This is a genomic window from Sediminibacterium ginsengisoli (assembly GCF_900167075.1).
GTDB lineage: Bacteria > Bacteroidota > Bacteroidia > Chitinophagales > Chitinophagaceae > Sediminibacterium > Sediminibacterium ginsengisoli.
Genome location: NZ_FUWH01000003.1, coordinates 471175 through 528845 on the forward strand (window position 1 = coordinate 471175; position 57671 = coordinate 528845).

Sequence of the window (57671 nt, forward strand, 5' to 3'; positions counted from 1 at the left end):
CCGGATCTTTTCGGCATCGATTTTATTATAATCGAGGATATCGTTCACAATGGACAGAAGGCTGTTGGCAGAGAACAACAGAACCTGCAATCTTTCTTCCTGGTCTTTTCGCGGTTTTTCTTCCAGCAGCATATGCGAAATGCCGATCACGGAATTGAGCGGCGTCCGGATCTCGTGCGACATGTTCGACAGGAAATCGCTTTTGGCACGCAATCCTTCTTCCGCGTCTTTCTTGGCCTTATTTAATGTATAAGCGAACCGGAAAGAAAGTATAAGCGACTGCAGGAAGAAAAAGGAAATATACCCGGTGAACAAAAGCGCTTTCTGAGGCTTTACAAAACCGAAGTACTGCAGGTTGATGATAACAAATACCAGCAACACCACAGCCGTACTGATCAGTGCATAGGGTGCACCCAGCCGCCGGTTCCGCACAGCTTTGATATATACATAAAAGGCATAGGCGATCACGCTGAACATCACCGCCAGGAAAGGACTGATAAGTTGTGTGAAAACGGTTGGCGGAAAAATGATGACCACCGCGGCGAGCGACAGGCAGGCCCAGATCTCCACCCACATGATATACCTGTTGGCATCTTTCGGATAGAGGTATAAAGTATATAATGTAAAAAACGCGACACTTATAAAAAGGCTCAGGTATTCGAGGTGAATGGTAGTTACCCACGAAAGGCCGGGAAATAAAGTATGCAATACATAATAACCGGAACCGATAATGCGGTAACTATAGAAAAGGCAGAATAATGAGAAGAACAGGATTACTTTATCATGCCTGCCGAAAAGGTATAAGCCGAAAAAGAAAAGTCCGCCCATGAAGAGACAGCCTGTAAGCAGCAGGTCATAAGCCTGTGTTTCCTGGCGTTTGTAAAACAGTGTATCATAGTCGCCGACCTTTATTTCTTTATAAGGACCGCCTTTTGAGTGGTGAAAATTAGCTACCTGTAAAACAAGGTGCAGGGTATCAAGATCGTCGTCGAGCTGTATTGTTTTTTCCTCCCAGTGCGGGATAGTTGTCTCTTTGCTTGTTCCTGGTTTCCCGGCAGCAGCGAACAGCTTGCCGTTGAGATAAAGCTGGAAAGAAGAGTAAGTGTCGGGTACTTCCAGGCCTAATGCAGGTCTTTTTTTCGGAAGCAATACGGTAAGGGAATAACTGGCATAGCCTTTGGCGGGCAAAGGTTTTCCGGCAACGATGGTATTGGCCCATTTTACGGGAAAGGCAACATAAGAGGTCAGTTTGCCGGAGCTGTCGTTAATGGCAGTAAGCAATTGCTCCCAGTAAAGCCCCCATTCGCCGTTCAGCGAAACAATGTTTCCTGACAGATTGGTGTTACGGAGATCCATCACACCATTAACGGCATGCATGGTTGTATCTCCGGCCCGGGCAACAGTAATGCTGCCAATGCTCAGGAATAGCATTGCAATAGATACAGCATATTGCTTCAGGCGTGGGCGCATAGGTTATGATCAGTTATAAATAGGTTGGGGGGTGGTAAGTATGGCCAGGAATTCACCCCGAATGTAAACAAAAAGTACAGCAAACGAAAGGGATAGGATATTTATGAAAAAGCCGCCTATGGAAGGCGGCTTTTGTCTATCAGCGGTAAGAAGCTTAATTATTTCCTTTCCAGCAGTTTAAAGAACTGATCCAGCTGCGGAAGGATCACGATCCTGGTTCTGCGGTTGGCTGAACGGCCTTCTGCAGTGGTATTGTCTGCGAGTGGCAGGTACTGGCTGCGTCCGGCGGCAGTCATGCGTTTCGGATCGAGGCCGTAAGTGTCCTGCAGGATACGCACCACGCTGGTAGCACGTTTAACACTCAGGTCCCAGTTGTCTGCAATGCCGGCACTGCGGATTGGCAGAGAATCAGTATGACCTTCAACCATGAATTCGATCTCCGGCTGTGCGTTCAGCACTTTGGCAACCTTGCCGAGCACTTCTTTCGCCCTGTCGGTAACATCATAGCTTCCGCTCTTGAAGAGCAGCTTGTCGGAGATGTCTACATATACCACGCCTTTATCAACTTTAATGTTGATGTCTTTGTCATCGAGATTGCCGATAGCGCCCTTCAGGTTCATCACCAGCGCCATGTTCAGGGAATCCTTACGGGCAATTGAACCCTGCAGGTCTTTGATGTACAGGTCTTTTGCACCGATGTTTTCCAGTGATTTCTTAATGCTTTCCGCCTGAGAACCGGTTACTACAGAAAGGTCTTTCAGCTGGTTCAGCACGGTATTATTGTTGGCTTTCAGGTATTCGATCTGTTTGTTGAGCTCACTGATCTGGTTTTCGAGCGCAGCTTTACGGGTTGTCAGATCGGTATTCTGGTTGTTGGCTTTATTCAGCTCATCCTGTAATGCACGGTATTTAGCCTGCAGGTCCAGGTAGGTGGCGCTCAGCTCAGCATACTTGGCTTCTGATTGTCTTAATTTTTTGGGGCTCACACAGGAAAATAATAGCACAGAGGCCATGGCCGCAAATAAGTAACTCTTCGTTTTCATATCAATTCTGATTAAAGTGAACAATTGCCTGTCTCTAACGTAGAAAAGGCCTTAAAAATTGTGCCGCCGCGGGAATAGTTTGGGGATTGTCAGGGAGACAAAAATAGGATGTACACACAAACAGGTACAAAAACATGCATAATCTTAACAATCAGATGATACATGTGAAAAAACAGCATAAGAGATCGTAGCTTAGGCCTGTTAATAAGAAGTACTTATGAGAACAATCGGTAATCTGTTGTGGTTTTTGTTTGGCGGGTTCTGGGCCTGCGTCGGCTATCTGTTTGGCGGGTTTATGTTATGTATTACCGTGATCGGTATTCCCTGGGGCTTGCAGTGTTTTAAGCTGGCAGGACTGGTCTTATGGCCTTTCGGCAAAAAAGTGGTCAACACGCAAAGTGGTGGCGGTTGTTTTTCGCTGATCTGCAATATTATCTGGCTATTGTTCGGCGGTCTGTATACGGCATTGGTGCACCTGGTATTTGCGTTGCTGCTGGGTATTACCATCATCGGCATCCCGTTTGCGCGGCAGCACCTGAAACTGGTAGAGCTGGCGCTGATGCCATTTGGTAAGCAGGTGGTGTGATTTTTAATCCGGACCGGACAATTTCCGGGCCGGATCGGCGTTATATAGTGCAAACTGCTGCTTATGGCCTCCTTCAGAAGCTTTGTGGGATCCGAGCTGATGTCTATCCGCCAGAATATTGCTGCTTTACGTAACATGATCCCATCCAATATCAAATTAAAGCCTACCGAAAGGCGGAGTATGTTCAAGCTGAACGATAAAAAGAAGGAATTTGTGGAGAAAGCCGTTCAGTACATGCGCAAAAATCCGAATACCGTGCCGGCTTATGTGGATGTAACCACCTGTAACAACTATGTACAGCTTTACAAGCAATACGGCGAATTGTTATCGGAACTGGAAGAAGTAAAAACCAGGCTGGAAGATGCAAAACTGCTTCTTGGGAACGAGATCCTGAAACAGACCCGTGCTTATTTTCACAATTCGAAGAATGCTTCCTTATCCGGCAACAGTTCTTACGGTACTATTTATGATGAACTGAAACCGCATTATGCTGTAGGGAGGAATAGCAGGAAGAGTGTGGAGGGCTAGTCGAACCAGTGTTTAACAAGAAAGGCGATTTGTGAATTATTAATAGCAGCTTTCTTCAGATAGCTTATGTCCTTTTCATTCATTGGTCTTATATAAAGTTCATCTTTAGGCCTTCGACCTTTTTTAGTAGATGCAATTCGCAACACTTCATTTAAAGTAATGATGTTACTGCTTTTATCATTTACAAAGTAAGTGTACTCAAGTTGGTTGAAGGTGGGATTATATGGCAACTCTTTGGAATCCATCCCCATTATATTCAGATTGATATGCTTTATGTTGATTGAATCGGGAATCACTCTGGAGATTGCGGAATCCTTAAAAGCATACCATAGTTTCTGTCCACTACAAGTCGTAATGACTAAAAAATTATTATTGAGATTCTGAATAAAAAAGCTTAACCGTATAGATATTGAAGTAGCGGTGCTGCTTGAATTACTGGTAAAACTGCAAACCAGGCTATCTTTAGCGAAGTCTTTCAAGGGGGAGTTGCAGCTGTCAAAAGAAAATAAATATTTCTCACCCTTTGATTCATAAAAGCCGGACCCTACAGATTCTACCTCTTGCCTTGAATCAGCCGTAAGGTCATTTGTTTTGCTACTAAAGAGCGTGTATCTACCATTTGAAAGATGTATATAATAGACCTCATCATATGTTGATAAGACATAATTACCATTTGCAAGCTGGGCGGATACATCATTTTCTGACACCAGTAGTAATGAAAGAACGAAAACAAGGATAAATTTTCGTAGTGTTTTGAGTCGTAACATATTGCTTTAGATAGGATAAAAAAATAATCCGATATTAATTAAGTGGGTGCAAAATTGTTCTCCGGGATCAAACAGTTGCGAGAGCCCTACTTCATATTGCCCCCTCAATCTATAAAACTCGGTCATATCTTCACTCCCTTCACATAACCCGTCGACTTCGCCTCAAACCCCATTTCCGGGTAAAACAAATGCGCGGCCTGCCGTTCTTCCCGGTTGCCACAATTCAGCAGCAGCATTTTTGCATCGTTGAATCCGGCCAGTTGTTCAGCAGTTTCGATCAATAGTTTGCCCACTCCATGCCTGCGGAACTCTTTTTTCACCACCAGTGCCTGGATGCGGATGAAATGCCCGTCCTGCTCCCAGAAAAATTGTTTGCTCATGCCGATATAACCAGCTATCGTTCCTTCCCTTACTGCAACAAAAGTCCAGTGATCGGCGCAGGCAGAAATGGTTTCCATACGCGCAGTCATTTGTGCTGTTGTAGTCGGGTATCCTAATTCGGTAGTCAGTACGGCAAGCGCTTCTGCATCTTTAGGCAGGAAAGCACGTACGGAAAAATCGGGCTGGCTCATGATGAAGTAGATTAAAATAGTTCAGCAATCATATAAAACATTCCTGTTCCCGCAAAAAAGAAGCCCGGACAATCTTGTCCGGGCTTCTTTTATAATCAACTGCAAATCCCACTATAAATCGTCGTATTCGTACAAAGGATCAATATTGGTATTGGCCCTCATTTCGAAAACGGGTTTGATGATCCCGTCTTTCAGACCATATACCCAGCCATGCAGGTCAGGCCTTTGGTCGTGTTTCCAGGCGCGCTGAATGATGGATGTTTTAGCCAGGTGCATAACCTGTTCCATTACGTTCAGCTCTACCAGCCTGTCGAAGCGCTGGTTCTCATCCTGGATGGCGGTGAGCTCTGGTTTGTGAGTATGGTAAACATCTTTGATGTTGCGGATCCACATGTTCAGAACCTGTTTGAAATCATGATTGCTCATGGCAGCTTTCACACCGCCGCAACCGTAGTGACCGCAAACGATCACGTGTTTTACTTTCAGGTGTGTTACGGCATATTCCAGTACGCTCAGCAGGTTCACATCGGTATGGATCACGAGGTTGGCGATGTTGCGGTGAACGAAGATCTCACCCGGCTGGGTATTGGTGATCTCGTTGGCAGGTACGCGGCTGTCGCTGCAGCCGATCCATAAAAACTCAGGTGTTTGTATATGGGCAAGCCTGTCGAAATATCCGGCATCGTCTTCTACTTTTTCTCGTGCCCACGCTTTGTTCTCCAGTAATAATTTCTCGTATGAATGCATTTTAAGAAAGGTTTTGAGGTTCGTTAAATAATGTGTGCATTGATTTATTCTGACTTTTCTTCACCTCCACCCTGATCTTTTTCAGGTGTGCATGGCATAAAAAGTTGTTCACTTCTTCTATAATGTCCTTATCGATAAAATCTGCTCTTGTAGCATCAATGATTACGCTTGCATTGCCGGGTACGTCTTCCAGTTTCCTTTTGACGATGGCTTTGTTCAGGAAGGATACATCTTTCCTGAAGCGGATCAGGTAATTGTTATTGTCGTTCACCACGAACACGGAAGAACGGAAGTTGCTCCGGATCATAAAGAACAGACCAACACCGAGGCCGATCAGGATTCCCACCAGCAGATCCGTCAGCAGGATCGCCGCAATGGTTACCACAAACGGGATGAACTGATCCCAGCCTTTCTTGTAAAAAGCCTTGAACAAAGAAACTTTCGCCAGCTTATACCCTGTAAAGATAAGCACTGCTGCCAGTGCACTTAAAGGAATTTTATTCAGCAGTGTCGGAACCAGCATCACACACAACAGCAGGAACAGACCATGCAGAATGGTAGACATTTTGCTTTTGGCGCCCGAAGAAATATTGGCTGAGGTTCTTACTACTACCGAGGTCAGCGGCAGACCACCGATCATGCCCGAAACGATATTTCCCAGGCCCTGCGCTTTCAGTTCGCGGTTAGTAGGCGTTACCCTTTTCAGCGGATCCAGCTTGTCGGCTGCTTCAATACCCAGCAGGGTTTCGAGGCTGGCTACAATAGCCAGTGTGATCGCCGATGTCCACACATCCGGGTTCTTCAGAAAGCTGACATCCGGGAAGGTGAAAAATGAAAAGAAGGAAGAGATGTTTTCTGCTACCGGTAATGTAACCAGGTGCTTCGTTTCCAGTGCAGATGCTGCACCACTGCCACGCAGGTACTCATTGATCAGGGTTCCGGCGAGTACTACTACCAGCGGACCCGGTACCAGTTTGAGCGCCTTGATGCGCTTGATCTTCTCAGTTTCCCACAGCATCAGCAATAACAGGGAGATGCCACCGATGATCAGCGCCGTTGGCGTGATGAAACGTACCGCGCTGAACAGGGCCGAAAAAGTATTTTCATTGTTGCTCTGTGCGAAAGCTTCGTCGCCCTCGAAGTCCTTGTCGTAGCCGATCAGGTGCGGGAACTGCTTCATGATCAGGATCAGACCGATGGCGGCCAGCATCCCTTTGATCACGGAGTTGGGTACGAAATCGCCGATCACACCGGCTTTCATGAAACCGAATATCACCTGCAGCACACCCGCCAGCACTACTGCCAGCAAAAAGGCTTCGTATACCTGTAATTTGAGGATCGCCGCTGCCACGATCACGGTGAGGCCGGCAGCCGGACCGCTCACGCTTAACTGCGAGCCGCTGGCAATACCGATCACGATACCGCCCACAACACCGGCAATGATGCCGGAAAACAATGGTGCGCCGGAGCCGAGGGCAATACCAAGGCAAAGGGGCAACGCCACCAACAATACAACAATAGAGGCAGACACGTCTGCGCCTGCATGTTTAAAAAACTTTTTCATGCCACGTAAAAAATTAAATGATAGGGAGATTATAATGCGAACACAGTGAAGATCAGGCCTGGTTCGGCGGTGGCACGTGTATATCTTCCGTATGGTTAAGCGGGATTGGCTCCGCCACCACGGGTCTCTGAGCAGAAATATAAACAATAGACGCTGTAAGCGTTACCGTTGGGGTAGAGATGAAATCTGATTTGCCTTCGGCCTTACCCATACATTCCTTGGCATCCATGGAATGCGGGATCTCTTCCGTGAACTGACTGGAGAACAGCATTTTACCCATTTGCTGTATCGGCAGCATTTGTATGGATAAAACCAGTACCAGGAAGATATTTATGATCTTTTTAGACATCAGGTTTGCGAAAATAGCCAAGCGGCGTTGAAAACACAAACGTAAACATTCCTTTAACAAAAACATTAACTGAAATATGACAGAAAAACGAAAATTGAAAAGACGGTTATACGCCTGCACCCGGTTCTTTATACACCAGTTTCAATAAAGGATAAGGCATACCCGAATGATCCAGCTCCTGCCTGTTTCTTACTTCAAATCCCATGTTTTTATAGAAACAAAACGCCGGCTGGTTTTGTTCATTGACTTCTACTTCTTTTGCTCCTTTTTCGATTGAAAACTGCAATAATGTTTTACCATATCCCTTGCCGATCATTTCCGGATGCATGAATAACATTTCGATCATCGTGCCGGAAATGCCGATAAAACCTGCCATCCTGTTCCCGAGAAAACCGCAATAAACGTCTAATGCAGTAAAATCCATAGAGCGAACCATTTCCCTGATGGCTTCAAAATCTTTCTTTTCGAGAAAATGATGTGTAGCCAGTACCGAAGCCTCCCAAAGCTGTACTAACTCATTATGATAATCTGCCTGGTAACGAAGGATGTCCATATAGGATCTTTGAGCCGCAAAATTACTTATCCGGGAGGAGACGGTCAGGTTCAAATATTACAGCAGGCCTGTTTATTGCATATTCCCGTTTCGCCTTATGTTCTAACTTCGTACCATACGCTTTTATATTATGCCATTCAAACTACATACTCCTTACCAGCCTGCGGGCGATCAGCCGGAAGCGATCAGGCAACTTACAGAAGCTGTTCAGAACGGTGAGCAGTATCAGACGTTGCTTGGTGTTACCGGAAGCGGTAAGACCTTTACCATGGCCAATGTGATCCAGAACCTGCAGCGCCCCACACTGGTACTCACACATAACAAAACCCTGGTTGCGCAACTCTATGGTGAGTTCAAACAGTTCTTTCCCGAGAATGCGGTAGGCTATTTTGTTAGCTATTACGATTACTACCAGCCGGAAGCATATATGCCGGTAAGCAATGTCTATATTGAAAAAGACCTCAGCATCAATGAAGAGCTGGATAAACTCCGGTTACAGGCCACAGCACAGCTGCTGAGCGGCCGCCGTGATATTATTGTGGTGGCGAGCGTAAGCTGCATCTATGGTATGGGTAACCCTACCGAGTATGAAAACGGGATCATCCGTATCAGCAAGGGAGAGGTGCTTTCCAGGCAGGGATTCCTGCACAACCTCGTGAATATATTATATAACCGGAGCCAGGTAGACTTCACACGCGGCACATTCCGGGTAAAAGGAGATACGGTTGATATCAACCTGCCCTATGTGGATTATGGCTACCGCATCACTTTCTTCGGCGATGAAATTGAAGAAATTGAAACCATCGATCCGGGCACAAGCAAGCGCATCAGTAAAATGGATAATGCTGCTATTTTCCCGGCCAATCTTTACATCGCACCCAAAGACATTATTCACGATGTAATGGCCGAGATCCAGGATGAAATGATGGCGCAGCACGAATATTTTAAAAGTATCGGCAAATACCAGGAAGCAGAACGGATCAAAGAACGCGTGGAATATGACCTTGAAATGATCCGTGAACTGGGCTATTGTAACGGTATCGAAAACTATTCCCGTTTCTTCGACCGTCGCCGGCCAGGTACAAGACCTTTCTGCCTGCTTGATTACTTTCCCAAGGATTTTTTATGTGTGATCGATGAAAGCCACCAGACCATTCCCCAGATCGCGGGTATGTATGGCGGCGACCGGAGCAGGAAACTGGTACTGGTAGAATATGGCTTCCGTTTGCCGAGCGCCATTGATAACCGGCCGCTTAATTTCAACGAGTTTGAAAACCTGACCGGACAGACCATTTTTGTAAGCGCCACACCCGGCGATTATGAACTTGAAAAAACCGGAGGTGTGGTGGTGGAACAGGTGGTTCGTCCTACAGGCCTGCTCGATCCGCCGATAGAAGTACGTCCGAGTGTAAACCAGATCGACGATCTGCTGAATGAAATTGACAAGCGGGTAAAAAAAGGCGACCGGGTGCTGGTAACCACGCTTACCAAAAGAATGGCGGAGGAAATGGACAAATACCTGGCCCGGATTCATATCAAATCGAAATACATCCATAGTGAAGTAGATACGCTGGAGCGGGTGGAGATCCTCCGCGACCTGAGGCTGGGTGTAATAGATGTGCTGGTAGGTGTTAACCTGCTACGGGAAGGCCTTGACCTGCCGGAAGTGTCGCTGGTAGCGATCCTAGACGCCGATAAGGAAGGCTTTTTAAGGAATGAGCGCTCCCTGACGCAGACGGCAGGCCGTGCGGCACGGAATGTAGACGGACTGGTCATATTTTATGGCGATACTATTACCATGAGCATGCAGCGAACGATCGATGAAACAGCGCGCCGCCGGGAAAAGCAGATCGCCTATAATCTGGAACACGGCATTACACCGCGTACGGTAACCAAGAGCAAGGAACAGGTTTTTGCCCAGACATCGGTGCTGGATATCAAGGGTTATGATCCGTCAGACCCCCATGCGCTTCATACCGAAGAGCCGTTCGCAAATAAGGTGGCAGAAGAACAGGAAGTGTATAAAACCATCCCGCAGCTGGAAAAAGCCATCGGAAAGACCAAAAAAGAGATGGAGAAGGCAGCCCGCGACCTGGATTTCATCGAAGCGGCACGCCTGCGCGACGAAATGTTCAGGCTGCAGAAAGACCTGGAAGCCATGAAATAAACCCTGTACAGCGCAGTCTTTCTGCCGGGAGAATGCTATATTAGCAACAGGAAACAGCAGTTATTGCTTTTTTCGTATCCTGTTATAAATGCCCATTGAGATGCAAATGATAATGAAAAGAAGTATCGCAATTGTTCTGTTCTGCTGCCTTGCGGTAGTATTTACGGGTTGTGGTAAAGGGGGTGGTGGAGGAACTTCCACACCTGAGGAAGAAAACCTGAGTGTAAAACTCAACACAGATAACCCCGCCAAATCTATTTCCAGCTCACATACGTTTACGGTAGAAGTGCTCAGCAAAATGCCTTCATCCGGTGTTAAGGTAAATGTGAACGTAAAAAGAGAAGATAACAGCGTGGGTGTTTATTCTACGGAATACACTACTACAGCGGCTGTTTCAACCGTAACCATATCCGGATTACCCATGGGCCAGGTTTATTGCGTGGCAACAGTAACCGTTACTTCCGTAACCAAACCCGCCAATACCTGGACCGGAAGTTTCCGGGTATTGTGGAAATAATCGCGAAACGGATTAAACTGGCATAATTTTTTCAGGTCTATACCCCGCAGACAGATCCGGGGGGATCTTCTTAAAAAGCGAATCAATTATGGTTCGCTTTTTCTATTCCGGGCAACCTTTCATCCGGCAATGGCATTTGTTATCTTGCATCAAGCAATCCGATGGAATTACAACAACTGCTGAAAGAATGCCGGCAGGGCAGCATTACTGCCCAGAAATACCTGTTCGACAGGTATTCTACTCCCTTTTTTCTTTTATGCAGACGTTATATGAAAACGGACGCTTCTGCAGAGGAAATGCTCATGAACGGGTTTCTCAAAGTATTCGGCAACCTGGCAGCATTTGAATATACGAGCGAAATGGCATCCGTGGCCTGGATGAAAAGGATCATGGTGAACGAGTGCCTGCAGGAACTGCGGAAAAAGAACAGTTTCCTGGTTACAACAGACCTTGCCGCAGCAGACGCCCGGATTCCCGAAGAAGCCATCAGCAACCTGAGCGCCGCGGAGATCTTCAGGCTGATCGGCGGTTTGCCAACGGGTTACCGCACGGTATTCAACCTGTACGTAATGGAGGGGATTTCCCATAAAGAGATCGCGGGCCTGCTCGGTATAACAGAAGGAACGAGCAAGTCGCAGTTGAGCAAGGCAAGGGCCATGCTGCAGCAATTGTTAACCCAAAAAGAGATGTATGTCAAACGAAAAAGCAGATGAGCTGATGCGCGACAGGCTTTCTGGTCTCGGCGAACTGCCGGAAGGCATTCATTTCAACGCCGGCGATACCTGGAACCGGCTGGAAGCGCAGTTGAAGCCACATACAAAAAAACGACGTATTGTTTTGCTGAGGGTTGCTGCATTGCTGGCTATAACCGGAGGAAGCCTGGTATGGGTCCAGCATGCACCGCAAAAGATCACCCCGGTTGCGGGAGAAATAACAACTGCCGCACCTGTCAATATCCAGCCACAGCTCATTCATAAAAAGCAGGAAGCAGTAACAGACCTGCCCGAAAATGAAAATGATATAAAAAAACATACAGCAGCCGTTGCCGCAACACAAGCCCGTATGGATACAACAGCAATGAACAACCCGGCACCAGTTGCAGTGAATGCGGAAACGGCCGGAACGAAGCCGCCGGAAATGGTACCGCACACAGGCTTACCGCCGGCTGCTTCCCTGATCATGCCGCCTGAGAAAAAAACAAAACCTGTTCCGGGCCCGCGGTTCCGCATTGTACATGTGAATGAATTATCTGCACTGGCCGCTGTTCAGCCGGAGATCGATATTCCCGTTTTGCGGAAAACGCTGCCGTTTACGGTTGAAACAACCACACCGGTATCGCCTGACTTTGCGGAGCAACCCGGATTATTGAAGAAAAAAACGAAAGTGACCAGCCTTTCCGATCAACCATAATATTGCAATGAGACGATTATTACTACTGCTTTCCATTTGTGCCGGCTCTGTTGTGCTGAATGCCCAGAATGTGACTTACGGGTATAATCCGCCCAAAATTTCCGAAACGATCTTCAACTCCCCCAAACCGCGTGGCTATTCCAATAATTTCGATTTCCTGCTCCCGAAAGGCAACCGGATGGTATTTGAAATGTCTGCCATTTACCAGCTTCGTTACCTGCCCGATCTCGACTCGCTGCTTGTACAGGTGCACCAAAAGCTTGCACCGCTGAAAGACAGCCTGAGTGATCCGCTTTCAACAAAAAGGGTAGACGTGGTTTGTGAAGGCAAAACCGATAAGATCCGGATCACCACGCATCAGCCACCGGCTGATTATTTCGCATACAACAACGGCGAGCTTTCCCAGCTGAAAACCGACCAGGATACTTTACGTATTACTTTATTCGCCGATTCGGTCATGTCTTACCAGCCAACCGGCAGCTTCAAAAAAGGCAGGGCTTATGCGGTGATGTTCATTCTTAATAATATCGAAGACATTGCCACATTCGAGCCCGGCTACCTGATGAAAAACGTGCATGAACTGTTGCTGGCCGATATGGCAAAACAACTGGAGCGCAACCCGAAAACAAACGCCTACACCCGTTACTACGGCATTTACGATTTTGTACAACACAAACGCATTTCTCCATACAGGGTGGAAAATTATGCATGGGCAAGACCGTTTGGCTGGGAACCGGTGATAGCTGCCGGTATGCAATATGCCCGCGGCACCTGGCTGGCCTCTGCGGCACTGGGGATCAAGCTGTTTAAAACGTATTCTTACGGCCGGTCCGAGTGGCGTTTACTCTGGGAACCCTATTTCTTTTTCTCGAAAGACGCTGCCAATAAACTACTTACAGACCGGAATGATTTCGTGACGCTCCGTTACCAGTTCCGTTACCAGCGCGAAGGGGCGGGAAGTGCAGTTGTTGCCTATACCAATATGTCGTTCGGTTACCTCGTAAGGCGCCAGGGCGACTGGCTGGATCCGAATACTAAAAAGTTGTCCATCGGCGGGTTATTATCCGGTGTAGCCGTTCTTGAGCCCGAATTACTTTTTACAGGGTTCTTCAAACAAGTAAGCCCATCGCTGAAATTGTCGGTTACGATTCAGTAGATAACTGTAAACGGGTTGTCTTTACGTTGTGTTGTACGGCGATGCAGGTATAATTTTCTTGCTTAACTTACCTGCTCATTTACATACTTATGAGAAAAACGATCCTATTGTGCATGGCCGTGCTCTCCGGCCTGCAGATTTTCGCGCAGCAGAATCCCAGCTGGATGCGCTACAGCGCCATCTCTCCCGATGGCAAAACCATCGTATTTACCTATAAAGGAGACCTGTACCGTGTGCCGGCTGCCGGTGGTAATGCTGTGCCGCTCACCCTGCATGAAGCGCATGATTTTATGCCGGTATGGAGCCATGATGGCAAGTCTATCGCATTTGCCAGCGACCGTTACGGCAATTTCGATGTGTTTGTGATTCCTGCTGACGGCGGTGAAGCAAAACGTGTAACCTATCATTCAGCGGCAGAATATCCGTATGAATTTTCTGCAGACGACAAAAGTATCCTGTTCGGGTCTTCGCGTATGGATCTTGCCAGCAACAGAACATTCCCGACGGGATCCCAGCCGGAGCTGTATAAAGTATCCGTGAACGGCGGTCGCGTAGAACAGGTACTTTCAACGCCTGCAGAAGATGTGAAGCTGAGCCGGAATGGACAATATCTCATCTATCACGATAAAAAAGGCGGGGAGAACACCTGGCGCAAACACCAGACATCGGCAATTGCACGGGATATCTGGGTATATGATACCAAAGCGGGCACGCATAAAAAAATAACCAGCTTTACCGGGGAGGACAGAACACCGGTGTTCACAGATAACGATAAGGCATTTTACTATCTCAGCGAAGAAAGCGGATCCTTCAATGTACATAAAATGAGTGTTGATGGTGGCAAATCGCAGCAGATCAGCACGTTTAAAAAACACCCGGTGCGGTTCCTCAGCGTAGCCGGTGATGGTACATTATGTTACAGCTACGATGGAGAACTCTACACCCAGAAAGCGAATGGCAAACCACAGAAAGTAGCAGTTGCCATTACAGCCGATGCACGCAGCAATAACGAAAAAGTAGTTCCGGTTAACAGCGGTGCACGCGACCTCGCCGTATCGCCCAACGGAAAAGAAGTGGCATTCATTGTACGCGGCGAAGTATTTGTAAGCAGTGTGGAAGGTGGCGTAACCAAACGAATCACCAATACACCCGAACAGGAAAGAATGGTAAGTTTTTCGCCCGACGGCAAAACATTGCTTTATGCCTCGGAGCGCGGCAACAGCTGGAAGATCTTCGAAACAAAGATTGTAAGAGAAGAAGAACCCTATTTCTACGCATCCACACTCCTGAAAGAAACACCGGTGGTTGTGAACGAGAAAGAAAATTATCAGCCGGTATATTCGCCCGATGGCAAAGAGATCGCGTATATCGAGAACAGGATGACGCTACGTATCTATAACAAAGCGTCCAAACAGACACGAACGATCTTAACCGATAAGGAATTATTCTCCATGGGTGATAATGACCAGTATTTCCAGTGGAGCCCCGACAGCAAATGGATCCTCTTCGATTATGCCGTTCCGGGAATTGCGCCGGGCGAAGTAGGCCTGGTACAGGCCGATGGAAAAGGCAAAGTGATCAACCTTACCGAAAGCGGGTTTAACGACAGCCGTGCAAAATGGATCATGGGCGGAAAAGCAATGCTGTGGTTCAGTAACCGTGATGGTCTGAAATCGGTAGCACAAAGCGGCGGGGCACAAAGCGATGTATATGCGCTGTTCTTTACACAGGACGCGTTTGATCGTTTCAAACTGAGCAAAGAAGATGCCGCACTGCTGAAAGATGTAGAAGATAACAAAGCCAAAGCAGATACCTCGAAGAAGAAAGAAGTAAAGAAAGACAGTGTTGTGATCGACTGGGATGCGCTTACCACACGTAAAACCAAACTCACCATTCACTCTTCGTCTCTCAGCGATGCACTGGTGAGCAAAGACGGCGAGAACCTTTACTACCTCGCACGTTTTGAAAAGGGCACCAATCTCTGGACCACCAATCTTCGTACAAAAGAAACAAAAATGCTGCTCACGCTGAATGCCGGCGGCGGAAGCCTGGTATGGGACAAAGACCAGAAATACATGTTCCTTTCTACGGATGGAGGTATTTCAAGGATCGATCCGAATGTAGGCAAACGAGACTTTGTAAGCATCAACGGCGAAATGCTGCTGAATGTAGCCGCAGAAAGACAATTCATGTTTGAGCACGTATGGCGCAGAACAAAAGAAACATTCTACACTGCCAGCATGCATGGCGTTAACTGGGACAGCTACAAGGCAGATTATGAAAAATACCTGCCGCATATCGGCAATAATTACGAGTTCTCCGAAATGCTGAGTGAATTACTGGGTGAACTGAATGTAAGCCACAGCGGATCGAGCTACAGTAATTTCAGTTCCGGCGGCGATGCTACGGCTTCGCTGGGCGCGTTTTATGACCAGTCGTATAAAGGCGCCGGCGTTAAGATCGAAGAGATCATTAAAGATGGTCCGCTGGATAAAGCAGCCATCAGCATCAAACCCGGCATGATCATCGAAGCGATAGATGGTGAGGCGATCACCGCCGACAAAGACCTGGCCCAATACCTCAACCGCAAGGCAGGCAAACTGACATTGCTGAGCGTACTGGACGGAACAACTAAAAAAGAGATCACCATTAAACCGGTATCACTGGGCGAAGAAAACGGTTTACTGTACAAACGCTGGGTGAAAAAGAACCAGGATGAAGTGGATAAACTGAGTAATGGCGAGCTTGGCTATGTACATATTCCGGGCATGAACGACGGCGCTTACCGAACCACTTACGAAGAAGTAATGGGCAAATATGCAGGGCGGAAAGGTATTGTGATCGATACCCGTTTCAACGGCGGCGGCGACCTGGTTGCGGACCTCGCTATGTTCCTGAGCGGCAAGAAATTCATGGACTACACAACAGATAACAGGAGTAATGGTTATGAACCAAACTTCCGCTGGACCAAGCCAAGCATTTCTCTCGCCAACGAAGCGAATTACAGCGATGGACATTGTTATGCATACACTTACCAGGAACTGAAGCTGGGTAAACTGGTAGGTATGCCGGTGCCCGGAACCTGCACATTTGCAGGTTGGGAATCGCTGCAGGACAACAGTGTACGCTGGGGTGTTCCGCCACTGGGCTGTAAGGATATGAAAGGCCAGTACCTGGAAAACCACCAGACAGAACCAGATATTAAACTGATGAACGAATATGATGTAGTGATCAAAGGGAAAGATCAGCAGCTGGAAGCGGCGGTAAATGCGCTGCTGAAAGAGATTAAATGATCGATTATATAATAAATAAGGAAGCCGCAGATGATATATCTGCGGCTTTTTGTTTTCATAAATTCTATAAATCAATCAGTTAAATAGAAAGAGCACAGGAACGGGAAAAAAAATTACAACTATTGCGCAAGCAATTGCTTTCCTATTTATATTTGCAAGCACTTACTTGCATAATATGGAAGCACGCAGAGATGTTTTTCAGGCCATCGCGGATCCGACACGCAGGGCCATTATAGGAATGGTTGCAAAGCAGCCGGTGAATGTAAATGCCATCGCAGAGCAGTTCGATCATACGAGGCAGGCTATTTCCCTGCATCTGAAGATCCTTTCAGAATGTGGCTTGCTGAACATCCGCAAAGAGGGCCGTGAACGCTATTGTGAAGTAAAACTGGAAAAGCTGAATGAAGTATATGAGTGGGTGGAAGAATACCATAAACTCTGGACGGGCCGGATGAAATCACTTAAAAGATTTATTGAGCAGGAAGAATTGCAGGCCGCGAAACGCACGCCAGCAAAAAAAGGAAAAGCAGGCAGGAAATGATCAATGAGGGATAGTGGCTCCCGGATTCAATAACCGGCTACAAATAACAGGGGGTTCTTACGGACTGGAGTTCAGAAGCAGATTGAGAACGACAAAAGCTGCGCTGAGCCCCCTCCGGGAGACAGCAGCGGAAGCTATCAATACATCAGCCATCCATTGATGGAAATCTGTCTGCCAGGAGACCCAATGAACTAAAATCAATCAATAAAAAATAAAACCATGGAAAATGTAATCAGTAACAAGGAAGTTCTCATAGAAGAAACTTTTAACGCCAGTGTTGAACGCGTTTTCAATGCATGGACGGATCCCCAAAAACTAATGCAATGGTATGCCCCCGACGGATGCACCATTCATTTTAAAGAACTGGAAATTAAAACCGGCGGCCGCTTTCATTCCTGCATTTCCAACCCGCAGTTCGGCGACTGCTGGTGTATCGGTGAATACAAAGAGATTATTCCCAATAAGAAGCTCGTATTTACCATGGAGAATGCGGATGAAAACGGTAATCCCATCAATCCTGCAGATATTGGCATGGATGCCGACTGGCCGGGAAAAACAATGGTTACTGTAACCTTTATTGCGGAAGGTGAAAAAACAAAACTGCAACTCAGGCAAACTGTTTCGGAAGAGTTAGCGAAGAAAACGGGGGCATATCCGAGTTGGTTGCAGATGTTAAGGAAGCTGGATGAAGTAATTTAGAACCGCACAATACATCAAAATGAATCCCTGAACGGCTACTCGTTCAGGGATTCTTAATTTCTGCTAAGCCCTTACTACGCTACGGGTTCCCGTAAAAAATACGGGATCGAAAGAAGTAGGTTGCAGTCCTGAATCCATTTCATTTTGATGGGTTAACTGATCATTACTAAAACAACCAACCATGCTGACTCCTTCCAAAAAGATAAAACTCCTTAACGGACTTAAAACCTACAAGAAGCAATACCTGGACCGCGGACTTTCGGATCTTGATGAATCGGGTACCCGTTTAATGATCAATCATTTCCTGTGTGAAGTGCTGGGTTATAAACCCATTGAAGAGATCAAAACGGAATATATGATCAAGGGAACTTATGCAGATTACGTTATACAGCTGGGCGGCGTGCGGCATTTCCTGGTGGAGGTAAAAGCACTTTCGCTACAGTTGTCTACAAAGCATCTCAGGCAAACAGTAGACTACGGTGCCAATGAAGGCATTGACTGGGCCATACTTACCAATGGAAAAACGCTGGAATTACACCGGATCATTTTCGGCAAACCGATAGACTCCCGTGTTATGTTTACCGTTGACCTTTCAGATGCCGCTTCATTTAAAAAGGCGGCAGAACTGATCCAGTACCTGCATCGCGACGCCATCCAGAAAAAGAGCCTGAAAGCATTGTGGAACCGATGCGAAGCGCTTAATAAAATGACGATTGCAGGCATGCTTTATTCAAAAAAGATCACGGACGAATTGAGGAAGATCATCAAAGCCCGGTATAATGAAAAATGTACCGACGAAGAAATTTCACAGGCGCTGAACAGCATCATGCAGGATAAAATTGACCTGGAAAAAATAAAGGTATTCAAATCTGTAAAAGCAGAAAGGAAACCGAAAACAGAATCGAAGAACATTGAAGTAAGAGAAGAAATGGTGATCAGTGATGCGGCAGGGGAAGAGCCGGTTATTTCCTGATTTTGGACCAGGTAACTTTTGGAAAGTTATTGAACTTTCCAAAAGTTAATATTACGTTCTGAACCAGGATCGGGTTAAATTGAACCTGCAAATCCAGGTATATGCCCTACATGTTACAAACTCAGCCCGATGCCGGTATGGACATAGTTGAAAAAGTAGTTCTCATCCTTGCCGGTGTTTTGCTTACAACCTTGTTCCAGTTTGTGAGCTCGCTTTTAACCAGGCGCTCCGATAAGTCTTTAAAGCATAAAGACCAGCTCAAACTTTTATCCAGCGAACTGGAAGACCTGACCAGGCATTGTATTGCCAACCTGCAGGTATTAAAATCGTTTGATCTGAGCAAGGGAATTCCATCGAGCCTGCATCTCCAGAAAATGAAGATCATGGAATCTTCCATCCTGTTCTCGCCCGATACCTTCCAGATCATCAGCAGCGACTATACCCGTTTCATTAACCGCCTCCGCCTCGAGATCAGGAATATCAACCTGGAAATCGATTACCTCCTGAATTATAAACAAAGGCAGGATTTTAAGCCCGAAGTCTTCCAGCAATACACAGACTACCTGGTTTCCAAAATGGAAACAACCATCACCATGCTTCCGGAAAGGCTCAGGGATTTAACGGTAGTGAATGAGGCCATCGTGGATCGCATCAAAGCTCATAAAGAGGAGAATGCGAAGACACTAAGGAAAATTATTTATGACTAAGACAACTTTTGGAAAGTTAAAAACTTTCCAAAAGTTAACGGGTTCATGCGGAGAATAACCTCCTCATTCTCCGCAAAAAATGCGGCAAATAATTAGTTCATGCGGAGAATAGATGCTATATTTGACGCATAAAATGCGGGGAATAGTTCTATGTATATTCACGAACGCCACAATTGGCCCCAATTCTCATGGGACAGCGAAAAAATAGCTGGAATACTGGCCGACATAAGGTACAGGCAAGGCAGGCTATTAGGCCGGATGGAAGCCATGGGCTTTTCCATGCGCGAGGAAGCACTGTTGGAAACTCTTACACTTGACGTTATCAAATCAAGCGAAATTGAAGGCGAGATACTGGATTCCGACCAGGTCCGGTCATCAATTGCCAGGCACCTCGGAATGGAAGTTGCGGGAGTAGAAGTGGTTGACAGGCATATTGAAGGTGTTGTAGAAATGATGCTCGATGCCACCCAGCGATACGCGCAGCCTCTGACGGACGAACGTTTATATGGCTGGCAGGCCGCTTTGTTCCCAACCGGTCGGAGCGGGTTGCATAAAATTACTGTGGGGGCATGGCGTACCGGAAAGAATGGTCCTATGCAGGTTGTTTCCGGGGCCTTTGGCAGAGAGAAAATACATTTCCGGGCACCGGAAGCGGTATTGGTTAACGGTGAAATGACTGCTTTCCTTGATTGGTTCAACAAAAGTCAGGAGATAGACCCTGTTCTCAAATCAGCTGTTGCACATTTATGGTTTGTTACTATTCATCCGTTTGAAGATGGAAATGGGAGGATCGCGCGGGCTATCGCCGATATGCAGCTTTCAAGGGCCGACGAAACATCACAGCGTTTTTACAGTATGTCGGCACAGATCCGTACGGAACGTAACAGCTACTACACAATACTGGAAGAAACGCAAAAGGGAAGTCTTGATATCACTGCCTGGCTGGAATGGTTTCTGGGTTGTCTTGGCCGCGCGCTCCATAAAGTGGAGGATACGCTGAAAGGAGTTCACCGTAAGGCGGGATTCTGGGAAAGAGTTGCCGGTATTGAACTCAATAGCCGGCAGCGCCTCATGCTGAATAAATTGCTTGATAAGTTTGAAGGCAAGCTCAATACCTCAAAATGGGCTAAGATTACAAAGTGTTCTGCTGATACCGCACTGCGTGATATCAACGATCTGATCGAAAAAAATATACTGACCCGGGAAGATGCCGGTGGAAGGAGTACGAGTTATGTTTTGAAGGAGAATGCCGGATAACTTTCGGAAAGTTCCAGAACTTTCCGAAAGTTATGGAACATCTGTTCTTTTATCTTTTATCTCAAAGTAATGAGCGGATATGCTGCATAACATAGACGTGCATTAACGTTACAAATGTGACCAGCGAATAACGGCGGAGCCGTTCATTAATTCGTAAGAAAGAATAAAAAAACATTTTCACGACATATATTTTATATATTAGTTGTGTTTTCCCCCCCTAAGATTTATTTCCGATACAAAAGTTTCTTTCATTAGTGAAGCCGGCATGCTATGCCCTATATGAAACACTTACAATTCAATACTTAAAAACAGCCATGAAAAAAAATATTGTACTTTTTGCAATTTTTGCAATTGCAATAAACACTTGGTCTTGTAAAAAAAACACAGATCTTTCGGCGCGATCAGATGAGAAGGTGATAGTGTCGTTGAATGAGGGTTTCTCGCGTTCACCTCAGACTACAGCAGCAAGAGAAGTATTTGAATCTGCTATTGATCCCAATGCAAAACAAAAATACCACAAACAACCATTGTGGGATAGGGCATACAGGGTAGTCGATGATAATCTGAATATCGTAATCGTGCCGCTCAAATACGAGAAGAATTACACAGTTGAAACGAACTTCGGTAGCGGAGAACGAATGTCGCTCGAAAAACAAAGTTACCTGCTTGTTTGTACTAACAGGCAAGGTCAATCATCCATTAAAGTAGTGACTAAATACCCAAGTAAGGCTTTTCTTGATAACCCTTCTTACGGATTCTCTGGTTTTGTAACCGAAGATGATTGGGACGGAAACCGAATCCGTAATTTGAAATATGAAAATGGGAAAGCCTATATAAAACGAGAAAACAACCCTGCACTTGCCTTAAAGTCTACGAACAGTCAAAGCAAGCAAATAAATACGCAGACATGCTGGTATCTTGCCCATTATGAATGTTTCGAAACAACAACCCCAGACGTATTCAATTGCGAACTTGTTGATACAGAGCTTCTGGGGTGCGAAGGTGAAAAGTATGACGAGCTGATTGATGGAGTTGGTGGTGGAGATATTGATATTACGGATGCAAATTTAGAAGTTACTAAGGTATGGCCTGTTCGTAGCTATGACTCACTTGGGATAGCTTGGACAGTATGGTCTACAGATGTATTAACGGGAAGCCGCAGTTCCGGACTTGTTGCTACGTTTACCGGTCGTAAAAGCCATTCATCGAGTTTTCAGGGCCCAGCTGGTATGAGCCATACGGAAACCGGCAATTCCTTGAGTTTTACATCGCGAAATACACATGTGTCAATGTCTGTTTCCGCATTTGTCTCAATAGTTGACTACGGCTCCGGTCCTGTATTCACAGGATATGCTGCTGGGGATGCTTCTGCATTTTTCCCATAACTTACTATAATGAAAAGAGTGTCAATTCTCATATTAGGAATGTTTATTGCAACTTTTTCTTCCGGCCAGTTTAAAAAGTCGGGCGTGATTATGCAGTCTGTTGATCAGCTGGATGAAAAACAGAACAGGTACATTCCATATCTGCCCGGAGAGACGGGGCATCGCCTGATTTATTACAGGGATAGCAGTGTGTTATTTCCGGTGTATAAGTACACTTTTACCAATCCATATTCAAAGGGTGGAGAAGGTTTTGCAGAGTTGTTGTATGTTTATTTTATAGACCTTCGTACACTTTCTTTTTATGAATATCCATCGCTTTCCGCCCGAAGTAAGTTCACCAGAAAATACATACAGGCAGATTCAATGCCGGTTTATTTGGGCTGGAATTTTTATTCGTTTGCAGAACAGCAAAAAGCTGATTCGCTAAAATGGATCAGCGATACCATTATTAATAATATTAAATACAAGCGTTTACAGTACACATACGAGGAGCAATATCGTAAGCTTGATTTAAGTATGGAGGCGAGGCATCATATTGTGCATTTGCTGACTTCCTGTCAAAACGAAGGATCGATCTTTCATATATCCAGATATCTGGAGCGACGTTCAAACGCTGCATGTCCGTTTGAAATTTCTCTTAACCAGGTTGTTTCACCAAAATTCACGATCAAGGTAGAGGTCAGGTATCAGCGGGAGCTAACAAAAGAAGAGCATGCTATTTTTGATGCCTGGGAGCGGAATTTGAAAAAGTATCCGGTCAGGAAAAAATAAATTAATATCAACGGTATAATTTGAAATAAATGCGTGCGGTTACGTCCGGGGGCAGTACAGAATAAAAAAAGAGCTACAATATTGTAACTCTTTTTCGCTCCCAAAGCTGGACTTGAACCAGCGACCCTCTGATTAACAGTCAGATGCTCTAACCAACTGAGCTATTTGGGAATACCGTTTTACCCTTTCGGGGTTGCAAAAATAGGGAAAAATGTATTCCGGCAAAATCTGTTTGCAAAAAAATCAGAATCCGAACAGACCTTTTTCTTCAAAACCGATATAAAGGCCGTCTTCCCGCTGTTCTACCGGGTAGGTTTTCAGGTAATAGCCCTCGCCGCTTGTGTTCCGGCCGTTCTGCATGTTGAAACGGTAACGGTGGAGCGGGCAAACCACCTGGCCGGTGGCATCTATAAAGCCATCCGCCATAATTCCGCTGGCATGGGGGCATTTATGGGCGAAAGCATAGATCTGGTCTTGAAATTGAGCCAGGGTAAGCGTTTTGCCGCCTGCTTCTGTAATGCACATCCGGTTATCCTGCCAGTTCAGCATCTGTGGTGTATCGGCAACCTTGTGCCAGTTCATCTTCTTTCCGGTCATATCAGAAATGCACGGTTTTATACGGATAGCGGATCCGGTACATATCCCGTACCTTATTCAGGATCATTTCCCGCAGAGCATCAATATTTTTTCTTTCCAGCGCCGAGATGAAAATACTGTTGTTCTCGGTGGCCAGCTCCCATTTTTCTTTCAGCTCCAGCAGGATCTCCTGTTTTACCTCGTCTTCCAGCCATTCGTCGAACGTACGCTGTTCGTAGAGGTCCATTTTGTTGAAGATGGTGAGTATGGGCTTGTCGAAGGCCTTCAGTTCCTGCAAAGTCTTGTTCACTACGCCGATCTGGTCTTCGTACTGCGGGTGCGATACGTCTACCACATGCAGCAGGATATCTGCCTCGCGCACTTCATCCAGCGTGCTTTTAAAGCTTTCCACCAGGTGGTGGGGCAGCTTGCGGATGAAACCGACGGTATCGCTCAGCAGGAATGGTGTATTCTCAAAAACGATCTTGCGGGTTGTAGTGTCGAGTGTGGCAAACAACTTGTTCTCGGCAAAAACATCGCTTTTGCTCAGCAGGTTCATGATCGTGCTTTTGCCCACGTTGGTATAACCCACCAGCGCCACACGGATCAGCTCGCCGCGCTCTTTACGTTGGGTAAAGGATTGCTTGTCTATTTCGCCCAGTCTTTTGCGCAGGAGCGAAATTTTGTCCTTTACAATACGCCTGTCCGTTTCGATCTCCGTTTCACCCGGGCCCCTGGTACCGATACCGCCACCCTGTCTTTCCAGGTGTTTCCACATCCCTTTGAGGCGTGGCAGCAGGTACTGGTATTGGGCCAGTTCCACCTGTACTTTAGCCTGTGCGGTCCTTGCCCGGCGGGCGAAAATATCGAGGATCAGATCGCTCCGGTCTATCACTTTTACGTTCAGTTCCTTTTCTATATTACTGATCTGTGATCCCGTCAGTTCATCATCGAAGATCACCAGATCGGTATTTTTAGACTTTACATAGTCTGCAATCTCTTCCAGCTTACCCTTGCCCACAAAAGTGCGGCTGTCAGGGTGCGCCATTTTCTGTACAAACCTTTTTGTTGCGATGGCTCCGGCTGTTTCTGCCAGGAATGCCAGTTCATCCAGGTATTCAGTCACCTGCTCACTGGTCTGGTCTTTCTGTATCACAGCTACCAGCACCGCCGTTTCTTCACGCTGTATTATTTGTTTTTTCTCGATCAACGCCTGATTATTTTAGGCAAAGGTACTTTATAGCGGGCGAATGAGCTTGAATGGGATAGGATTTAAGCGTTTGTATCCGTTTTCAGAAAATCCCCGTCAATGATCAGCAGCTTCACACCCTGCGCGGTTTCGGAACGATGCGAGCTCATATCATCGGATACGATATAGGTCATTCCCGCAGTTAATTCAAACCGTTCCCCGGTGGCCAGCTCGCTGGTAAAACTCCCTTCCAGGCAGTGTACAATATGCCCTTTCGCGCACCAGTGATCGGCAAGGTATCCAGCTTCATAACTTACGACCCGCACTCGGAGTCCGTTTTCCTGAACGGTTTGCCAGAATGCAGTTCCTGTTTCTCCTTTGTGTTCGGTTGCAACTATATCTGACCATTGAATCACCCGGAATGGAATACCTGCCATGTTTTTTTCTTATAAAGATAGCCGTCCTAAAAGCAAAACCCCGGACCAGCCGGGGTTTTGTAAAAAATATGGTATTGGTGGTGATTACAATCCGCTGATGGTAATACCGATGGAGAATTTATGCATGTCTGCACCCGCTCCGTCTTTCAGCACCCCTGTGATCTGGTAACCGGCATCCAGTGAAAGGATACCATAACCTACCCTTGCCGTTGCTGCCAGCATGGTTCCGTTAATGAAACGTTTGCTGCTTTCCTTTTCGATATAAGAAGTTCCGTAGATAGAAGCACCATTCTTGGTAACGAGGTCCTTGCCTTTTGTATAGGCTTTTAAAAGCGTTCCGATCTTCACACCCAGTGCAGCCTTCCATGATTTGTTAGGATTGGCCGGGTTTGCGTAATAACGCAGTTCTACCGGCGCTTCCAGGTACATGGTGGTCAGCTTGAATTTCTTGAAATGATCTGCACTGTCCACATTGGTAAATGGCAGCTTCGCCGTATTGGATCTTACGTCCACCTTGGTGTTCTTGAAGAACATATTGCTGGCGCCGATACCCACACCCAGTCCTACACTGAACTTAGGGTTGCTTTTGAAAGGCTTATCGAACATGAAATAGAAGTTGAAGTGCCTGCTGAATCCGCCGGTTCTTACACTGTCGGGCCTGCCGGTCCAGCTGTCTGATCCGAACTGCAGCATCAAATGGTCGGCAGATCTGCTGCTGATATCAATCTTGCTCCAATCGGTCTTCGTCTTGGTTTCAGTCTGCGCCATGCCCAGTACGGCAGCGGATATTCCCAGCAGTAGTAGTAGTGTTTTTTTCATCGTTTTGAATTAGTTGCGCTAAAAATAGCAATACAAGGGGCAAAAATAATAGAATTGCCCGCACCACAGTGGTTAAAAATTAGTCAAAACGGTACTATTTTCTGTCCGGCAGGCTGTTAAGTCAGGAATCTTCCTTATAGATCCCGTGCTGAAGCGCGTAAGTGATGATGCCGGCCACATTCCGTGCGCCTGTTTTACTCATGATCTTTACCCGGAAACCTTCTATTGTCCGCTGGCTGGTATTGAGCCTTTCGGCGATCTGTTTGCTGGTCATTTCCCGGCAGATAAAACGGATAATATCCTTTTCCAGTTCAGACAGCAGGGGTGCTTCTTCTTTCAGCAGGTGCTGCCTTTCCACTACTATTTTGAGCAGGCTCTGGGTAATCTCCTGCGAAAAATAAGGTTTATGCTCATAAACGGTTTTAATGGCGGTAACCACTTCGTCGGTATCTGCATTTTTCAGCACGTAACCACGGGCTCCCGCCTCCAGCATTTCTATAATCAGGTGTTCATCACTGTAAGTGGAAAGCGCAATGATCCTGGCTGTGGGAAAAAGCCGGCAGAGTTTGCGGGTTGCTTCAATGCCGTCGATCACCGGCATTTTAATATCGGTCAGGATCACATCCGGAAGTTCATTCTCGGCAAAAGAGATCAGCTCGCGGCCATCGGAAACCTCGCCGGCCAGTTCGATCTGCTTTACAGGTTTCAGCAGCATTTTCAGCCCTTCCCTGAAAATCACGTGATCATCCGCTATCAGGACCTTTATTTTTTGATTTTTCATAATAGCGGTAATTGTATTTCAAACCGGGTGCCGTTGCCCGGTTCTGTTTGTAAAAAGATGTGCCCGTTGAGCAGTTCCACCCGGTTATGAATATTACGCAACCCCGAACCCAGACCTGCATTCATTACTTTGCGCTGATCGAAACCTTTGCCATTGTCTTCCGTAAACACGTGTAATATGTTCTTCTCCTGGTAAATGGTAATGTCCATTTGTGTAGCTGCTGCATGTTTGATGGTATTATTGATCAGCTCCTGGATGATGCGGAAGAGATGCAGTTCTTTTTCCTGGCTGCTGAAAAACTGTTCTTCCGTACAGAAAAGCCCGATCTGCAGCAATTGCGTACGGTTCATTTCCCGGATATAATGTTCAATGCCTTTCACAGAGCCTTTCCGGAAAAAAGTCTGCGGCATCAGTGTTTCGCTCATAGCTCTCACCCGCCCCAGGGTATCGTTGATCAGCCCGGTCGCATGGCGGATCACTTCACGGTCCTCATCGCCGGCAACCCGCAATGTGCCCAGCTGGAGCCTGATCACGGACAGGATCTGACCGAAATCGTCGTGCAGCTCTGCGGCGATATGCCTTCTTTCCTGTTCCAGCGTGCGGATCTCCGTAAGCACCAGCTGCCGTGATAAATGCTGGTATTTCTTCTGGTAAGACACAATAGTGATGATAAAGAACAGCAGAAAGACCGCTATCAGGGCAATGGCTACAAGTAGGGCAATGTAAATCTTTGTTTCGTCGGAATGCATAAACTGGCGATTGTATAAATGAGATTACAGATCACATTGATGTAAGCCATGGCCTGGAAAATGATCCGCTGGAAATGTGCGGAATCGCTCAGATCCAGCATGAACAATACCTCCAGTATCGCTTTATAAACGAAATAGAAGATCAGGCCGCAGCAGATCAGGAATCTTGCATTGGTGGCAAGGCGGTGTCGCCCCATTACGATCAGCGCATTGAACTGATCAATGGCCATAAATGCGATCGCCAGTGAATAGCAGATCCTGAAAATGCTGTTGAAGCGATGGATACTGCCGATGAAGAAAGTATCTGCCAGCCATACCAATGCCAGCAGAGCTCCTGTTATTATGTAAAAGATCTTTCTTTTCCGCTTCATGAACCAATTATGCATGAGCCAGACCACCAGCAGCCATTCTGCCAGGATATACAGGTTGTTGTTTACCGCATTACTGCCTGAATAAGCCGTTGAAAACACACTGATCACCTCGTTCACCAGCGATAGCCAGGTGAGATAAGCAAATGGGTAGTAAGTTCTCAGCATTGTATTGTACCGCGCAGCACAGATAACGGCGGCAGGCAGAATACTGAAACTTAGAATTACTACCCATATATGCGGCATCAGGTTACGGATTTAATGGTGACGGATCGGGGCAAAGCGGCGGACACCGTTGACCTTCCTGTAATATTAGGGAATCGTCCCCATCATTTTTCGCGGTAATTTCACCCGTGGTTTTCACGGTTGGAAGCAGGTCGTTACCTGTGGCATCTGTGCCTACAAGGATGGCATGAACTGTTTTATCCTCCTTCATTCCGTAATAAATGCGGAATCCCGCACAACCTGGTTCCTGAAGCAGGGCATTAAGGTCGGACAGAGAAAATGTTTCACTGGTACAAAGCAGGTTTTTCCCCCGGTATTCCGGCTGCAGGATCTGCTCGCGTTCGTTGCGGTAAAGTGTGGTCATGGCAACCGCCGCCGCCAGCGTAATGAAATGTGTGCCGGGAGCGGGTAAAGTGTAGTTGGGCATAAATAGTGTTTTGGTTACCTGCAATTTGACCGAATGACCTTGCTGCAACACTGTATTTCTACGCGTATTTATACCTGATTTTGTTTTTCAGGTTTGATGTGCGGACATAAAAAAAGCAGCCTTGCGGCTGCCTTTAATATGGGCTCTTCTTGAACTTTATCAGGAAAGAACAGTAATCAGACCCTTGATCACAGCGCCTAATTTAACAGCTTCAAACACACGCGATTCGCTGCTACCATGTTTCAGCACCGACTGCTCGTGTGAGGTTACGCACATTTCGCAGCCGTTGATGGATGAAACAACCAGGCTTACCAGCTCAAAGAATTCCTTACCCAGAACCGGGTTCATCATGATGCTCATCTTGATGCCCGCCTGCTGGTTGCTGTAAAAATCCTTGCCCATAAAATGGCGGAAACGATAGAATACATTGTTGGTATTCATCAGCGACGTGCAGGCAACGATCTCTGCCAGTTCCGCTTCCGTTGCGCCTGCTTCCCGGGCCTGTTTGCTGAAGCTATCCTTCAGCAGGTCGAACTTTTCGTTCACTGCAACGGAGTATGCCAGCAACAGGGATTCTTTCCTGCTGAGATACTGCGCATTGCTCAATACATTGCTTACGTTGATCTTCAGGTCCTTGATATAACGCGCATCCACATCCAGCAGGGTTTGTGCATTGGCGGAAACGTTGTATTCCGGGATCTGCAGTTCATTCAGCAAATTCACGAATGTTTCGTTCTGTATAGCTACTTCACTCATTATTAAAAAGTTTATCCATTAAAGCGGCATCGCCGCGTTGGTGGATTAGTTCATGTTCAATTGCGCAGTCAGGGTTTCTTCGCCTTTGCTCCAGTTGCAGGGGCAAAGTTCATCTGTCTGTAATGCATCCAGTACACGGATCACTTCCTGTACGCTGCGGCCTACATTCAGATCGTATACGCTAACCCAGCGAACGATGCCCTGCGGATCGATGATGAAAGTAGCGCGGTAAGCGATCTTTTCTTCTGCATCCAGGATACCCAGCTCTTCCGCCAGTGATTTTGATGTATCTGCCAGCATCGGGAATTTCAGGTCGCGCAGATCTGCGTGATCCCTTCTCCATGCTGCGTGTACAAACTCAGAATCGGTAGAAGCGCCGATCAGCACGGCATCACGGTCTGTGAAGTCGCTGTGCTTTTTATTGAACTCGGCAATTTCTGTAGGACAAACGAATGTGAAATCCTTCGGCCACCAGAACATAACAGTCCATTTTCCTTTTGCGGCTGCAAATTCATTGGTCAGTTCGATAAACTCTTTTCCTTTCTCGATAGAAACCACTGCTTTCTTTTTAAACGCAGGAAACTGGCTTCCGATAGATAATACTCTGTTGCTCATATTGTGATTGATTTTTTACAATACTGAAATTGGGTGACCTTCTTATGGCTTGGCAATGGGCCGTAACTGGCCCGATCGAGGCGCAAAACTCGGGTTTTTACTGATAGACAATCATAGCTATTTTCTATCTGCCGATAGTTTTTATCTATCAGTTCGTGTCAGTTGTTATTGTCCTGAAGCTTTTAATTTGGCTGTGATCAGGTCATCGAACTGCTCGAGGCTGAGTTGTTTGGCAATGATCTTTTTATCCTTATCCAACAGGTACATGGTTGGGGTTTTCGTGATGTCGTACAGCTGGCGGTAATTGGCTTTACCTGCTTTTTCGCCGGCCTCCTTGGCGGCTTTTGTTTCGTAAGCCTGGATCCAGCCTTCTATTTTATGTTCCCTGAGGAATTTTTTCCAGGCCGGGATCTCATTCTCATAAATGTTTACGCTGTAAATGGCAACATTGAGTTTTTTCCAGCGGGCTTTATACAGCGAATCCAGGCGCGGGATCTCTTCCTTGCAATGGCCGCAGTTGGGGTCCCAGAATACCACGGCTGTAAACGGCGCTTTGATATTATAAAGTGATGCGGTTTTACCCAGCGTATCGGTAAGATCCAGCGCCGGGGCCGGCTGGCCGAGCTGGTTGGCCATCAGGAAATAAGCTCTTTCCGTAATGGTCTTGCGCGATGCAGGATTCAGCAGCATGGTATCGCCCTTGGCGTAAAAATTTTCGAACAGGTAAACAAATACTTTGTCCTGGCCCATGTATTCAGGGGTCATGTATTTGTTGGTGAATTTCGTGAGCAGGTAAGGATAGATCTCCTTGCCGGTCCTGGCTGTAAGCAGCATATATTTTACTTCCTGGATGATGGAATCAGGTTCCGGAGACACATAGTATTTAAAATAATCATCCAGTTTGGGTTCAAAGAACGGTGTGCGGAGCAGACGATCGTCGTTGAACGATACATCATCCCAGTAATGATCTTTTACAAAACGGTAAGGGTACAGCGAATCCGGCTTGCCTTTCACAACCGGGATTGCCGGAGTGGCCGGGATCTTCATGGTATTGAAAAGCATGGCCAGCAATGTATTCGGATATTTCTGTGTGATGTCGTCGCGGTATTGCTGTATTTCTTTACCTACAACGGTCAGTTCTTCCGCAATGCGGGTAGAATCGGCCTTGGTGGTGGCAGCGTGGTAAGCGGCCTCAAGCTCCTGTCTTTTTTTCCCCTTTACAGCCGAGAACTGCGAATAAGCCCTGAACAGGTCATTTTCCATAGAACCGGTGATCATCGCGTTTTGTTTGAGCGCCGTATCCCCGGAAATACTGAACTGTTGTTTATCATCCATCAGCAGATCGAACTGAATGGTCATCTGCGGGGATACCACGAAATAGATCCCGCCGGTTAATTTATTGGGTCCTTTGAAAACGCCCTGGCTTTTATCATTGAGCACGGCAGAATCCATCAGCACCATACTTTTTCCCATATAGCTGCCGAGATACACTTTGGTATTCTTAAGCGGCGTAAGTGTAATGCTGATATTCCGGCCTTTTGAAGCCGCGGAAGTGGCAGCAGGTGTTTTTGCCGGCGCTTTGGCCGGCGTTTTCTGTTGTGCGGTAACAGAAACGAAAGAAGCGGCAAAAAGTAAAAAAGCAATAATAGAACGCATAGTGATGATGTTGGGCAGTAAAATTAATTAAATAGCCGATCGGCAACGTTAATCAGCTGTCAAATAAATCTAATGCCCTTTATCGCTTTAAATCCTGATAATCGGGGCTACATTTGCAGGGTGAGAAAGCAAAAGAAACCAATCATCCTGGAGCAGGTACTCGTGGAAGACTATGCCGCAGAAGGGAAATCGCTTGCCCGGGTAGACGGCAAGGTCGTTTTTATCGAAGGCGCGGTTCCGGGCGATGTGGTGGACATCCGTCTTGGCAAGAACAAGCAGGACTGGGCAGAAGGCCAGGCCATACAGATCCGGGAATATTCAAAAGACCGGGTACAGCCCTTCTGCGATCATTTCGGCATCTGCGGTGGCTGCCAGTGGCAGATGCTCCCTTACGAAAAGCAACTGGCATACAAACAGCGCCAGGTGAGCGATAACCTGACCCGCATCGGCCGCATTTCACTCCCGGCCATAGCCCCGATCGTGGGGGCAGAACAGACCCGTCATTACCGGAATAAAATGGAATACACATTTGCCACGCGTAAATTCATTCCATCTGACCAGTTCCGTAAAATGAAGGAGGAAGGTATCGACCCGGATGCACAGCCGGGCGCGGCAGGCTTTCATGTGCGTGGCTTCTTTGATAAAGTGGTAGAGATCGATACCTGCCACCTGCAGGATGAACCCACTAACCTCATCCGTAAAGCCGTTGCTGCTTTCGGGCTGGAGCACTGCATGCCTTTTTACGATATTAAAAGACATACCGGCTGGCTGCGGAATATGTTTGTCCGCAATACCACAACCGGCGAACTGATGATAAACCTGGTGCTGGGTTATGAAGACAAAGTCCGCCGGATACAGTTACTCGACCAGCTGCTACAGCAATTTCCGCAGATCACTACTTTATTATATACGATCAACGGGAAAAGGAACGACAGTCTTTACGACCTCGATCCGCAGGTGTACCAGGGCAAAGGTTATATTTATGAACAGCTGGAAGATTTCAGGTTCAAGATCAGTCCCAAGTCCTTTTTCCAGACCAATACCAGGCAGGCAGAGAAATTATACAGCATTACAAGAGAATATGCGGAACTGGATGGAAGCCAGGTGGTGTACGACCTCTACTGCGGAACCGGCAGTATCGGTATTTTCCTGAGCAGGGGCGCTAAAAAGGTAGTAGGAGTAGAAGTGGTGGAAGACGCAATTGCGGATGCAAAGGAAAATGCAGCCTTGAACGGGCTGGATCATACGGCATTTTTTGCGGGTGATGTGATCGATATCTGTGATGATGCATTTTTTGAACAGCATGGCAAGCCGGATGTGGTAATTACAGATCCTCCGAGGGCAGGAATGCATGAAAAGCTTGTTAAAAAACTGCTCGACATTGCAGCACCAACTGTTGTATATGTAAGTTGCAACCCGGCAACGCAGGCCAGGGATCTGGCACTGCTCAATGAGAAATACAACGTGGAGAAGATCCAGCCGGTAGACATGTTCCCGCATACGCTGCACATAGAAAATATTGCGCAGCTGAAATTGAAGGAAGAATACAGATAATATTAAAAGACGGCCGCGGCGCCTTATTTATGACAGAATTCAGACCCAGCAGATTTGAGATATTGCCTACCATTGTAAAGAACCTGCTTATCATAAACGGGTTGTTTTTTCTTGCCCAGAAAAGCCTGGGCGGAGGCCTTAATCCTGCTATCGATTTCGACAACCTTTTTGCCCTGCATGCCTGGCAGAGCCCGCTTTTCAAGCCCTGGCAGCTGCTTACGCATATGTTCATGCACGCCAACTTCAGCCATATACTGGGTAATATGTTCGGTTTATGGATGTTTGGCTCCGTGCTTGAAAATGTATGGGGTTCCAAACGATTTCTCACTTTCTACCTGATCTGCGGTCTTGGCGCCGCGCTGATACACTTGTTGTTCCTCAGTTACGAACTGGTGCCATTGATGAAACAGTATGATAACCTCTCTGCGCTGCATATGACGGCATCACCTGAACTCACGGAAGCGATCATGCGGTTTGCAAGGGCGCAGGAAATGCCATTTGCAAACGATCCGCAACTCAACAGCTGGCTGCGGCTCAATCCCGCAGATCCGGCCATTACCCGCCAGCTTTATGAAACGGTTACCACCTACTACCAGCAAAGACTTAATACAGCTACGCTGGGAGCGAGCGGTGCGGTATTCGGGGTGCTGGCAGCATTCGTATATCTTTTCCCTAATACCTATATCTACCTCTATTTCCTGGTTCCTATCAAGGCAAAATGGCTGGGGCTTATCTATTTCACTTACGAAGTATTTTTTGCCATCCAGAATTCAGCCGGCGATAATGTGGCAAGATGGGCGCATATCGGCGGTGCACTGGTAGGGCTGCTGATCGTGATCACCTGGAATAAGACAAACCGCCGGACAATGTACTAAGAGGTCAACATCAAAATCACCCAAAGAAATACCGATATGAACAGGGATCCGTACAAAAGAAACAGAAAGGTTTTACTGGGCCAGGATAATAATTCACTGGTAACCCTTTTTGCGATCAATTCACTGGTATTTGTTTCGCTTCTCTTTATAAAAGTAGCGTATGATCTCACGAGTGCGCCGGACGGGCAGTTTCAGCAACAGATCCTTCACTGGTTTACGTTGCCCGCAGATGCAAATGTGCTGCTGACCAAACCCTGGACCTTGCTGACCTATATGTTCAGCGATTTCAGTTTCTGGCAGGTATTGGGTAATATGCTCTGGTTGTGGCTTTTCGGGTTCATCCTTCAGGATCTCTCGGGTAACAATAAGCTGATCCCTGTTTATTTATACGGCGGATTGGCCGGTGCGCTGGTATTCCTGCTCACAGCCAATCTGGGTGGATTTGCCGGTAATGAAATGCTGGGTGCCGGCGCAGCTGTTATGGCTGTAGCTACGGCAACTACTATCATAGCGCCGCAATACCGTGTGCTGCTGATGATCGGCGGCGGAATTCCGCTCTGGGTTATTGCGGCTGTTTTTGCCATAGTGGACCTTGCGCCGCTTTCCCGTAACCTGCCTGTGTTTACTGCTCATCTGGCTGGTATAGCCATGGGCTTTTTATTTACATGGCAGCTGAAAAAAGGACGCGACTGGAGTATGTGGATGGTTAATCTCGCCAATTGGTTCGATGACCTGTTCAGCCCGGAAAAAAAACATACCAAAACCGAGAGCAACAGGCAATTCTATAAAACAGACCGCCCGCCCTATCAGAAAGTGGCCAATGTTACCGAACAGCGGCTGAATATCATTCTCGATAAGATCAACCAGGTTGGTTATGACCAGCTCACGGAAGAAGAAAGGGAGTTCCTGCAAAAGATCAGCAGGGAACAGCACTGAGGCCGGCCTTCTAATTTTCACTAAATTTAGGCCATGGCAAAAAATTTCATACGCAGGGCCGCCAAAGGAATACTCATACTGCTGAATGTGGCAGTTGTATTGCTGTTCCTGGTGGCCTGTCTTTCGCCATATGTGAACCCGGCAAACTGGTGGATGAACGGATTTACCGGGCTGATCGTGCCATACCTTATTCTCGCCCTGATCTTTTTCATCATCATCTGGCTCATCATTAAGCCAAGGATCGCTATACTGCCTTTTCTTACCCTTTGCATCGGGTGGCAGCAGGTGAACGTGGTATTTGCCTGGCATCCGGGGCCATCGATCAACAAAAGAAAAAAAGATAATACGTTAAGGATCGTCGACTGGAATGTGCAAAGCTTCAACGGTTTGTCGCGCAACCGGGAAGTAAAAAAGCATATCCGCGAAGAAGCGGCGCAATCCATTATGAAACTCGAGCCCGATGTGATCTGCCTGCAGGAATTCAATCATTCCGACAAAACGGATGGCAGCGGCGATAACCTGGCTTTATTCAAAAGAAATTACCCGTATCATTATTTCCCCGGTGATTATAAAAGAGCAGAGAGCGGTTACCGTTCGGGTTGCGTGATCTTTTCTAAATACCCGATCGCCGATACCGGCCGCATCCGCTATCCCGTGGCTGAAAGCCTGATCTATGCAGATATTGTGAAGGGCGCCGACACGATCCGCATATTTACTACACACTTACAGTCGTTCAAATTCGGTAAGTCCGATTATGCAAATATGGATAAGATCCGTGATCAGGATCCGGAAACACTTGCAGCCTCGAAAAGTATTTTCCGCAAAATGAAGCTGGCATTCAGCCGCAGGGGCATACAGGCTACCATGGTAAGGGAAGCGCTCGACAAAAGCCCCTATCCGGCCCTGATCTGCGGCGATTTTAATGATGTACCGAATTCCTTCACCTATTTCCATATAAAGGGCGACTGGCAGGATGCTTTTCTCAAAAAAGGGTTTGCCGTAGGCCGCACATTCATTGCCCTTGCGCCAACATTAAGGATCGATTATATTCTGCCGGATCCGCGTTTTGAAGTAAAGCAGTTTGATATGGTAGATGAAGATCTCAGCGACCATATTATGCTGGTATCTGATCTTCTATTGAAAAAATAAAATATCTTCGCTCCGATGAAGACGTTTAACCTGTTTTGTTGTTGCTGCTGCTGTTGTTAAGCAGATACCCGCCGGCCTCCTGGCCTGAAACCTCTTTTTTAATTGCAATAATAACCTGTACATGTCGCTTAAAGTATATAATTCATTAACCCGGGAAAAAGTTCCTTTCACGCCGATCAACGCGCCTTATGTGGGCATGTATGTCTGCGGACCAACCGTAAGCGGAGAAAGTCACCTGGGTCACGCACGTCCTTTTATCACGTTCGATGTGGTGTTCCGTTACCTCACACACCTTGGCTATAAAGTAAGGTATGTGCGTAATATCACAGATGCCGGCCACTTTGAAGAAGAAGGCCGCGAAGCGGAAGATAAGATCAGCAGCAAAGCAGTACTGGAAAAACTGGAACCGATGGAGCTGGTACAGAAATACACCAATCTCTATCACTGGGCAATGGACAGGTTCAACAACCTGCGTCCCAGCATCGAGCCAACAGCAACTGGTCATATTGTAGAGCAGATCGAAATGATCAAAAAGATCATTACAGACGGCTATGCCTATGAAGCCAATGGTTCCGTTTATTTCGATGTAGAGAAATACAATACCGATTTTTCTCAGAAAGGGCAACCATACGGGATCCTCAGCGGCCGTGTGCTCGAAGACCAGATCGACAGCACACGTGAACTGGATAACCAGGAAGAGAAAAGAAATAAAAGCGATTTCGCGCTCTGGAAAAAAGCCCCGCCCGAGCATATCATGCGCTGGCAGAGTCCGTGGGGTGAAGGGTTCCCGGGCTGGCATATCGAGTGCTCGGCCATGAGCACAAAATACCTGGGCGAAGAATTCGACATCCATGGCGGCGGAATGGATCTCCAGTTCCCGCACCACGAATGTGAAATAGCACAAAGCACGGTATGCAATCATAAAATGCCCGCACGTTACTGGCTGCACAACAATATGATCACCATCAACGGCAAGAAGATGGGAAAGAGCTATAACAATGTGATCAAGCTCAGTGAACTTTTCACGGGTACACATCCGATGCTTACGCAGGCATATCATCCGATGACCATCCGCTTTTTCATCCTGCAGAGTCATTACCGCGGCACGCTCGATTTCAGCAACGAAGCTTTACAGGCATCGGAAAAAGCACTGAAACGTTTGTGGGAAGCTTACCAGTGGTTCTCAAAACAGGAAGCGCTTGGCGCTGATGTGGCGGGAAATGCAGACCTGGACAACAAAACCAGACAGCTGGCAGAAGAGTTCGATGTTTTCATGAATGATGATCTGAATACCGCCAAAGTGCTTGCCAATATGTTCGAGCTTTCGTCTGTGATCAATTCCATCAAAGACAAACATATTCCAGCCAACGCATTGGGCAGGGAAACGGTTGCCTATATACAAAAGCAGATGCATGCTTATCTCGAAGAGATCTTCGGATTGCAGAGCGAGCAGGCGGCAGATAACGGCAAACTGGAAGGAGTGCTTCAGCTGCTGATCGATATCCGCAAGGAAGCAAAAGGCAGGAAAGATTTCATGACCAGCGACAAGATCCGCAACGAACTCGCCACCCTGGGCATACAGCTGAAAGACGAGAAAGATGGAGGAATGAGTTATTCTATTAATTGATCAATCAAAGCATACAGGATACGACGGAGCTGCTTCTTTGCAAGCAGCCCGTTATGCCTGAACATGGTAACCAGCTTCGGATCGAGGATCACCCAGCCGGGATAACCTATGTTACCGGAGAGCAGTGCAGAAGCGAACTCATGCACGCCATTGCCTGCGCCTGAAGGGATAAACCGGAATAGTTTTTCGTTGAAAGAAACCGGCTCACGGCTTTCGGCATCAAACCGGATCGTATAAAAATTCTCCTTTAATAAACGCTGCAGTACCGTATCTCGTCGGATGATCTCTTCCTGGAGGCTGCAGTAACTACACCAGTTTGCGGAAAAAATAATCACAACAGGCTTTGGCTTCTTTTCAAGTAAAGCTGGCAGCTGGTTCAACTGAATGCGGCTTGTATCCGTTCCCGCGATCAGCGAAACAGGAAGCAGCAGGAACAGTATATATAACCAGCAGTACCGCATATCAGAAAAGATTATACCGCACACCTAAAAAAGCCCTGATCCCCTGTAGTGAGGCATAGTTATAAGAAGGGTCGAAAGTATAACCATAGGGATTGTTAACCGGATCATTCACTGTTTTGTTGAAAGGATCGAATGGGCGCATAATAGGATTGGCCGGGATAAAATTCAGCATGTTTTTTGCTCCGCCATATAGCTCGATACCATTTCCGAATTTTTTGGTAAGCTGGATATTGGCGATGCAAAACCAGGGCGAATAAGCCGGCCTGTAATCATCCGGTAAAACCGGTAAACGCATTGGTCCGCTCCATTTCCCGGTGAGATCAACAGTGAATGCAGAGGGGAACTGGTAAGAAACCGCAAAAGTGCCCGACCAGCGTGGCGCATGCAGTTGCTGTACCTTTTCATGCACGCCCGGCGCGGCTTCGGCAGACTGGTAAACATCCATATAACTGACGCCGCTAACTATTTTAAGTGGAAAACTGAAGCTCAGTTCCTTGTTCAGTGAAATACCGCGGGAGATCGCATGACCTTTCAGATTGCTGTAAATGATCTTTGTCGGGTCCGTATCAAAACCGCCGATGATCTTGTTGGTGAAATAAGAATAAAATGCGGTTGCATCAACAACCAGTATAAAACCATCACCCGGGATTTTCCAGTTGTAGTTGAGGTTGGCGTTGTAAGAACGTTCTGGTTTCAGCTCTTCTGCGATCACTACTTCGCGCGCGCCGGTAAGTGCGGCATGGTCTTCCGTAAACAGGTTCACCACCCTGAATCCCGTTCCGAAACTGGCACGAAGCGCATGCCTGCTGTCTGGTGAATATTTATAAGCAATGCGTGGTGAATGTACACCACCATGGTATTTATCATGATCGAAACGATAGCCGGCGAGCAGTTTATGATGCGTCGCAAAACTCCATTCATCCTGCATAAAAACACCGGGCAGCCAGGTACGTGCGGGGCGGTTGGTGCTGCCATCCGGCGATGCGGTAGCAGGTGTATTGTCATCGTAGTATGTATACCGGAGTGAAGCTCCGGCAATAAAATCGTGGTTTTTCCCGATGGATTTATCCCAATAGGACTGAATAAATGCAACGTTCTGTGTAGCCATATAAGGTGTAGTACCATAATAGGAATCCTGGTTATGCCAGTTATAGGAAAACTGGGTCATGATCTTTTCGCGGAGCGGCAACTGGTACATACCAATCAATTCGGCGCGCCTGGTGGAAATGCTTTCACCATAAATACTGTCGCTGCCACGCCATTGTTTTGTCCAGTTCATTTCACCACCCCAGCGGTCTTCATATACATAACGCAGGCCGATGGCGGCAAGCCTGTTGTCTTTCCTTTCAAACTGCCATTTATTGAAAACCGACAAACGATTCTGCAGGGTAACATCCGTAAAATGATCATTGTTATGATCTGCCGGCTGCTGGTAATTGAAATAATTCAAACCCAGCAGTGATTTTGCCTTGCCGGCCTGAACCCTTGCCGATACGTCAGCACTGACCTCGCCCCAAGAAGTTCCGAAAACATCGAAACCCACACGCGGTGCTTTGGAAGGATTGCGGGTAATCACATTCACAATGCCGCCCATCGCTTCGGAACCATATAAAGAGGATGCGGGTCCTTTCACTACTTCAATTCTTTCTACCATACTGTTGGGAATACCGCTGAGGCCGTAGACTGTAGCCAGCGAACTTACGATGGGCATACCATCTATCAGGATCAGCGTATACGGACCTTCCATTCCGTTGATATGAATGTCTCCCGTATTACAAACATTACAATTAAGCTGAGGCTGAACACCATTGACCATACCAATGGCTTCGAAAAGACTGGGGGTAGGATTTTTCTGAAAGAATTTATGGGAAATGATCTCTACCGGTACCGGGCTTTCCGACCGGCTCATTTCCCGTAAGGTACCTGTAACAACCACATCGTCCAGCTGGTTGGCAACCGGGTGCAGGGTGATGGAATAATAGCTTTTGCCCGGCTCGATCAGAACACTGTCACGGCGATAGCCGGTATAACCGATCACGAGATAACGGGCTGAACCATCGGCCAGATTCAGTTCAAAAGAACCATTGTTGCCCGACCTTGTTGCAGTTATGCTTCCCGCAACAGTAACAGATGCCCCGCCAAGCGGATTGCCGGAATGATCCTGCACTTTGCCGGTTATTTTTTTCGCTTGTGCAGCAATTGTCAGTCCTGAAGCGATGAGACAAACCAGTAAAAAAGCCTTGTTAAACATAGTTTATTAGAATAAGCTAATTATCAAATTTAGGCAAAGCTAAATATTTGATTTGGAATACACCGATCATTTTCTGAAAAATCTGTTACTTTTATTCGTATGATATTATCGAACGCGGAGGAGAATTACCTGAAAGCGATCTATGCGCTGAACCTGCTGGGGAAAGAGCGGGTTAATAACCAGGCAATTGCAGATAAACTGACCATCAACCCGGCATCGGTTACGGACATGGTGCGTAAACTGGACGAGAAGAAACTGATCAGTTACAGCCGCTCTGAAGGGGCCAGGCTCACCCGCGAAGGTTTGCGCATTGCTTCCAAAACTGTTCGCAAACACCGCCTCTGGGAAACTTTCCTGGTTGAAAAGCTCAATTTTACCTGGGATGAAGTACATGATGTAGCGGAACAGCTGGAACATATTCAGTCAGACAAGTTGCTGGATGAAATAGACAAACTTCTCGGCCACCCCAAATTCGATCCGCACGGCGATCCTATTCCCGACGCAAATGGTAAAATGACGCGGATCCATTCTACTCCTTTATCCGAGATCAAAGAAGGGTCGAAAGTAAAAGTGGTGAGTGTGGGCGATAATTCTGCTGCTTTTTTACGTTATCTCGACAAGCAGGGCATCAGCCTCAACGGCATACTGGTTGTAAAAGAGATCCAGTCCTTCGACCAGTCGCTGCTGGTGGAGATCAAAGGTAAAAAAGAGGTCTTCCTCAGTACCGAAGCCTGTAAAAAGATATTTGTTGTATAAGTGTATTAATGATTACAATCGTCTGTATGCGCATGGTTATGACCCCTGCAAAGACGGTAATTGAGGTAATGTGCCAGGCTGATCAGAACCACTGCAGGAAGCAGCAGCCAGAGCTGGTAGCTCCATTTGTGCAGTACGATCTTCATGCAGAGTAAAATAATGCCGCCCGCAAACAGTGCCAGCGGTAACCAGCTGTGGTGGTGCTTTTTCCTGCCATGGTAAAGGGAATAAGCGCCTACCGCACAGGCAATGGCGATCATGAGGTATTCGAAACCTACATTATCGATCAGTTCTACACCGAAAACAGGAAGGCTGCTCAGTATTAATGGTAATACCGCACAGTGAATAGCACAGGCCACGGAGGTTGCAATGCCAAAAGCGTCCCAATTGATCTTGAAATTCATGCAGGGGGCAAAAATAATGCAATGCAACGGCGTTGCAAAACAAATGTTGTTAAAACGCATTTAACAGGCCTAGGTCGTAACTTTGTGCCTCAAATTCAGGGATATGAACAGGAAGTTGCTGATTTATCTGGGTTTTTTCGCAGTATTGGTAGCCGGGTTTTATTTTTTTCTTTTCCGTGGCACAGACAGCTGGAAAAAGAAACTCTCCGTAATCAGTTATGTTAAGCCTTTCAGGTTTACCACCCAGGACGGACTTCCTTTCACCGACCGCGACATGCTGGGTAAAGTAAGCGTAGTGGAATATTTTTTTACTACCTGTAAGGGGATCTGTCCCAAGATGAACAATAACATGAAAACGGTGTATGAGGCATTCAAAAACGAACCCGACTTCATGATCGTTGCCTATACCTGCGATCCGGCTACAGATTCGGCGGCAAGGCTGAAAGTATACGCAGATTCCATGAAGATCGATACACACAAATGGACCCTGCTCACCGGCCGGAAAGACAGTCTTTACCAGCTTGCGCGAAGCGCTTACCTGCTCGATGATCCGAAAAACAATTTTGAGAAGATAGAAGACCAGTTTATTCATACCCAGTTCTTTGCGCTGGTTGACAAAAACGGAAAAGTAAGAGGTCAGGTATACGATGGTCTTAAAGCAGAAGAACTGGAGCGTTTAAAAAGGGATATCCGATCCTTATTATCAGAAAAAGGATCAGGTAACTTTGTAAACGGCATCTTCACGAATAATCCTAAATGACCGAACCATGGAAAAGAATATTGTAGACATACTCAAAAAGAATCAGCTGAGCATTACAGACAGCAGGAAAAAGATCCTTTCTCTTTTTGTACAGTCGAACGGAGCTCTCGCCCATGCAGATATAGAACACCAGAGCGGTACGGAGTTCGACAGGGTTACCATTTACAGAACACTGCAGACCTTTGTTGATAAAGGCATTATCCATACGATCCCCACAACGGACAATTCTGTACGGTATGCATTGTGCAAAGACGATTGTTCTGCGGGCCATCACCACGATGATCACGTGCATTTCATGTGCGATAATTGCGGAACCACTTATTGTCTTGATCATATTACCGTACCGGCGGTGAAGCTGCCGAAAGGCTTTAAAGTGACCCAGACAGATGTGGTAGTGAGCGGCGTATGCAATAATTGCAACAATTAGCCGCTTAAAGGCGTTTCCAAACGCTTTTAAACCTGTGTACTGCTTCATCAACATCTCCTTATCTTCGCGCAAACTGCCCCCATGGTCTTAGTAACAGGCGCTACTGGTTTGGTTGGCTCTCACCTGGTAAAACAACTTGCCTCACAGGGTCAGCGGGTACGTGCATTGTACAGGTCGGTTATACCCGAGGGGTTTCCTCAGCATATAGAATGGGTTAAAGGCGATATCCTCGATATTGTTTCACTGGAAGAAGCAATGGCTGGTGTGCAGGATGTATACCATTGCGCGGCCATTGTATCCTTCAATCCCAAAAGAAAAAGACAGCTGCTTCAGACCAATATATCCGGAACAGCCAATGTGGTGAACGCATGTCTGGATGCCGGTATCAGAAAACTGCTTTTTGTGAGTTCGGTGGCAGCGCTTGGCCGCATCAGGGAAGACGAAATGATCAACGAGACCATGAACTGGAGCGAAAAAACCAGCAACAGCCTTTATGGAAAAAGTAAATACCTGGCAGAAATGGAAGTATGGCGGGGGATCGGCGAAGGGCTGGATGCCGTGATCGTAAATCCCGTGATCATACTCGGTGCCGGCGACTGGGAAAACGGCTCATCGGGGATCTTTAAATCGGCTTATGATGAATTCCCATGGTATACGGAAGGCGTGAGTGGTTTTGTGGATGTGAAAGATGTGGTCCGGGCCATGCGCCAGCTGATGGAAAGTGAGATCAGCGCAGAACGTTTTATCCTGAGCGCAGAGAACCTGACCTACCGTACTGTTTTCAGCGAAGCTGCGAAACAATTCAATAAAAAACCTCCTTATAAAAAAGTAACACCATTGATTGCAGCAATTGTATGGAGGCTGGAAGCGATCAAAGGGAAACTTACAGGCAAAAGCCCGCTGCTGACGAAAGAAACAGCCCATACTGCGCAGGCAAAAGTTTATTTCGATAACAGCAAGCTGCAGCAGGCACTTCCCCAGTTCACTTACACACCCATCAAAACTTCTATCGAAAGGATCTGCGGCGAATTGACGAAAATGTATAACTTGTAGCAAACAAGACACCTGAAAAAGCTGCTGGTGATTATATTATCCTTTTCGCTGTATGCACCGGTTGCTGCAAGGATACTGGCTTATACAGACTGTTCCATCCAACGCCTGGCCAATGAAGATCCGCGCCTATGTGATTGTACCCGGATCCTGACAGACGATGCAACCAATCCTTTGAAAGGAATGCCCGACAAACAAAAGGAACTTCTGCAGAAATCTGACTGGAAATATCTCCCGACGGATAAAAAGGCAACCATGGCTTTTCATCCGGCCGGATCGCCAAAAAAATATCGTTCCGTTTTTGTTTTTATTCCTGCAGCACCCGAGCGATCTGTTTTTCATCCCCCGGCAATCATTGATCTTTTTTCGTAATCCCTCTGTTATTATTATTTCTCTTCCGGTTCACCTGCATGATCAACAGGATTGATAATCGTATGCAGATAACCGAAAAACCAAAATATGAAAAAGACAATTACATGGCTGTTTTGCGCAGCACTGGCCATCTCGTGCCATCGTGTGGCTATGCCGGCGCTGAATAAAGAAATCACCAATACAAGCGGTCAGCAGATTCTCGTTGGCCGCTGTTCACCGCAATTATTGCTGGGACCTAATTATAAGGACTGGTACACTTCATCATACAACAACTATACACCCGACTCTGCACTGGTGCGGCAGTTAAAGCCATTGCTTAAAGGAAAAGGGATCCAGATCTTCCTGGGCACCTGGTGTGGCGATAGCCGCCGCGAAGTTCCCCGGATGCTGAAGATCTTTTCACAGGCCGGTTTCGACTCAACAAGATTCTCGCTGGTCTTTGTAGACAACAGTCCGGAACATTATAAACAAAGTCCGCAGCATGAAGAGCAGGGAAAAGACATACGCCGGGTGCCGACTTTCATTGTATACGATAAAGCCAAAGAGATCGGCCGCATTGTGGAATCGCCCATCTTATCTCTTGAAAAGGACCTGCTGGCTATTTTAACCGGTGCGCCGTATACGCCCAATTATGCAAAAAAATAAATGAGCAGGCCAGTTATTAAAAAGAAAGAGACCGCATGCGGTCTCTTTCTTTTTAATAAAGTTCTTTTATGACATCACTTTTTTCCAAAGCTCAGGAATTCGTTTTACCCATACAAGCTCACGCCGTTTCAGTCCTGCCTCTTCTGCCGGGTAACCGAAATAGGTTTTACCGCCTTCAAGAGAAGAAGGAACACCGCTCTGTGCGAGTACAACCGCATTGGCACCGATGGTAAGCGTTTTGCTTACACCAACCTGTCCCCATAACGTAACCCCGTCTTCAATAATGGTTCCGCCGGCAATGCCAACCTGTGCGGCGAAGAGACAGTTTTTACCAACGGTGGTGTCATGACCGATATGTACCATGTTATCGAGTCTTGTTCCTTTACCGATGCGTGTATCGGCGGTAACGCCTCTGTCGATGGTGCAACCTGCACCGATCTCAACATCATCTTCGATGATCACCCAGCCGCAGCTTTTCATTCTTTTGTACCAGACATCGCGGTCCTTTTTCGTGTTGTAATAAAAAGCATCGCTGCCGATAACGGTGCCGGCCTGTATCACAACATTATCACCGATGTTTGTATAATCGAGAATGGAAACATTCGGATGGATCACACAGTTTTTACCGATGGTCACTTCATGACCGATGAATACATTGGGCATGATCACTGTTCCTTCACCGATAACAGCAGTATCGCTGACTGGTTTTGATGCAGGAACAAAGGGTCTGAAATGTTCAACGATCTTCAGGTATGCTTCAAAAGGTTCGCTGGTGATCAGCAGTGTTTTTCCTTCCGGAACTGTTACGTCTTTTGAGTTGATGATGATGAAAGATGCAGGGCTTTGCAGGCACTTATCATAGTACTTCGGATGATCTACAAAAACAAGATCACCTGCTTCTACTTTGTGAATTTCGTTGATGCCGGAAACAAAAGCATCAGTATTACCAGACAGTTCAGCGTTGATCAGCGAGGCGATCCATTGTGCGGAAACCGGGGCGGGAAACTTCATATGGCCAATTTTGATAGAAATCAAAGGTAATAAGAGCCGGTGAGCAGAAATTTTTTTTGAAGCAAAAAGCCTGATTTTTCTTGCCTTTTAACAGTATGCCGGTAAGAGCGAAACAACATTGCAAAGTGATAAGCAGTAAAACAACAACTGCTGAAACATAGATGAACATTGTGTTTCAGCGCATCATAAAAAAAGCATGCGATAAAACACATTGTTGCAGCATGAAAAAAACATCATGCAGGGCATGTCAGAAACCGGCTCGCAATTCACATCCTCCAGTAAAATGTGAATAAAATTCTTTTAAATTTTTTTTGCTTTCGGTAAAAGTCTTTTTAATATTGTGTAGGGAAATTTATTTCCCGGTACTTACTAACCCATCCATATACAAAGTCTCGCTTCTGCGGGACTTTTGTTTTTATATGATCCGCTACTTTATTATTTACAAACCTTATCTCGTACTCTCGCAGTTTTCGCCTGTACACGGTAAGCAAACGCTCGCGGATTTTTTTGATGTACCACGTGATGTTTACCCTGTGGGAAGGCTTGATCACGACAGTGAAGGGTTACTGATACTCACCAACGATACACAGCTCAATCATCGGTTACTGCATCCGAAATTTGCACATGAACGTGAATACTGGGTGCAGGTAGACGGAGCCATTACTTTACAGGCGTTAACAAACCTTGAAGCGGGAATCGATATCAATGTGGATGGAAAAATACATCGCACATCACCGGCGCGCGTTCACCTTTTCAGTGAAGAGCCGGATGTGCCGGAACGTAATCCGCCGATCCGTTACCGCAAGGAAATTCCTGCACCCTGGATCAGCATGATCCTTAACGAAGGCAAGAACAGGCAGGTGAGAAAAATGACAGCGGCCGCCGGGTTCCCTACACTGAGACTGATCCGCCGGCGCATTGAAGAAATAGACCTTGTCGATTTACAGCCGGGGGCCATCAGGGAACTTTCGGGCCGTATTGTTTACCAAAAACTATTCCATGAAAAAAAATGAGAACCCGGCTGCTGATGGTTACAGCATCAGCACAGATCCCGCGCTGCTGAACCTGGAAATGATACATCATTATCTTTCCGCTGATTCCTACTGGGCTCAGCATATCCCGGCAGACCTGCTTGCAAAGGCAATTGCCAATTCCATCTGTTTCGGTGTTTATCTTAAAGAAGACCAGGTGGGTTTTGCAAGGATCGTTACCGATAAAGCCAGCTTCGCCTATCTCTGCGATGTATTCATTTTACCGGATCACCGCGGAAAAGGTTTGTCGCTCCGCCTGATGCAGGCCGTGCACGCACATCCGGAACTACAGGGTTTGCGGCGATGGATGCTTGTAACGCGCGATGCACACGGACTTTACAGCCAGTTTGGCTGGAAAACCGTTCCGGAAGAACTGGCGGGAAATATCATGCAGATCCATGATCCGGAGATCTACAGACGGAAAGGCTGAGTTGCTTTGCTGAACTGGCCCTGAAGCGTTAATTTTGCTGCTCTTCAAGAATAATAAGTATTATGAGTCAAACACATCTGTCAGAACAGGAACTTGTACGCCGCGAAAAACTCGCCAGACTGCAGGAAGCGGGTATCGATGCATACCCCGCACCTCTTTATCCTGTTTCGCATTTTTCAGCTGATATCAAAGAACAATATACCGAAGAGAACAAGGAGCAGTTTGCTGCTGTTTGCGTAGCCGGCCGTATCATGAGCATTAATGATAAGGGTAAAGTGTTCTTCATTAAAATACAGGACAGTAAGGGTATTATACAATTATATGTAAAGCGCGACGAACTCTATCCCGGAGAAGACAAGAGCCAGTGGGATATACTGGTGAAGCATGGTCTTGATCTCGGAGATATCATTGGTTGTACCGGTTTTGCCTTTATCACCAAAACAGGTGAAACATCCATACACGCGCTCACACTTACCCTGCTCACCAAATCGCTTAAGCCCCTGCCGGTGGTGAAGCGGGATGAAGAGGGCAATGTGTTTGATGCCGTAACCGACCCGGAATTCCGTTACAGGCAGCGTTATGCAGACCTGGTGATCAACCCGGATGTGAAAGATACTTTTGTTAAAAGGACGAAACTGATCAATACGATCCGCGATTTCCTGAATGCACAGGGTGCACTGGAAGTAGATACGCCGGTGTTGCAGGCCATCCCGGGCGGAGCTGCGGCAAGGCCGTTCATTACGCACCATAATGCGCTGGATGTACCGTTTTATCTCCGTATTGCGAATGAACTTTACCTCAAACGCCTGATCGTTGGTGGGTTCGACTGGGTATATGAATTCAGCCGTAATTTCAGGAACGAAGGAATGGACAGAACGCATAACCCGGAGTTCACCGTTCTGGAATGGTATACCGCCTATAAAGATTATCTCTGGATGATGGAGATCACCGAACAGCTGTTCGAAAAGATCGCTGTTGCCCTCCATGGTACAACAGATGTTCCGCTGGGCGATAAAGTGATCAGCTTCAAGGCACCGTTCAAACGCATCACCATCCACGATGCCATCAGGGAAAATACCGGGATCGATGTAAGTGAAATGGACGAGGCAGGACTGCGTGAAGTATGTAAAAAACTGAAGATCGATGTGCCGGGCAATATCGGAAAAGGCAAACTGATCGATGAACTGTTCAGCGCAACAAGCGAACATACATTTATTCAGCCGACATTCATTATCGACTATCCTGTTGAAATGAGTCCGCTCACGAAAAAACACCGCAGCAAACCAGGACTGGTAGAGCGCTTTGAACTGATGATCAACGGGAAAGAGATCGCCAACGCCTACACCGAGCTGAACGACCCGATCGATCAGCGCGAACGTTTTGAAGAGCAGGTAAAATTGATGGAGCGCGGTGATGATGAAGCCATGTTCATCGATCACGATTTCTTAAGAGCACTTGAATATGGTATGCCTCCAACTTCAGGTATCGGAATCGGTATCGACAGACTTTGTATGATGATGACCAACCAGGTATCGATCCAGGACGTGCTGCTGTTCCCGCAGATGCGGCCTGAAAAAATGGATTAATGGATTTTACAACTATAAAAGAAAGGCCGCTTATTAAGCGGCCTTTCTTTTATCAGGACTTTATTGCTGTTGGATCAATCCCTGTAATTTAATGCAGGTTTCCTGTCGCCCAGCAGCGCTTCGTATTTATAATCGCCTTTGGCTTTTTTGAATTCGTCGTTGGCTTTACCGATCAGCGACTGTTGTGTGTAAAGATCGATGGCAGTAAGCGCCATTACCTTTGCGGCAACCATCATTCCTTTGGTACCTACTTCCGTACCACCACAGGCAACAGCCTGCCAACTATGTGCAGGCGTGCCGGGAATCCAGGTAGCGCTTTGTAATCCGACAGTAGGCACTGAATAACTTACATCGCCTACATCAGTTGAACCACCGCCCGCATCGAATACGGCTTTAAGCGGATGAACTGTACTGGCAGAAGAAACAGGAGGTGCTTTGAAGCCAAGCGAAGCCTGGATCTTTTCACCAAAGGCAATTTCTTCCGGAGAATAAGAAACACCGCCTACGAGCTGAAGGTTCTGTTGCATTACTTCGCCCAGGGTGCGGTTCAGCAACAGGTCGTGTGTGCCGCCGATGATCTCGAAATCCATTTTGGTGTCTGTGCCCATAGCCGCGCCATTGGCCGCCCTGGTCAATCGCTCAAAAATATCTTTGACCTCATCTTTTTTAGGATGACGGACATAGTAATATACTTCGGCAAAATCAGGTACAACATTCGGCGCTTTGCCGCCATTGGTGATCACATAATGGATCCTTGCTTCCTGCGGAATATGTTCACGCATCATGTTCACCATATAGTTCATGGCTTCTACTGCATCCAGTGCCGAGCGGCCTTTTTCGGGCGCCATTGCAGCATGCGCAGCTTTTCCGTAGAAGCGGAACTTGGCAGATTTGTTGGCGAGCGCACTGGTCATGGTCACTTCATTCTGATCGCCGGGGTGCCAGTTGATCACGGCATCCACGTCTTTGAATAATCCTTCACGCACCATATATACTTTTCCGCTGCCACCTTCTTCAGCCGGACAGCCATATACCCGTATCGTGCCTTTGAACACTTTCTGTTCAATCAACTTTTTGATCTCTATACCCGCTGCAACGGAAGCTGTTCCGAAAAGATGGTGCCCGCAACCATGTCCGGCGTCTTTGCCTGTCACAGGTTTTTTTTCAGGCATCGCCTGTTGCGAAAGACCGGGCAAAGCATCGAACTCGGCAAGGATACCGATCACAGGCTGGCCGCTTCCGTAAGAAGCGGTGAATGCAGTAGGGATCCCGGCAACACCGGCAGTTACTTCAAACCCGTTTTCCTTCAGCAGTTTCTGAAGCAGTGCGCTGCTTTTGGTTTCCTTGTAACCGAGCTCGGCATAATCCCAGATGGAGAGCGCTGTTTGTTTATATAATTCGTAACCGGATTGGATATCGCTGATCGCGCGGGTCTTTAAAGCGTTGCTGGTCGTTTGCGCATTCACCGACAGCAGTACCATCCAGCATAAAAGAGTGACCGTTGTTTTGTACATGAAGCAGGAGTTTTAGCAGGGATAAAAAAATATCCTGCTGTATTTTCTGCAAAAAACAGCAGGATTAAAATTTTAAAAAGTTGCGGTCAGGTCAGACAAAAAGATCCTGGTATAATTGTCCGCCAGGAATAACTGAATATTTGTCAAGATCGGTGATGCCTTCGGCGGCAAGGACTTCTTCATCTATGAAAGTGTGCCCGCTGCATTCTGCGGCTGTTTTACGGAGGATATAATAAGCAGCGTCAGCAAGTATATCGGTGGTGCGGCTCATTTTGGCCAGTGCTTCACCGCCGAGTAAATTACGCACGGCAGCTGTGTCGATGGTGGTTCTGGGCCACAATGCATTGGACGCGATCTGACCTTTGAACTCAGCAGCCCAGCCCATGGCCAGCATGCTCATATTGTACTTGGTAATGGTATAGGCAATATGTCCGCCCAGCCATTTCGGATCCAGGTTTACCGGCGGAGAAAGTGTAAGGATATGCGGATTGTTTCCTTTTTTGAGATAAGGAAGGCAATGCTTCACTACCAGGAACGTTCCTCTTACGTTGATGCTTTGCATCAGGTCGAAACGTTTGGTTTCGGTGAGTTCGGTATTGGTAAGCTGGATAGCGGAAGCGTTGTTGATCACAACATCGATACCGCCGAAAGTACTTACTGCTTTTTCTACAGCCGCAGCGATCTGTTCTTCGTGGCGGATATCCACCTGAACGGCCAGTGCTTTTCCTCCGGCAGCTTCGATTTCAGCCGCTGCGGAATAAATGGTGCCGCCCAGCCTCGGGTCTTCTTCCACACTTTTTGCAGCGATAACAATATTGGCTCCTTCTGCTGCGAGTCTTAATGCAATGGCTTTACCAATGCCTCTGCTGGCGCCGGTGATCAGGATGGTTCTGTTTGAAAATGCCATGGGATAACGGTTAGTGATTAAGACTACAATTTACAACACCGTTACCATACTACCGTCATTCGTTCCAGCCAAGAAATGCGGCGATCACTTTTTCAGTTTCCGCGCAGGCCTTCTCCAGATTGTCGTTTACAATCGTTTTATTGAAATGATGATTGAAGGAGATCTCGTAGCTTGCTTTACTCACACGGGTTGCGATGTTTTCAGGGGATTCGGTGCCGCGGCTTTCAAGACGGCGTTTGAGTTCTTCAACGGAAGGCGGCTCAATGAATATGGAAAGGCAGTTTTCATCGAACTGTTCCTGCACATGAATGGCGCCTTTCACATCTATATCGAGTACGGGTGTTTTGCCTGCATTCCAGATGCGCTGCAGTTCTGTTTTGAGTGTGCCGTAATATTTTCCCTCGTATACCATTTCCCATTCGATGAACGCGTTTTCATCGATCTTCTGTCTGAAGGCGTCAACGCTCATGAAATAGTAATCGATCCCGTCACGCTCATTACCACGGGGCTCGCGGGTGGCGGCAGAAACGGAAAAAGAAAGCGAACTGTATTTGCCCAGTAAAAAACGGGTGATGGATGTTTTGCCGGCTCCGGATGGTGCCGTAAGGATGATCAGTTTGCCAGAGGGGGTTGCAGTCATGCGCAAAGAAAGCAATTTTAGATTAATTGTGGTGCCGTAACACTACGGCACCACATACTATTATTTCCAGGTTACTTTCTGATCCAGCGGAACAGCCCTGCGGCCCTCTACGGGTGCTTCGTCTGTATAACCGAGGTAAAGCAGGCCCATCATCTGGTCGTCCTGCTGCAGCCCGAAATAGTTTTTCATGGCTGGCTGAAGCGTCATGCCGCCGGTGCTCCATAATACGGAAATGCCCTGCGCCTGGGCGCCCAGCAGGATGTTCTGCACGGCCGCAGCTGTGGCTGCGATGTCTTCCAGTATAGGAATTTTAGCGCCTTCCACTCGTTTCATATAAACGGCGATGATATGGGAAAGCTTGTCGCCCGTATGCACCAAACCTTCAAATTTGGCAGTTGTGAACTTGTCTTCAGGTGTGTTTTGCTTATACAGTTCAGCATGTTCAGCACAGAATCGGGCTACGCTCCCGCCGCTGTACACCACAAAACGCCATGGTTCGGTACGGCCATGAGTGGGCGCCCAGTCGGCCAGCTCCAGCAGGCTGGTAATAACACTGTCTTCTATCTTCTTCCCGTTCATGGCGGCAGGTTTAATACTGCGCCTGTTGCGGATCACTTCAGCTATGGTATCAAATGTTTTCATACCGCAAAAGTAGTTGTGAATCTGCAATCATGAGACCGGAGAGTGTACTCCCGCAGAAAACCGCACGCATTAAATTAATCATTATGTGTATGTATGTTGCACCACTGAAACCCGTTCATAACAATGAGTGAATATTCTGATAACAATTTCTTAACTTTTGATATTATTTTTTAATATCTAAAACCAATTGCTATGTCAAAAACCAGAAACCTGCTGTCGTTTTTGTGTTTGCTTCTGATTCCTTTGCTTGGAATCAGCCAAAACCGGCAAATTTCCGGCAAAATCACGAATGAAAAAGGAGAACCTATTCCTTTTGCCTCTGTGTTGATCCGCTCTACCACCCGGGGGATCTCGGCTAATGAGAACGGCGTGTTCTCCCTCAGTGTTAATGGTAAACCTATCCTGGTGGTTTCCTCTACCGGTTATCTTTCCCGGGAGATCCAGGTGACCGATGCAGTGAATTATGATGTTGTGCTCAAACCAGACCTTACGCCTACTTCCGAAGTAGTGGTAACAGCATTGGGCATCACCCGTAAAGAACGTTCGCTGGGTTATGCGCAACAGGGCATTAAAGGCGGCGATCTTACTGCTGCCAAGGAACAGAACCTGGTGGGTTCGCTTTCGGGTAAAATTGCAGGTGTACAGGTTTCGGGTTCTTCCGGTGCCAGCATGGGCGGTACCCAGAAAATTCAGATCCGCGGAGTGAATTCGGTTACCGGCGACGGCGAACCATTGATCGTGATCGACAATACCCCGGTTTCCAACTCCAACTACGCCGGCAGAAACGGCCGTGATTACGGTAACCTAGCCCAGGATATTAACCCTGACGATGTGGAATCGATCAACGTACTGAAAGGTCCTGCAGCCTCAGCTTTATATGGACTACGCGGCCAGTATGGTGTAATCCTGATCACTACAAAAAAGGGAAGCCGTACAAAAGCGCCAACCGTAACACTCAGTTCTGCATTCTCCATTGAGAAAGCCGGCAATTTCATGCCGCTTCAGAATCTTTATGGTTCCGGCAGCAGCCTGAACTTTCCTACGGTTACCATCAACGGGGTAAGCACCAAATATGTTGATGGCAGCTGGGATGAAAGCTGGGGTCCGCTGATGGATGGCACACCGGTGAGACAACAGTACAGTTTTTACCCGGCAGACCGCGATTTCGGTAAAGCAACCCCTTTTATTCCTCATCCGGATAATATCAAAGAGTACTTCGAGACCGGTCATACGTTTAATAACAATATTGCGTTCTCGGGCGGTGGTCAGAACGGAACCTTCAGGTTGTCTTACAACAATACCGATATCAAAGGCATTGAACCGAATACTTTCCTGAAGCGGAATAACCTTTCCTTCAACGGATCTCTTAATGTTACATCCGGCCTGGTACTGAATACGAGCCTGAATTACGCGAATAACAATGCGCAAAGGCCGTCACAGGGTTATCAGTCGCTCGGCTCCCGTAACATGAACCAGTGGTTCCAGCGAAACCTGGATATGCAGCGACTGAAAGAGTATAAATATCCAGACGGAACTTTTTACCAGTGGAACCTCAACTCGCCTAATGCACAGGGCATTTATACCAACATGACGCCGATCGACTGGAATAATCCTTATTTCGATGCGTATGAAAATCCTTCACATGATTCACGCGACCGTTTCTATGGTAACGTAGGATTGACTTATACTATTTTACCTGGTCTCCAGGTAACCGGTACGGTAAGACAGGATGGATTTACGCAGAACATTGATGGCCGTAATGCTGCAGGCGGAAGGGGTACGCCGTCTTTCTGGATCGGCAAATACGAATCGAAAGAGCGCAACTATGAATTCCTTGCGCAACTGAACAAACAATTCGGTAAGGTTTCGTTCAATGCCAACCTGGGTGGAAACCTGATGTACCAGGATTATTCTTACCTGCGGGAAGAAACGGCAGGCGGACTGGCAGCACCTGGATTTTACAGTATCTCCAATTCGATAGACAGGCCGAATGCGGTGAACTATTCGAGGAAGAAACAGGTACGCAGTGCTTACGGATCTGTAACAGTGGGCTACGATAATATTTATTTTATCGATGCAAGTCTGCGTCGTGATATTTCTTCGGCATTACCGGCGAATAATAACGGTTATCTCTATCCATCCGTATCCGCGAGTATGGTATTCAGCGATGTGCTGAAATGGAATACATTATCGTATGGTAAATTAAGGCTTGGTTATGCACAGGCAGGTGCAGATATCGATGTGTACCAGACAACACAATCTTACAGTCTCGGAACGCCTTACGGCACCAACTTCCCGCTTGCGGTACCAGACCGTTTGTTCAATGCGGATCTGAAACCTTCACTGGGTACTTCTTTTGAGGCAGGACTGGACCTGCGCTTCCTGAAAGACAGGCTCGGACTTTCGTTTACCTATTATAACCAGCAGAATAAAGATGCGGTAATCCCGCTGGACGTACCGGGTCCGAGTGGTTTTACAAGCTATGTGATCAATGCAGGAAATATCGAGAACAAGGGTTTTGAGCTGAGCCTGAATGCGGTACCTGTTAAATCGAACAGTATAACATGGAATACCACTTTCAACATTGCAAGAAATACGAGCATGGTGAAAGCGTTGTATCCGGGCATTAACTCACTGATCCTGGATCAGAATACTTATTCGAGTGTAAGTGTTTTCCTGCAATCCAATGTAGGCGAAGCGTTCGGAACACTGGTAGGGAATGCTTATGCGCGGGACGCGAAAACAGGCAAGATCCTGCTGGATGCAGCCAATATGCCGATGTATGTTACCAACCATAATTTCGGAAGTGTACTTCCTAAATTCACAGGAGGCTGGCAAAACTCGGTGAGTTATAAAAATTTCGATCTGACCGCGATGATCGACTTCCAGAGTGGCGGTCAGTTTTTCAGCTGGACAAAAATGCTGGCAGTGAAAAGCGGCCAGGCTGCAGAAACGGCAACCATGAACGATAAAGGAAAGAATATCCGCGACGACCTGGCAAATGGCGGTGGTTATAAAATAACCGGGATCTCATCCATAACCGGAGCAGAGGTAACGGCATATGTGAATGCCCGCACTTATTTCAGGAACACGATCGGTACCAGGGTATATGAAGAGTGGCTGTACGATGCATCGTTTATCCGCATGCGCGAGATCAGGCTGGGGTATACATTCACAAAAGAGCAATTCGCGAAGCTGCCTGTAAAGAGTGTGAACCTTGCGTTCATTACCAGAAATCCGTTTATGATCTGGCAGAAAGCGCCCAAGGGACTGAATCCTGCAGAACTTGCAACAGGCTCTTCATCGCTGAACTGGCTGGAGACCGGGCAGCTTGCCACATCGCGTTCTTATGGTATCAACCTGAATATTTCCTTCTAAAACAATCATCATGAAAAAGATATTCTCATACATATTATTACCGGCATTCTTAGCGGCGGCCGGTTGCAATAAGTTCCCGGAGAACATTAATGTAAACCCGAACCTGCCCACTAATCCAACCAATGCGCAACTGCTTACATCAGCTATCAACCAGTTGCCGGTTACACTGGAAGCGCCAACGCCGATCCTGTATGCACAGCATTGGTCGGAGAAGCCGTTCCCCGATAACTCGCGTTACCTGACGGTGAATTTTGATTTTTACGGATTGTATGCGGGTCCGCTCGAAAACCTGCAGACGATTCTGAACACGAAGACCTTTAACGTGAATGATGGTTCGCAGGCCAACCAGCTGGCAGTAGCACGGATCCTGAAAGCATTTTTCTTCTGGCATGCAACGGATCGCTGGGGCGATATCCCTTATTCGCAGGCATTGAAAGGGAAAGATAATTTCACCCCTAAATACGATGCGCAGAAAGATATCTATTACGACCTGATGAAAGAGCTGAAAGAGGCAGCAGCGCAGATCGACAACGGTAATGCGGTGAAAGGCGATATCCTTTACAACGGTAATATGGCCAACTGGAAAAGATTTGCGAATTCGATACGGATGCTGATGGCATTGCGGTTGTCGAAAATTGATCCGACCAAAGGCCAGGCAGAATTTGTGGATGCGAATGCCGGTGGAGTGTTCACAGATAACAGCCAGAGCGCCGTGTTCGTACACCTGAACGATGCTAATAACCAGAATTACTGGTATTATGTAACCAACCCGAAAGGACAGAACCGGCCATGGTACTGGGCGAGTAAAACCATCGTAGACAATATGAACCCGCTGAAGGACCCGCGCCTAAAGATCTTTGCAGATACTACTTCAACAGGAACCTATAACGGAGTTCCTTATGGCGTGGATGCAAATACGGCAGCGGCTATTCCATCTGCAAGCGTTTCATTTATTGGCGTGCATACCCGAACACAGAATGCACCTTGTTATATCACTACCTATCCGCAGGTATTGTTTGCCCTGGCGGAAGCGGCAAAGATCGGCTGGATCAATGGCGGCGATGTTGAAGCTGCGGCGAAATACAATGCCGGTATCGAAAATTCCGTACGCCAGTGGGTGCGGATCAGCTTCCAGGCATATAATGACAAAACGGATAACCAGGTAGAAAAAGTTGTGTACTCAGCAACCGATAAAGGTGATACTACCGGTTTGGGTGCATACATGGCAAGACCGGAAGTGGCATACAATGCAACGAATGCACTGAGCCAGATCGGCACACAGCGCTGGTTACACCTTTATGCCAATGGTTATGAAGCCTGGGCCGAATGGCGCAGGACAGGTTTCCCTGCGTTAACACCAGCACCGAATAACGGCGGCACACCGATTCCAAGGCGGCAGGCCTACCCGTTGAAAGAACAGAACATCAACGGAGCCAACTATGCCGCAGCCATTGCCCAGCAACCTGCTTTGGGTGGTGCGGACGATCTGAAAGGAAGGGTTTGGTGGGATAAACCATAAAAGATCAGTCCTGATCCTCATATCAGTATGGCCGGCCTCATTGCCGGCCATACCTGTTTATAAAAGCTGTTTTGGCAGCAACAGCCCGATATG

General features: G+C 47.0%; 58 protein-coding genes and 1 tRNA gene (1 of these 59 running past the window's edge). 31 read left to right on the forward strand and 28 right to left on the reverse strand.

The genetic code is table 11. The features are described from left to right. Positions 1 to 1470 carry the 5' portion of an ATP-binding protein gene (locus B5D42_RS07765; protein WP_078830882.1) on the reverse strand. Its footprint begins 927 nt before the window's first position, so 1470 of the gene's 2397 nt are visible here — the first part of the coding sequence; it begins with the start codon at positions 1468 to 1470; its stop codon lies off the left edge, out of view. Between the two features lie 158 nt (positions 1471 to 1628). Further along, positions 1629 to 2513 (reverse strand): OmpA family protein, encoded by an 885-nt coding sequence (locus B5D42_RS07770; protein WP_078830883.1) that lies wholly within the window; start codon positions 2511 to 2513, stop codon positions 1629 to 1631. Positions 2514 to 2730: 217 nt separating this feature from the next. Here B5D42_RS07770 and B5D42_RS07775 point away from each other — a divergent pair, with 217 nt between their 5' ends. Next, the gene (locus B5D42_RS07775) at positions 2731 to 3099 is read left to right on the forward strand and encodes a YccF domain-containing protein (RefSeq protein ID WP_078830884.1); all 369 of its coding nucleotides are present in this window, start codon (positions 2731 to 2733) and stop codon (positions 3097 to 3099) included. Between the two features lie 63 nt (positions 3100 to 3162). Further along, on the forward strand, positions 3163 to 3627 hold the full coding sequence (locus B5D42_RS07780; protein ID WP_078830885.1) for a hypothetical protein: 465 nt from the start codon (positions 3163 to 3165) through the stop codon (positions 3625 to 3627). Here B5D42_RS07780 and B5D42_RS07785 read toward each other — a convergent pair. From B5D42_RS07785 to B5D42_RS07810, 6 genes are all read right to left on the reverse strand, one after another. After that, positions 3624 to 4394 (reverse strand): hypothetical protein, encoded by a 771-nt coding sequence (locus B5D42_RS07785; RefSeq protein WP_078830886.1) that lies wholly within the window; start codon positions 4392 to 4394, stop codon positions 3624 to 3626. The genes B5D42_RS07780 and B5D42_RS07785 overlap by 4 nt on opposite strands. Positions 4395 to 4516: 122 nt before the next feature. Beyond that, positions 4517 to 4966 carry a GNAT family N-acetyltransferase gene (locus B5D42_RS07790; protein ID WP_078830887.1) on the reverse strand — a complete coding sequence of 150 codons (450 nt, stop codon included), beginning with the start codon at positions 4964 to 4966 and terminating at the stop codon, positions 4517 to 4519. Positions 4967 to 5077: 111 nt separating this feature from the next. Next, the gene (locus tag B5D42_RS07795) at positions 5078 to 5713 is read right to left on the reverse strand and encodes a carbonic anhydrase (protein ID WP_078830888.1); all 636 of its coding nucleotides are present in this window, start codon (positions 5711 to 5713) and stop codon (positions 5078 to 5080) included. A gap of 1 nt (position 5714) precedes the next feature. Beyond that, on the reverse strand, positions 5715 to 7277 hold the full coding sequence (locus tag B5D42_RS07800) for a SulP family inorganic anion transporter (protein WP_078830889.1): 1563 nt from the start codon (positions 7275 to 7277) through the stop codon (positions 5715 to 5717). A 52-nt stretch (positions 7278 to 7329) separates the two neighbouring features. Continuing rightward, positions 7330 to 7626 carry a hypothetical protein gene (locus tag B5D42_RS07805; protein ID WP_139367045.1) on the reverse strand — a complete coding sequence of 99 codons (297 nt, stop codon included), beginning with the start codon at positions 7624 to 7626 and terminating at the stop codon, positions 7330 to 7332. A 106-nt stretch (positions 7627 to 7732) separates the two neighbouring features. Then, on the reverse strand, positions 7733 to 8179 hold the full coding sequence (locus B5D42_RS07810; RefSeq protein WP_078830891.1) for a GNAT family N-acetyltransferase: 447 nt from the start codon (positions 8177 to 8179) through the stop codon (positions 7733 to 7735). A 130-nt stretch (positions 8180 to 8309) separates the two neighbouring features. Here B5D42_RS07810 and uvrB point away from each other — a divergent pair, with 130 nt between their 5' ends. The 13 genes from uvrB to B5D42_RS07875 all read left to right on the forward strand — a co-directional run bounded on the left by uvrB (position 8310) and on the right by B5D42_RS07875 (position 23055). After that, positions 8310 to 10346 carry an excinuclease ABC subunit UvrB gene (uvrB, locus tag B5D42_RS07815; protein ID WP_078830892.1) on the forward strand — a complete coding sequence of 679 codons (2037 nt, stop codon included), beginning with the start codon at positions 8310 to 8312 and terminating at the stop codon, positions 10344 to 10346. A gap of 112 nt (positions 10347 to 10458) precedes the next feature. Then, entirely contained in the window at positions 10459 to 10863 is a 405-nt protein-coding gene (locus tag B5D42_RS07820) for a hypothetical protein (protein WP_139367046.1), read from the forward strand. Between the two features lie 161 nt (positions 10864 to 11024). Further along, positions 11025 to 11576, forward strand: a complete 552-nt coding sequence (locus B5D42_RS07825) for an RNA polymerase sigma factor (protein WP_078830894.1) — start codon at positions 11025 to 11027, stop codon at positions 11574 to 11576. Next, a complete protein-coding gene (locus B5D42_RS07830) occupies positions 11554 to 12273 on the forward strand; it encodes a hypothetical protein (RefSeq protein WP_078830895.1) in 720 nt (239 codons plus the stop codon). Before B5D42_RS07825 ends, B5D42_RS07830 begins: the two co-directional genes overlap by 23 nt. A 7-nt stretch (positions 12274 to 12280) precedes the next feature. Then, positions 12281 to 13429, forward strand: a complete 1149-nt coding sequence (locus tag B5D42_RS07835; RefSeq protein WP_139367047.1) for a hypothetical protein — start codon at positions 12281 to 12283, stop codon at positions 13427 to 13429. Positions 13430 to 13518: 89 nt separating this feature from the next. Then, the gene (locus B5D42_RS07840; RefSeq protein ID WP_078830897.1) at positions 13519 to 16722 is read left to right on the forward strand and encodes a S41 family peptidase; all 3204 of its coding nucleotides are present in this window, start codon (positions 13519 to 13521) and stop codon (positions 16720 to 16722) included. 175 nt (positions 16723 to 16897) lie between these two features. Continuing rightward, entirely contained in the window at positions 16898 to 17263 is a 366-nt protein-coding gene (locus B5D42_RS07845; RefSeq protein WP_078830898.1) for an ArsR/SmtB family transcription factor, read from the forward strand. Between the two features lie 219 nt (positions 17264 to 17482). Then, the gene (locus tag B5D42_RS07850) at positions 17483 to 17962 is read left to right on the forward strand and encodes an SRPBCC family protein (RefSeq protein WP_078830899.1); all 480 of its coding nucleotides are present in this window, start codon (positions 17483 to 17485) and stop codon (positions 17960 to 17962) included. 181 nt (positions 17963 to 18143) lie between these two features. Then, complete coding sequence (locus tag B5D42_RS07855) at positions 18144 to 18935, forward strand: type I restriction enzyme HsdR N-terminal domain-containing protein (protein ID WP_078830900.1); 792 nt, start codon at positions 18144 to 18146, stop codon at positions 18933 to 18935. A 101-nt stretch (positions 18936 to 19036) separates the two neighbouring features. Then, positions 19037 to 19642, forward strand: coding sequence for a hypothetical protein (locus B5D42_RS07860; RefSeq protein WP_139367048.1), 606 nt, complete (start codon positions 19037 to 19039; stop codon positions 19640 to 19642). Between the two features lie 150 nt (positions 19643 to 19792). Continuing rightward, the gene (locus B5D42_RS07865; RefSeq protein ID WP_078830902.1) at positions 19793 to 20899 is read left to right on the forward strand and encodes a Fic family protein; all 1107 of its coding nucleotides are present in this window, start codon (positions 19793 to 19795) and stop codon (positions 20897 to 20899) included. Between the two features lie 314 nt (positions 20900 to 21213). Further along, positions 21214 to 22284, forward strand: a complete 1071-nt coding sequence (locus B5D42_RS07870; RefSeq protein WP_078830903.1) for a hypothetical protein — start codon at positions 21214 to 21216, stop codon at positions 22282 to 22284. Between the two features lie 9 nt (positions 22285 to 22293). Then, complete coding sequence (locus B5D42_RS07875) at positions 22294 to 23055, forward strand: hypothetical protein (RefSeq protein ID WP_078830904.1); 762 nt, start codon at positions 22294 to 22296, stop codon at positions 23053 to 23055. 97 nt (positions 23056 to 23152) lie between these two features. Here B5D42_RS07875 and B5D42_RS07880 read toward each other — a convergent pair. The 12 genes from B5D42_RS07880 to B5D42_RS07935 form a co-directional block, all read right to left on the reverse strand. Beyond that, positions 23153 to 23226: transfer RNA gene (locus B5D42_RS07880), tRNA-Asn, on the reverse strand. 72 nt (positions 23227 to 23298) lie between these two features. Next, positions 23299 to 23652: a Rieske (2Fe-2S) protein gene (locus tag B5D42_RS07885; protein WP_078830905.1), complete on the reverse strand. Its 354-nt coding sequence runs from the start codon at positions 23650 to 23652 to the stop codon at positions 23299 to 23301. 1 nt (position 23653) lies between these two features. Next, the gene (hflX, locus tag B5D42_RS07890; RefSeq protein WP_078830906.1) at positions 23654 to 24841 is read right to left on the reverse strand and encodes a GTPase HflX; all 1188 of its coding nucleotides are present in this window, start codon (positions 24839 to 24841) and stop codon (positions 23654 to 23656) included. Between the two features lie 62 nt (positions 24842 to 24903). After that, entirely contained in the window at positions 24904 to 25257 is a 354-nt protein-coding gene (locus B5D42_RS07895) for a DHCW motif cupin fold protein (protein ID WP_078830907.1), read from the reverse strand. A gap of 84 nt (positions 25258 to 25341) precedes the next feature. Beyond that, the gene (locus B5D42_RS07900) at positions 25342 to 26076 is read right to left on the reverse strand and encodes an outer membrane beta-barrel protein (RefSeq protein WP_078830908.1); all 735 of its coding nucleotides are present in this window, start codon (positions 26074 to 26076) and stop codon (positions 25342 to 25344) included. A 121-nt stretch (positions 26077 to 26197) separates the two neighbouring features. Then, complete coding sequence (locus B5D42_RS07905; protein WP_078830909.1) at positions 26198 to 26857, reverse strand: response regulator transcription factor; 660 nt, start codon at positions 26855 to 26857, stop codon at positions 26198 to 26200. Further along, complete coding sequence (locus tag B5D42_RS07910; RefSeq protein WP_078830910.1) at positions 26854 to 27606, reverse strand: sensor histidine kinase; 753 nt, start codon at positions 27604 to 27606, stop codon at positions 26854 to 26856. Before B5D42_RS07910 ends, B5D42_RS07905 begins: the two co-directional genes overlap by 4 nt. After that, positions 27564 to 28220 carry a hypothetical protein gene (locus tag B5D42_RS07915; protein ID WP_139367049.1) on the reverse strand — a complete coding sequence of 219 codons (657 nt, stop codon included), beginning with the start codon at positions 28218 to 28220 and terminating at the stop codon, positions 27564 to 27566. The genes B5D42_RS07910 and B5D42_RS07915 overlap by 43 nt, the downstream gene beginning before the upstream one ends. A 4-nt stretch (positions 28221 to 28224) precedes the next feature. Beyond that, positions 28225 to 28626 carry a hypothetical protein gene (locus B5D42_RS07920; protein WP_078830912.1) on the reverse strand — a complete coding sequence of 134 codons (402 nt, stop codon included), beginning with the start codon at positions 28624 to 28626 and terminating at the stop codon, positions 28225 to 28227. Positions 28627 to 28785: 159 nt separating this feature from the next. Further along, a complete protein-coding gene (locus B5D42_RS07925; protein ID WP_078830913.1) occupies positions 28786 to 29382 on the reverse strand; it encodes a carboxymuconolactone decarboxylase family protein in 597 nt (198 codons plus the stop codon). A gap of 45 nt (positions 29383 to 29427) precedes the next feature. Beyond that, positions 29428 to 29997, reverse strand: coding sequence for a peroxiredoxin (locus B5D42_RS07930; protein WP_078830914.1), 570 nt, complete (start codon positions 29995 to 29997; stop codon positions 29428 to 29430). Positions 29998 to 30162: 165 nt separating this feature from the next. Then, the gene (locus tag B5D42_RS07935; protein ID WP_078830915.1) at positions 30163 to 31653 is read right to left on the reverse strand and encodes a TlpA family protein disulfide reductase; all 1491 of its coding nucleotides are present in this window, start codon (positions 31651 to 31653) and stop codon (positions 30163 to 30165) included. A gap of 120 nt (positions 31654 to 31773) precedes the next feature. Here B5D42_RS07935 and rlmD point away from each other — a divergent pair, with 120 nt between their 5' ends. The 5 genes from rlmD (at position 31774) to cysS (ending at position 37794) form a co-directional block, all read left to right on the forward strand. Next, a complete protein-coding gene (rlmD, locus tag B5D42_RS07940) occupies positions 31774 to 33207 on the forward strand; it encodes a 23S rRNA (uracil(1939)-C(5))-methyltransferase RlmD (protein ID WP_245825605.1) in 1434 nt (477 codons plus the stop codon). Between the two features lie 29 nt (positions 33208 to 33236). Further along, complete coding sequence (locus B5D42_RS07945) at positions 33237 to 34082, forward strand: rhomboid family intramembrane serine protease (protein WP_078830917.1); 846 nt, start codon at positions 33237 to 33239, stop codon at positions 34080 to 34082. A 36-nt stretch (positions 34083 to 34118) separates the two neighbouring features. Further along, positions 34119 to 35018, forward strand: a complete 900-nt coding sequence (locus B5D42_RS07950) for a rhomboid family intramembrane serine protease (protein ID WP_078830918.1) — start codon at positions 34119 to 34121, stop codon at positions 35016 to 35018. Positions 35019 to 35051: 33 nt separating this feature from the next. Further along, a complete protein-coding gene (locus B5D42_RS07955; RefSeq protein WP_078830919.1) occupies positions 35052 to 36167 on the forward strand; it encodes an endonuclease/exonuclease/phosphatase family protein in 1116 nt (371 codons plus the stop codon). A 121-nt stretch (positions 36168 to 36288) separates the two neighbouring features. After that, entirely contained in the window at positions 36289 to 37794 is a 1506-nt protein-coding gene (gene cysS / locus B5D42_RS07960) for a cysteine--tRNA ligase (protein ID WP_078830920.1), read from the forward strand. Here the strand turns inward: cysS and B5D42_RS07965 are convergent. Further along, positions 37779 to 38255: a thioredoxin family protein gene (locus B5D42_RS07965; protein WP_078830921.1), complete on the reverse strand. Its 477-nt coding sequence runs from the start codon at positions 38253 to 38255 to the stop codon at positions 37779 to 37781. The genes cysS and B5D42_RS07965 overlap by 16 nt on opposite strands. A gap of 1 nt (position 38256) precedes the next feature. After that, complete coding sequence (locus B5D42_RS07970) at positions 38257 to 40506, reverse strand: TonB-dependent receptor (RefSeq protein WP_078830922.1); 2250 nt, start codon at positions 40504 to 40506, stop codon at positions 38257 to 38259. 99 nt (positions 40507 to 40605) lie between these two features. Between B5D42_RS07970 and B5D42_RS07975 the strand changes: the two genes are divergently transcribed. Next, the gene (locus B5D42_RS07975) at positions 40606 to 41262 is read left to right on the forward strand and encodes a metal-dependent transcriptional regulator (protein WP_245825606.1); all 657 of its coding nucleotides are present in this window, start codon (positions 40606 to 40608) and stop codon (positions 41260 to 41262) included. Between the two features lie 5 nt (positions 41263 to 41267). On the opposite strand, the gene B5D42_RS07980 is transcribed toward B5D42_RS07975, so the two are convergent. Beyond that, a complete protein-coding gene (locus B5D42_RS07980; protein WP_078830923.1) occupies positions 41268 to 41666 on the reverse strand; it encodes a MerC domain-containing protein in 399 nt (132 codons plus the stop codon). Positions 41667 to 41769: 103 nt separating this feature from the next. Between B5D42_RS07980 and B5D42_RS07985 the strand changes: the two genes are divergently transcribed. From B5D42_RS07985 to B5D42_RS08005, 5 genes are all read left to right on the forward strand, one after another. Further along, the gene (locus B5D42_RS07985; RefSeq protein ID WP_078830924.1) at positions 41770 to 42426 is read left to right on the forward strand and encodes an SCO family protein; all 657 of its coding nucleotides are present in this window, start codon (positions 41770 to 41772) and stop codon (positions 42424 to 42426) included. Positions 42427 to 42433: 7 nt separating this feature from the next. Next, the gene (locus B5D42_RS07990; protein WP_078830925.1) at positions 42434 to 42853 is read left to right on the forward strand and encodes a Fur family transcriptional regulator; all 420 of its coding nucleotides are present in this window, start codon (positions 42434 to 42436) and stop codon (positions 42851 to 42853) included. An 81-nt stretch (positions 42854 to 42934) separates the two neighbouring features. Continuing rightward, positions 42935 to 43906 (forward strand): NAD-dependent epimerase/dehydratase family protein, encoded by a 972-nt coding sequence (locus tag B5D42_RS07995; protein WP_078830926.1) that lies wholly within the window; start codon positions 42935 to 42937, stop codon positions 43904 to 43906. Between the two features lie 27 nt (positions 43907 to 43933). Beyond that, positions 43934 to 44275: a hypothetical protein gene (locus tag B5D42_RS08000; RefSeq protein WP_078830927.1), complete on the forward strand. Its 342-nt coding sequence runs from the start codon at positions 43934 to 43936 to the stop codon at positions 44273 to 44275. Between the two features lie 87 nt (positions 44276 to 44362). After that, a complete protein-coding gene (locus B5D42_RS08005; RefSeq protein ID WP_139367051.1) occupies positions 44363 to 44920 on the forward strand; it encodes a thioredoxin domain-containing protein in 558 nt (185 codons plus the stop codon). Positions 44921 to 44986: 66 nt separating this feature from the next. On the opposite strand, the gene B5D42_RS08010 is transcribed toward B5D42_RS08005, so the two are convergent. Continuing rightward, entirely contained in the window at positions 44987 to 45931 is a 945-nt protein-coding gene (locus tag B5D42_RS08010) for a UDP-3-O-(3-hydroxymyristoyl)glucosamine N-acyltransferase (protein WP_078830929.1), read from the reverse strand. Positions 45932 to 46350: 419 nt separating this feature from the next. Between B5D42_RS08010 and B5D42_RS08015 the strand changes: the two genes are divergently transcribed. The 3 genes from B5D42_RS08015 (at position 46351) to lysS (ending at position 48978) form a co-directional block, all read left to right on the forward strand. Beyond that, positions 46351 to 46944 carry a pseudouridine synthase gene (locus B5D42_RS08015; RefSeq protein ID WP_078830930.1) on the forward strand — a complete coding sequence of 198 codons (594 nt, stop codon included), beginning with the start codon at positions 46351 to 46353 and terminating at the stop codon, positions 46942 to 46944. After that, entirely contained in the window at positions 46931 to 47392 is a 462-nt protein-coding gene (locus B5D42_RS08020; protein ID WP_078830931.1) for a GNAT family N-acetyltransferase, read from the forward strand. Before B5D42_RS08015 ends, B5D42_RS08020 begins: the two co-directional genes overlap by 14 nt. Before the next feature lie 62 nt (positions 47393 to 47454). After that, positions 47455 to 48978 (forward strand): lysine--tRNA ligase, encoded by a 1524-nt coding sequence (lysS, locus tag B5D42_RS08025; protein WP_078830932.1) that lies wholly within the window; start codon positions 47455 to 47457, stop codon positions 48976 to 48978. A 74-nt stretch (positions 48979 to 49052) separates the two neighbouring features. Here lysS and B5D42_RS08030 read toward each other — a convergent pair whose 3' ends face one another. The 4 genes from B5D42_RS08030 to B5D42_RS08045 form a co-directional block, all read right to left on the reverse strand. Then, positions 49053 to 50492: a M20 family metallopeptidase gene (locus tag B5D42_RS08030; RefSeq protein ID WP_078830933.1), complete on the reverse strand. Its 1440-nt coding sequence runs from the start codon at positions 50490 to 50492 to the stop codon at positions 49053 to 49055. A gap of 91 nt (positions 50493 to 50583) precedes the next feature. Beyond that, on the reverse strand, positions 50584 to 51399 hold the full coding sequence (locus B5D42_RS08035; RefSeq protein ID WP_078830934.1) for an SDR family oxidoreductase: 816 nt from the start codon (positions 51397 to 51399) through the stop codon (positions 50584 to 50586). A gap of 55 nt (positions 51400 to 51454) precedes the next feature. Then, a complete protein-coding gene (gmk, locus tag B5D42_RS08040) occupies positions 51455 to 52039 on the reverse strand; it encodes a guanylate kinase (protein WP_078830935.1) in 585 nt (194 codons plus the stop codon). 60 nt (positions 52040 to 52099) lie between these two features. Further along, positions 52100 to 52681 carry a nitroreductase family protein gene (locus B5D42_RS08045; RefSeq protein ID WP_078830936.1) on the reverse strand — a complete coding sequence of 194 codons (582 nt, stop codon included), beginning with the start codon at positions 52679 to 52681 and terminating at the stop codon, positions 52100 to 52102. 192 nt (positions 52682 to 52873) lie between these two features. Here B5D42_RS08045 and B5D42_RS08050 point away from each other — a divergent pair, with 192 nt between their 5' ends. Together B5D42_RS08050 and B5D42_RS08055 are read left to right on the forward strand one after the other, a co-directional pair. Further along, positions 52874 to 56059, forward strand: coding sequence for a SusC/RagA family TonB-linked outer membrane protein (locus B5D42_RS08050; RefSeq protein ID WP_078830937.1), 3186 nt, complete (start codon positions 52874 to 52876; stop codon positions 56057 to 56059). A 10-nt stretch (positions 56060 to 56069) separates the two neighbouring features. Continuing rightward, positions 56070 to 57578, forward strand: a complete 1509-nt coding sequence (locus B5D42_RS08055) for a SusD/RagB family nutrient-binding outer membrane lipoprotein (RefSeq protein ID WP_078830938.1) — start codon at positions 56070 to 56072, stop codon at positions 57576 to 57578. Positions 57579 to 57671: the final 93 nt, after the last annotated feature.

Coding starts and splice junctions, on each gene's coding strand:
- B5D42_RS08045 (WP_078830936.1), bottom strand. CDS start 52,681: ATGAAAACATTTGATACCATAGCTGAAGTGATCCGCAACAGGCGCAGT.
- B5D42_RS07980 (WP_078830923.1), bottom strand. CDS start 41,666: ATGAATTTCAAGATCAATTGGGACGCTTTTGGCATTGCAACCTCCGTG.
- B5D42_RS07900 (WP_078830908.1), bottom strand. CDS start 26,076: ATGAAAAAAACACTACTACTACTGCTGGGAATATCCGCTGCCGTACTG.
- B5D42_RS07910 (WP_078830910.1), bottom strand. CDS start 27,606: ATGCATTCCGACGAAACAAAGATTTACATTGCCCTACTTGTAGCCATT.
- B5D42_RS07975 (WP_245825606.1), top strand. CDS start 40,606: ATGATATTATCGAACGCGGAGGAGAATTACCTGAAAGCGATCTATGCG.
- B5D42_RS08020 (WP_078830931.1), top strand. CDS start 46,931: ATGAAAAAAAATGAGAACCCGGCTGCTGATGGTTACAGCATCAGCACA.
- B5D42_RS07855 (WP_078830900.1), top strand. CDS start 18,144: ATGCTGACTCCTTCCAAAAAGATAAAACTCCTTAACGGACTTAAAACC.
- B5D42_RS08005 (WP_139367051.1), top strand. CDS start 44,363: ATGAAAAAGACAATTACATGGCTGTTTTGCGCAGCACTGGCCATCTCG.
- B5D42_RS08010 (WP_078830929.1), bottom strand. CDS start 45,931: ATGAAGTTTCCCGCCCCGGTTTCCGCACAATGGATCGCCTCGCTGATC.
- B5D42_RS07850 (WP_078830899.1), top strand. CDS start 17,483: ATGGAAAATGTAATCAGTAACAAGGAAGTTCTCATAGAAGAAACTTTT.
- uvrB (WP_078830892.1), top strand. CDS start 8,310: ATGCCATTCAAACTACATACTCCTTACCAGCCTGCGGGCGATCAGCCG.
- B5D42_RS07955 (WP_078830919.1), top strand. CDS start 35,052: ATGGCAAAAAATTTCATACGCAGGGCCGCCAAAGGAATACTCATACTG.
- B5D42_RS07860 (WP_139367048.1), top strand. CDS start 19,037: ATGCCCTACATGTTACAAACTCAGCCCGATGCCGGTATGGACATAGTT.
- B5D42_RS07875 (WP_078830904.1), top strand. CDS start 22,294: ATGAAAAGAGTGTCAATTCTCATATTAGGAATGTTTATTGCAACTTTT.
- B5D42_RS08035 (WP_078830934.1), bottom strand. CDS start 51,399: ATGGCATTTTCAAACAGAACCATCCTGATCACCGGCGCCAGCAGAGGC.
- B5D42_RS08050 (WP_078830937.1), top strand. CDS start 52,874: ATGTCAAAAACCAGAAACCTGCTGTCGTTTTTGTGTTTGCTTCTGATT.
- B5D42_RS07985 (WP_078830924.1), top strand. CDS start 41,770: ATGAACAGGAAGTTGCTGATTTATCTGGGTTTTTTCGCAGTATTGGTA.
- B5D42_RS07830 (WP_078830895.1), top strand. CDS start 11,554: ATGTCAAACGAAAAAGCAGATGAGCTGATGCGCGACAGGCTTTCTGGT.
- B5D42_RS07810 (WP_078830891.1), bottom strand. CDS start 8,179: ATGGACATCCTTCGTTACCAGGCAGATTATCATAATGAGTTAGTACAG.
- B5D42_RS07945 (WP_078830917.1), top strand. CDS start 33,237: ATGACAGAATTCAGACCCAGCAGATTTGAGATATTGCCTACCATTGTA.
- B5D42_RS07805 (WP_139367045.1), bottom strand. CDS start 7,626: ATGTCTAAAAAGATCATAAATATCTTCCTGGTACTGGTTTTATCCATA.
- gmk (WP_078830935.1), bottom strand. CDS start 52,039: ATGACTGCAACCCCCTCTGGCAAACTGATCATCCTTACGGCACCATCC.
- B5D42_RS07770 (WP_078830883.1), bottom strand. CDS start 2,513: ATGAAAACGAAGAGTTACTTATTTGCGGCCATGGCCTCTGTGCTATTA.
- B5D42_RS07795 (WP_078830888.1), bottom strand. CDS start 5,713: ATGCATTCATACGAGAAATTATTACTGGAGAACAAAGCGTGGGCACGA.
- B5D42_RS07935 (WP_078830915.1), bottom strand. CDS start 31,653: ATGCGTTCTATTATTGCTTTTTTACTTTTTGCCGCTTCTTTCGTTTCT.
- B5D42_RS07990 (WP_078830925.1), top strand. CDS start 42,434: ATGGAAAAGAATATTGTAGACATACTCAAAAAGAATCAGCTGAGCATT.
- B5D42_RS07790 (WP_078830887.1), bottom strand. CDS start 4,966: ATGAGCCAGCCCGATTTTTCCGTACGTGCTTTCCTGCCTAAAGATGCA.
- B5D42_RS07895 (WP_078830907.1), bottom strand. CDS start 25,257: ATGGCAGGTATTCCATTCCGGGTGATTCAATGGTCAGATATAGTTGCA.
- B5D42_RS07775 (WP_078830884.1), top strand. CDS start 2,731: ATGAGAACAATCGGTAATCTGTTGTGGTTTTTGTTTGGCGGGTTCTGG.
- B5D42_RS07925 (WP_078830913.1), bottom strand. CDS start 29,382: ATGAGTGAAGTAGCTATACAGAACGAAACATTCGTGAATTTGCTGAAT.
- B5D42_RS08030 (WP_078830933.1), bottom strand. CDS start 50,492: ATGTACAAAACAACGGTCACTCTTTTATGCTGGATGGTACTGCTGTCG.
- B5D42_RS07950 (WP_078830918.1), top strand. CDS start 34,119: ATGAACAGGGATCCGTACAAAAGAAACAGAAAGGTTTTACTGGGCCAG.
- B5D42_RS07820 (WP_139367046.1), top strand. CDS start 10,459: ATGAAAAGAAGTATCGCAATTGTTCTGTTCTGCTGCCTTGCGGTAGTA.
- B5D42_RS07970 (WP_078830922.1), bottom strand. CDS start 40,506: ATGTTTAACAAGGCTTTTTTACTGGTTTGTCTCATCGCTTCAGGACTG.
- B5D42_RS07905 (WP_078830909.1), bottom strand. CDS start 26,857: ATGAAAAATCAAAAAATAAAGGTCCTGATAGCGGATGATCACGTGATT.
- B5D42_RS07840 (WP_078830897.1), top strand. CDS start 13,519: ATGAGAAAAACGATCCTATTGTGCATGGCCGTGCTCTCCGGCCTGCAG.
- B5D42_RS08015 (WP_078830930.1), top strand. CDS start 46,351: ATGATCCGCTACTTTATTATTTACAAACCTTATCTCGTACTCTCGCAG.
- B5D42_RS07995 (WP_078830926.1), top strand. CDS start 42,935: ATGGTCTTAGTAACAGGCGCTACTGGTTTGGTTGGCTCTCACCTGGTA.
- B5D42_RS07865 (WP_078830902.1), top strand. CDS start 19,793: ATGTATATTCACGAACGCCACAATTGGCCCCAATTCTCATGGGACAGC.
- B5D42_RS07800 (WP_078830889.1), bottom strand. CDS start 7,277: ATGAAAAAGTTTTTTAAACATGCAGGCGCAGACGTGTCTGCCTCTATT.
- B5D42_RS07870 (WP_078830903.1), top strand. CDS start 21,214: ATGAAAAAAAATATTGTACTTTTTGCAATTTTTGCAATTGCAATAAAC.
- lysS (WP_078830932.1), top strand. CDS start 47,455: ATGAGTCAAACACATCTGTCAGAACAGGAACTTGTACGCCGCGAAAAA.
- B5D42_RS07835 (WP_139367047.1), top strand. CDS start 12,281: ATGAGACGATTATTACTACTGCTTTCCATTTGTGCCGGCTCTGTTGTG.
- B5D42_RS07845 (WP_078830898.1), top strand. CDS start 16,898: ATGGAAGCACGCAGAGATGTTTTTCAGGCCATCGCGGATCCGACACGC.
- B5D42_RS07780 (WP_078830885.1), top strand. CDS start 3,163: ATGGCCTCCTTCAGAAGCTTTGTGGGATCCGAGCTGATGTCTATCCGC.
- cysS (WP_078830920.1), top strand. CDS start 36,289: ATGTCGCTTAAAGTATATAATTCATTAACCCGGGAAAAAGTTCCTTTC.
- B5D42_RS07920 (WP_078830912.1), bottom strand. CDS start 28,626: ATGCCCAACTACACTTTACCCGCTCCCGGCACACATTTCATTACGCTG.
- B5D42_RS07825 (WP_078830894.1), top strand. CDS start 11,025: ATGGAATTACAACAACTGCTGAAAGAATGCCGGCAGGGCAGCATTACT.
- B5D42_RS08055 (WP_078830938.1), top strand. CDS start 56,070: ATGAAAAAGATATTCTCATACATATTATTACCGGCATTCTTAGCGGCG.
- B5D42_RS07965 (WP_078830921.1), bottom strand. CDS start 38,255: ATGCGGTACTGCTGGTTATATATACTGTTCCTGCTGCTTCCTGTTTCG.
- B5D42_RS07885 (WP_078830905.1), bottom strand. CDS start 23,652: ATGACCGGAAAGAAGATGAACTGGCACAAGGTTGCCGATACACCACAG.
- B5D42_RS07785 (WP_078830886.1), bottom strand. CDS start 4,394: ATGTTACGACTCAAAACACTACGAAAATTTATCCTTGTTTTCGTTCTT.
- B5D42_RS07930 (WP_078830914.1), bottom strand. CDS start 29,997: ATGAGCAACAGAGTATTATCTATCGGAAGCCAGTTTCCTGCGTTTAAA.
- B5D42_RS07915 (WP_139367049.1), bottom strand. CDS start 28,220: ATGCCGCATATATGGGTAGTAATTCTAAGTTTCAGTATTCTGCCTGCC.